Here is a 55,405-nt window from a genome sequence, read left to right as displayed (position 1 = left end):
GCCGGTGGGGACGGCACCATCCGCTCCGTCGCCGAAATGGTGCTGTCCTCCAAGACCGACTGCCCGCTCCTTCCCCTGCCGTTCGGGACCGCGAATATCCTGGTCAAACGGCTCTATGGAAACCGGGACGCCGTTGACCTTCTGGACCAGGCTGCAACCGCCCGGCCCCAGCCTTTCCGGCCCGGCCTGATGAATGGCTCGGTTTTTCTGGTCGCGGCCGCCCTGGGCTTTCCGTCGACCATGGCCCGGGCACGAGAAAGATTGCGGGAGTTCGACGGAGCGCCTCCGCTCCTGTCCTTCTCCAAGCGCCTGGCCGCCTCTGCCCGACAGGCCTTCTCACCCAGCATCCATTATCAGACCGACACATCCGGTCGCGGCCGCAAACGGGCCAGCGGCATCTATCTCGATCTGGCTGATCCGGATGCCGAGACGCTGCGCTTCATCGCCGTGAAATGGCGGGAAATGGGAGATGTCGCCCGGATGGGGTGGGCCTTCCTGTCCAATCCCGATCGTCTGCCGACTGGCAATATCCGGCATATCCGGGCCTCCGCCCGCAAGCCCATGGCCGCCATGCTCGACGGTGAACCCATTTACACGGACGCCAAGGTCGACATCCGGCGCGCTGATCATTCACTCCAATTCCTGTCGCCCGACTCATGACCCGTATCCTTCACATTGCCGATCTGCATTTCGGCACCGAACACCCCGGCCTGGTCGACGCCTTCGTACAGACCGCCCGGGACCTCTCGCCCGACCTGGTGGTCGCGGCTGGCGATTTCACGCAAGCAGGCCGCAAGCGGGAGTTCGACGCGGCGTCCCGCTTCTTTGCGCAGCTCGAGACACCGGTCGTCGGCATGCCCGGCAATCACGACACGCCCGTCCGCGCCCTGCATGAACGCTTCACCCGCCCCTGGCGCCGTTTTGAGTCCAGCCTGCGCCCCCACCTCAAGAGCCGGTTCTCGACCGACGGGCTGCGCGTGGAATGCCTGCTGACGGCCCGACGGGCCCAATGGCGGCCTGACTGGTCACTGGGCCGGGTGTCCCTGCCCGCCCTCGACCAGGCCCTCGCCCAACTCAACGACACCGAGGAAACAGGCGGACTGCGCGTTCTCGCCTGCCACCACCCGCTGCTGGCCCCGGGTGGAGCGCGCGGACGGGCCCGCACAGCCCGGGCCGAGGAAGCCGTCGAACGGACAGCCCGGGCCTGCGACCTGGTCCTGACCGGGCATTTGCACGAAACCTTTGCCGAATCCGTGACACACGATGACCGGACCTGCTGGTTTGTCGGGGCTGGGACGACTTTTTCCTTGCGCACGCGCGGCGAGCCGGCCGCTTTCAACTGCCTGGACTTCGACGGCGACCGCATCCGGATGACCGTCTTTGAAGCCCGGTCCATAGCCACAGGCTTTCAGGATGGCGCCATCCATGAACTTGCCCTTAGGGCCTGATCTGACCGGAACAAGAGGTCGAGCCATGCATTCCTGCAAGGCCGGGTCTTGGGTTTCGCCCTACCGCCCGGCCGGTCGAGTTCCGATCTGGTGTTTCCGAACAGGAGAAACACCATGCGCTGGACCGGATTGCTTTTATCGGTCGCCATTCTGGGGATCACGACCGCCCTTTTTGTATCCTTCGCCCCGGATAACGGGCATTCTTTGACCATTCGCAGTGCCGAAACCGGCCTGGAGTATTGGGAGGCGGTCTAGCCGGAACGGCAGGCCGGACGGGTCATGGATATCCAGATTTCGCTCGAAGAGACAGACAATAAGGGCCGCTATGTCGCGCGCATTGCCGGCATTGAGGCCGAGGGCGAGATGACCTTCAGCCGGATCAGTCCGACCCGGATCATCGTGGACCATACCGGCGTGCCCGACGCCCTGCGCGGCAAAGGCATTGCCCAGGCTCTCGCCCTTCACGTCGTCGCCGAGGCCCGCACCAAAGGGTTCACCATCGTGCCACTCTGCCCCTTCCTGAAGGCACAAGCCGACAAGAATCCCGACTGGTCCGATGTCATCGAGGGGGCGAAAGCCTAGTCTTCCGCCCACTGGCGGAGCAGGTTCGACTTGGTCTTCAGCAGGACGTCCAATTCCTCGGTTTTCCCGGATTTCTCGAACAAGCTGCGACAAACCCGGTCCAGGTCGAACAGGACCTCCCGCTGGTCCGGACGCCGGACCAGGCTGCGCACCCACCCCACCACGGCCAGACGCTCTCCGGACGTCACCTCTGAGACCCGATGCAGGGAGGCTGTTGGGTAGATCACGGCTTCACCGGGCGCGAGCTTGATCTCGGTTTCGCCCTCAACCCCTTCCATGACCAATTCGCCACCTTGATAGGTGTCGGGATCCGACAGGAAGAGCGTGAAGGAGAGATCCGCCCGGCGTCCGCCCATCAAGGCATCATCGACATGCCGGCCATACTCCATGCCCGTCGTGTAACGCGAGACCAGCATGCGGGTGACAGATTTGGGCTGGGCAAAACTGTTGAAAAGTGCATTCCGCTCCAGCGCCTTGCGAACCAGGCTCCGGATTGTGTCGATGCGGGGGCCGGCCTCGACCTGTTCATTGCGCTTCACTTCGCGGGCTGCCCAGCCCGCCGTCTTGCGGCCATCTGCATACTCGCTTTCCGCCGCCAGCTGCCGGAGCTGGGTGACCTCTTCCGGCGAACAAAGATTTTGCAGACACAACAGCATGAATTCACCTGCGACTAATTGTCATTTACCGAAAATGGGTTTAGGCGGTTTCCTACGTCCAACACAAGTCATGCCATCGGCAAGGGGAAGTTTCATGGGCATCAAACGTCGCACCCGTATCTGGACCACAGTCGGAACGGCCGCGCTGATCGGCGGTCTGGCAGCCTGTAGTGAACCGGCCGGTGAAGCCGGCGAGTCCGGCGGGGGCAGCACGGCGACGTCCGAACACGCCTCCGATACCGGCCATCAGGCCCCCTCCACACCCGCCTTCTCTGAAGGCGAGGGTGAAGGCGAAGGCGGTGGTGGCGGCGGTGAATTCGGGATCGACCCGGTCGCCGCAGAAACCGACCCGGTCGTGTACGGCATCGCGGTCGAAGTGATGCGCGCCCATTATCTGGCCGGGATCGATGCCTTCGAGGCCGGAGACCGGACCGCCGGCGCAGAAATGTTCGCCCACCCGATTTCCGAGATCTACATCGATTTCGAACCGGTGCTCGAACATCTCGGCGCCCCCCTCTTCGGCGAGACCATGAATGCGGCCGCCGTCGCGCCCTATTCCGGCGAAACCGATGCCGAAATCAGGGTCAAGGTCGAAACGGTGATCGACGCTCTGGACGAAGCGGAGTCTTACGCGCCGGACAGTGAGGCCAGTGCCGGCGCCGTGCATGCCCGAATTCTGTCGGACCTCGTGGAACGCGGTGCCTTGCAATACCGCGTGGCCGCCACCAATCCCCATGCCGGTGAGGCCTATCTGGATGGTTATGGGTTTGCCAAGGCGGCGGAACGCTATGCCGGACGTCACATGGCGGACATCACGGCGGCCGATACGGATCTGGCCGCCGACTTCATCGCCGTGATTGCCGACCTGCTGGCGGCTTTCCCCACGGCGCTGCGTCCCGACACGCTGACGGCAGATGCTGACGCTATCCTGGCCGCGTCCGATACGGTCAAGACCGGCGCCAACGCCCTCGACTGATCCCGGGGTGGGTGTGACGAGGCTCACACCCGAGCCCCGAGCACACGGACTAGCCTGCCCCCGGTGTCAAAGCTGGGGGTGGGCAAGTCCGGGCAGGCCTGATTCATATAATATGAATGCGCAATGCCCTGATCAGGAAATGTCCTAGTCTCCCCGATCAAGATGCCTGTTCCGGGCTCGACCCGGTGCTGGGGAAGGGTTGGGACGGAATGGACTATTTCAACATCAATAACTTCATGCCACATGGCATGTGTTACCTCTGGCGTCCGGAGCTCGTCGGCATGCATGTCATCGCCGACCTGGCGATCGCGCTGGCCTACTTCTCCATTCCCATCACCATTATTGTCTTCCTGCGACGGCTGGACCGACCGATCCCCTTCCGCTGGGCCTTCATCATGTTCGGGATTTTCATCCTGTTCTGCGGCATCAATCACATCATGAGCATCGTGGTGCTCTGGGTGCCTATCTATTACCTGGAAGGCATCCTGAAACTCATGACCGCCGCGGCCTCGGTTGCAACAGCCGTCCTGATGCTGCCCCTCCTGCCGGTCCTGATTGATCGGTTCACCCGTATCGAGCCCGAGCCGGACTGATCCCGCCATGACCGGTCCGCGCACTGATACCGCCAAGCTAACGCCCGACGAGCGATATGAAACGCTCACAGGACTTCTGGACGCTTACCGGACCCCGGTGACCATCATCCTGTTTGGCCTGATCGTGTCCCTGTCGCTGTTCTTTGCCACACTGGTCAATCAAAGCCGGGCGCAGGAACGCGAGTTTCGAAGAGCCGCGAATGTGGTGAGCCGTGAATTCGCGGGGGCTCTGGAACGCATGGCGGTGCAACTGGATGAGTATACGCGCGCCCTCGACGCCGGCCTGAGCCTTCCCGATGTCGAATCGGTATTTGCGGGTCCGGGTCTGCAGACCAGACCGCAACCCGGATATGTCGCCTACGACATCCCGTCCGCCGTTCTCGATTCCACCAACCCCGATCATGTGGCCGATGACGTAGCCCAGGCGCTCTATTCGAGCATGACCGGTGACCGGCTCAACACCGACAACCGGCTTGTCGCGCTCCCGGATGACACTCAGTCCGGCCTTCGGTTTGCGCTGGTCCGCGATCGCTCGCCGTCAACGCCTGCACGCGTGTTCATCGCCGCGCATGTGGAAAGCCTGCTTCCGCCCGATCGGGTCAATTCGCCGATCCTGTGGGTGATTGCCTCGATTCCGGGTCATGAGCCCGCGATCGCCCTGACCCGTCCAGCGGGCGAGGAGGCGCGTGAGCTGCCAGACATTTCAAGCCTGCTCAACGCCTCGCCCTTCCGCCTGCAATGGTCCGCGCCGGGGGCCTTCGAGGGGCTGGAACTGATCCTGGTGCCGCGCCGGTCCTTCCTCCTCCGCGTCGGCCCCCTTCCCTGGCTGGTCCTGGCCTTTTCCCTGTTCGCCACCATGACACTGGGTGCGCTTTCCCTGAAAGATGCGCGCCGTGCGGTCGACATCCGCATGGAGGTCAGGCGCAAGACGGTCGAACTCGAACGCAGCAAGGCGATTATCGAAGCGAAGAATCTCGACCTGGCCCGCTTCGCGGCCCACGCCTCCCATGACCTGCAAGCCCCCTTGCGGACCATGCAGGGCATGTCTTCCATCCTGATGAACCGGCATGCCGAGATGGACGATCACAGCCAGGACATGCTCAACCGGATCAATCGCGGGGCCGAGCGCGCCCAACGCTTGGTGCAGGACCTATTGACCTATACCCAGGCCGACACCGCGCAAATCAATCCGGAACCCGTCACCGCCGAAGAGTTGGCGCTCGAGATCGAGGAATTGCTCGAAGCCCCGTTACAGGAGAGCGGCGGCCAATTGGTCTGGGATTTCGACGCGCCTGTGATCGCAGACCGGTTCCTGCTCACCCGCGCCCTGCAGAATCTCGTGTCCAATGGGCTGAAATACCGCAGTGAGGCGCCCCCTCTGGTCCGCATCACGGCCAACCGCTCTGCGCGCGGCTCGACCCTCTGTGTGGAAGACAATGGCATCGGGATCGACCCCACCCATTTCACCCGCATTTTTGAAGTCTTCGAACGCCTGCATGGCCAGGCCGAGATTGAAGGGTCTGGTATCGGGCTGGCCCTGTGCCGCCGCGTCGCGGACCTTCATCAGGGCCGGATATGGCTCGAGTCGGAACCGGGTCAGGGCAGCCGCTTCTATCTTTTCATCCCTGAACCGCCTGCGGACACGCTGGAACAGCCGCAACGCCGAGCCTCCAACGATCGTTGAACAGACACAGCGATGACGGGCCGCTTCGGGATCGTTATACAGGCGCTCCGAAACGGGTACCTGACATGTCCGACTATCTCATTGCCGCCCTCTACAAGTTCACGCCCCTGACCGCCGATGCCGGCTTGCAGGCGCGCATCCACGAGGTCTGCGCGTCTCATGATGTCGCGGGCACGCTCCTTCTGGCCCCGGAAGGCATCAATGGCACGATCGCCGGCCCTGAAGCCGGACTGCGCGCGGTCCTGGCCTTCCTGCGAACCCTGCCGGGGTGCGCGGATCTGGAACACAAGGAAAGCCGCGCGACGGATCAGCCCTTCCTGCGCCTGAAAGTGCGGCTGAAGCGCGAGATCGTCACCATGGGCGTGCCCGGTATCGATCCCAATCAGACGGTCGGTACCTATGTGGAACCGGAAGACTGGAATGACCTGATCTCGGCGCCCGACGTCGTCACGATCGACACGCGCAATGATTATGAAGTGCGGATCGGACAGTTCGCCGGCGCTGTAGACCCCCAGACCACCACCTTCCGCGAATTCCCCGACTGGTTCCGCCGTTTTCGCGAAACCCGTCCCAATGCCCGGATCGCCATGTATTGCACCGGCGGCATCCGTTGCGAGAAGGCGACCGCCTTCGTGAAGGAAGAAGGCATCGAGGATGTCTTCCACCTCAAGGGCGGCATTCTGAAATATCTGGAAACCGTGCCCGCCGAGGACAGTCTGTGGGAAGGCGAGTGTTTTGTCTTCGACCGCCGCGTTTCGGTCGGCCATGGCCTGGTGGAGGGCGATCACACGCTCTGCCATGCCTGCCGCGAACCGCTGAGCGTTCAGGACCGGGCCTCACCGCTTTATGTCGAGGGCGAAACCTGCCCCTATTGCCATGACGATCGCGACGCCGCGCAACGACAGGGCTATGCAGAACGGCACCGCCAGGAGACCCTGGCGCGATCCCGCGGTGAACGCCATGTCGGCCGAAAGGTCACGCCGGAATGAGGCCGGACCGGCCCATTCTCTATTCCTTCCGCCGCTGCCCCTACGCCATGCGGGCCCGGCTGGCCCTGCATGCCAGCGGGTTGGATTTCGAGCATCGGGACATCCTGCTGCGCGACAAGCCGGCCTCCATGCTCGCCGCCTCGCCGAAAGGGACCGTGCCGGTCCTGATCCGCACGGATGGAAGCGTGCTGGAGGAGAGCCTGGATATCATGCACTGGGCGCTCGGCGAGCATGATCCGGAGCACTGGCTGGATGGGGATCCGGAAGAGGCCAACGCTCTGCTCCACCTGTGTGATGGACCGTTCAAGCATCATCTGGACCGATACAAGTATTCGACCCGCTATGAGGATGCCGATCCGGAGCATCACTTCAGTGCGGCTGTGGCCCTTCTGGGCGAGTTGGAGGCCCGTCTGGAGCGGCATGCGCAACTGACCGGTCCGGCGCCCCGCCTGCCCGACATCGCCCTCTTCCCTTTCATCCGGCAGTTTGCCAATGCGGACCGGTCGCGCTTCGACGCCCTGCCCCTGCCGGCCTTGCAGGCCTGGCTCGACGACCATCTCGGCTCGGACCGTTTCCGCACGATCATGAAAAAGCAGGCCCTGTGGCAGGATCCCCCCGTTCAGACCTGATAGCGTGCGGTTGCTGCGCTGCAACACTGCGACCGATTTCGCACCCGGTGCCCATTCTCGTGCTGTCATGAAACGGCAATATCCGGTAACGGAGCAAAATCTCTCACCGTGTCGCCGCGATCCAGCTCTTCCCGAACTGAAACGGCGCACCTTTGACTGATCCCCGAAAGGGACCTCCATGACCCGCTCCCCCCTCTCCCGCACGGCCCTGATCCGCTCCGGCGTCAGCGCCCTGGCCCTGTCGCTTGCTGCGACGCCCGTGGCTCTCGCCCAGGATGAAACCGCGCCTTCGACGGTCGAAACCATCATCGTCACGACGACCCGCCGTGAAGAAAACATCCAGGACATTGCCAATTCCGTGACCGCGTCTTCTGGCGCCGAGCTCGCCCCCTTCACCGAAGGTGGTGCGGACATCCTCTCCCTGGCCGCCCGCGTGCCGAGCCTCTACGCGGAAAGCTCCAATGGCCGCGTCGCGCCGCGCTTTTACATCCGGGGTCTGGGCAATACCGATTTCGACCTGGCCGCCTCGCAGCCGGTCTCGGTGATCATGGATGGTGTGGTGATGGAAAACGTCATCCTGAAATCCTTCCCGTTGTTCGACATCGCCCAGGCTGAAGTCGCTCGCGGCCCGCAAGGCACGCTGTTCGGCCGCAACACGACCGCCGGCACGATCTCCTTCACGTCCAACCGCCCGACCGAAGAGCTGGACGGCTACGCCCAGATCGCCGTCGGCACGCTGGGCACGATCAATGCCGAGGCCGCCTTCGGCGGTGCCATCCTGGACGACGTGCTGTCCGGCCGTCTCTCCCTGATGACGCAGAACCGGGAAGACTGGATCGACAATGGCTTCACAGGTGAAGACAATGTCATGGGCAGCCACCGCGAATGGGCGACCCGCGCCCAGCTCCTGTTCACGCCGACCGAAAACCTGGACGCCTTGTTCAACATTCACGGCCGTTCGCTGCGCGGCACGTCCGCCGTCTTCCGCGCCAATATCGTCGGCCCGGGCAATAATGATCTGAACGGCAATTTCGACCGCGACACGGTCTGGTTCGACAGCGCCTTCAACAACCCGCAGGCCTATGACAGCTGGGGTTCGAGCGCGACGGTCAATTACTACATGGATGGTCTGACCCTGACCTCGATCACTGCCGTGGAAACCGCCGAGGGCTACTCCCTGGGCGATATCGATGGCGGCAATCTGGTCACCGGTCCCGGCTTCATCCCCTTCCCGTCGGAAACCCAGGACGGGATCGATGAGCTGGACCAGTTCACGCAGGAAATCCGCCTCGCTTCGGCGGACGACCAGCCGACGACCTGGCAGGTCGGGGCCTATTATTTCGACAGCCAGTTCAACATCACCACGGTCGGCCCGAATGGCGGCTTTCCGCCGTCCACCACGGTGCGTCACAAGAACCAGCTCTGGTCCGTCTTCGCCCAGGCCAGCCACCAGCTGACCGACCGCCTGGAAGTGTCCGGCGGCGTCCGCTTCACCAATGACGAGAAGTTCATGACGGGCATCGTCACCAACTTCCCGGTCCAGCCGGTGTCGGTGGAAGACGAGCAGGTCAGCTGGGACCTCTCGGCCTATTACGATCTGGATGACCGCCAGGCCGTCTTCGCCCGGATTGCCCGCGGTTTCCGCGGCCCGTCGATCCAGGCGCGTGACGTGGCCTTCTTCAATCCGCCGTCCGTGGCCGACAGCGAAACCTCGATCTCCTACGAGATCGGCTACAAGTCTGAGCCCTTCGATGGCCGGGCCCGTTTCAACGCGACTGCCTTCTACTACCAGGTCGACGATCTGCAGCTGTCCGCCGTCGGCGGCGGCGGAAATCTGGTCCAGCTGGTCAATGCGGATCGCGGTGTCGGCTATGGTATCGAGATCGACAGTGAATTCGTCGTCACCGACAATCTCTTCGTGACAGCCGGCTTCTCCTGGAACGAGACCGAACTCCAGGACAACCTGCTCGAAGTCGGTGTCTGCGCCCAGTGCACCGTGTTGGACCCGGATGCGGACAATGACGGCTTCCACGAAGTCGACGGCAATCCCTTCCCGCAGGCACCGGACATGATCCTGTCCTTCACCGCCCGCTATTCCATCCCGGCCGGAGAAAATGGCGAATGGTTCGCCTATACCGACTGGTTCTACCAGGGCCACACCAACCTCTTCCTCTATGAGTCCGAGGAATTCTATTCCGACGGCAATTTCGAAGGCGGTCTGCGTCTGGGCTATGCGGGCACCAGCGAGGCCGGTCGCGATTACGAGGCGGCCCTGTTCGTGCGCAATATCACGGATGAGGAAAACCTCGTCGGCGGGATCGACTTCAACAACAATACCGGCTTCGTCAACGAGCCGCGCATTATCGGCCTGTCCTTCCGCTCCACGCTGAACTGACGGTCGGAAAAAAGGTTAATGAAAGAAAAGCCCCGGGTGGAAAACCCGGGGCTTTTTTTATTCAGTGCAATTTCGGGGTGAGGATGACACACAGGGATTATGAAGACACCGGAGCTTTGATCCCCCTCGCGCTCCGGAGACCCCATGAAATCCGGCCGTCTTCAGCCGGCATTCGATCCCCCCGAATGAGTGAAGGGCGCCCCTCCCCCGGGCGCCCTTCTTTCATTTGGGCTATTGCGCCGGAGTCAGCTCGGCGGACTTCGAAGCCGGGCTTGGCGACCCGCCATCCCCACACGGACAGATCAGCGGGTACGCGGCTGTATCAGCAATTGTGGTCAGTCCCAGATAGTCGACCAGAACGGATTCCGCCGTACAGAAAGCCCCCTCAACCCAGGCCTGGTCATTGGAGAAGGCCGAACCGACCAGGTAGACCGGGCCAGAGCTCGCCCCGGCCAGCAATGCCGGCGCGCGGACAGAATTCATCACCGCGCAGATGTCATATTCGGCTGCCCAAGCATGATACCCCGCGCCAAACGGGTTCAAGCCCCAATCCATGAAGACGGTTTCCAGCGGCTGCGGGATTTGCCAGGCGGCGTCCGGATCATTGAAATGCACCTTGGCCAGCTGCAGCAGGAGCATGCGTTCCATCGCCTCCGGTGCCTTGCGACCGCCCTGCAGCGCCTGCAGGTCCTCACTGACCGGCAGGGTGCGGCGCTGGTCGAGTGGCAATTCCATACCACGCCAGAACCCATCAAACCGCATGTCGTCATAGGAGGCCAGCAGGCCATAGACAGGCGTGCCGTCACCCGATGGCGCATTATTCCCGAAGTAGTAGATCTGGCGTAGCGGGATATCGGTGATGGTCGGTCCGAACACATTGCTGTCGCCTTGCGAGCTCACCAGTTTGGGCGGGTATTTGGCCGTCTCCCACCAGGGCGTGTCGAAGAACATGGCCACCTTGTAGGAAGGCTGTTCGATCACGGCCTGGAGATTGTTCTGCACGGCCTGCGCGTTCAGGAAGTCGAGCTTGCCGGTCATGTCGGCATAGCGTGTGGCGCGCGCCACCAGCTCCACGCTTTTAGGCGGCATGGCGAGAAAGGCATGGTCGGTCGACTGGGCCGGTCCATCCGCATGGTCCGGATCACTGGCGGGTGCCGTGCAATAGGTCGGCACATCATTCTCCAGCCAGATGGAATGCAGGCGTCGTCCTTGCGTCAGGGTGAAGCCGATCCCTGCTGCGGACGCCGCGGACTGGGCCGCGCTGAACAATGCCGAGAACAGGCTGGAATAGCCGGTCTTGAGGGTCTTGAAGGCGCCGCCGGGCGCGAACTCCCCGTTGTAAATGGCCGCATCGGCGGCATTCCAGTTGATCACATTGGAGGAATAGCCACCGGCATCGGCGGCGTAAGCATACCCCTCATTCCCGGCCTGATCGTAGAAGAAGTTCCAATAGCCGATATTCGAGACCGTATCCCCCGCCCCGAACACGAAGGAATTGGTGGTATCCGGCAGTACGCCGGATGAATAGAACTGGCATTGCTCCGCCCGGGTTTGCGGATTGGCGCCAGAGGTCATCAGCGCCGAGATATTCCCGAACAGTACATCGGCCGGCTGCGCATTATTGCCCGGCGTATTGTAGGGCGCGACGAAACCGTCCACGCCCAGATCCTCTTGATAGAAGTTGACGCCACGAAGATAAAAAGCGGGGTTGTCTGTGGTCAGGAAGGGCACCACATCCGCGTCCAGTCCCAGGGCCGCAATCGTCTTGGTGACCAGCTGATGCCCTTCGCCCGGATTGCTCTCGGACCATTCCAGATAGCGCATCCCGCCGATCTCGATATAGGAATTGCCCGCATCTCCCTGATAGTGGTGCGTGCAAATCCGGCCCGCAGGAAGCCGCGTTCCGCCATCGCCCGCCGCAAAACTATATTGTCCCCACTCCACCAGTTCGATCGCATCACCGGCTGCCAGCTTGCCACTGCTCGCCAGCCGCCAAGCGGTATAGAGGCCGCCAGGCCCCGCTCCAAAAATCGTGTAACGCGCCATGACTTCCTCCCGTTCGGGCGCTCCGGATCAAACGCCCGGGCCCCATTTTCAAGCAATCCATCTTAAGTTGTTCAGTGACAATACCCAAGCTTAAAGCGTTTCACACAGCCAAGAAAAAGCCCCGGGACCTTCAGGCCCCGGGGCGTTTCCATCAGACAAGGTCAAAAGACGCTATTCCCAGAAATAGGGAGCGCGGCCGCCCTCACCCGTGACGACTTCCTGCATGCCGTCCGCCTCGTAGAGACGGCCATTGAGCATGACGTACTCGATCTCGTCAGTGTTTCCGATGTCATCGAGCGGGTTCTCCCGCATGATCACCAGGTCAGCCAGCTTGCCAGCTTCCAGCGAGCCGAGATCCTGGTCGAAACCGAGATGACGGGCCGGCATGACCGTGGCGGTCATCAGGGCTTCCAGCGGCGAGAACCCGCCCCGCACGAAGGACCACATCTCCCAGTGAGCAGCGAGGCCTTCCTGCTGGCCATGGGCCCCGATGGACACATCAACACCACGTTCGAACAGCATGTGAGCCGTGCGGGCATTGTCGTCATCGACAAAGTCCTCTTCCGGTGCCGTGGTGCGGCGGACCGAGCCGGCCTGCAGGATGCGCGGAGGCACATTCTGCGACAGGATCGGGTGCTCCCAGACATTCATGGCCTGGCGCCAATACGGGTCACCGGCAAGCCCGCCATACGTCACCGTCAGGGTCGGCGTGTAGGCAACGTCGGTCTGCGAATACATCTGCAGCACATCTTCATAGATCATCGCTGTCGGCAGGTTGTGTTCGATGGACGTATTGCCATCGGCCACCATGGCCATGTCCATATGATAGTTGGATCCGCCTTCAGCGACTACTTCCAGACCCGCTTCGATCGAGGCGGCGACAACCTGCTGGCGCTGGTTCCGGCGCGGCTGGTTGTAGTTCTTGATCGAGTGCGCCCCCTGGGAAGCCAGACGGAAGACGTGTTCCTGGGCATCCTCATAGGAGTTGATCTCGGCATAGACCGACGCGGCCCGCGCGCCATAAACGATCTCGCCTGTGGAATAGATGCGCGGAGCCAGAAGCAGACCGGCCCGCTGGTATTCCCCGGCCGTGAAGATATGGCTCGCCCGGCTGGACGGGTCATGGATTGTGGTCACACCCAGCGCCAGGTGCGCCAGGACCGACCAGTTCTGCTCGGGCACCAGATCGCCGGTTCCCTGCGGGCCATGGGCATGGGCATCGATGAAGCCCGGCGTGATCGTCATGCCGCTGGCATCCACGGTGCGGGTGCCTTCGGGGATCTCGATATCCGTGCCGACGGCCTCGATCCGGTTGCCATTGATCAGGATGGTCCCGTTCTCGATCACACCGCCTTCATCATCCGCCATTGTGATGATGCGGGCGCCCGTGATCGCCGTCAGACCGGTCGGACGGTCCGCCGTCGCCGAGATGGAAATGCTGACCCCGTGCTCTGGCGGCGAGTAGTCATTCTCACCGGTCGGATCGGGTCGGAAATCGGCCACCGTGGCGGTGAAGAATTCCGGGCCCATCGACCAGTGCAGCGTGTCACCGGACTGGTTCCAATGGAAATAGGTCGCGCCATTGCCCGACACTTCCACCGTCGGCAGGGCCGAACCGCCGGCACCGCCCGCCACAGATTGCGGTCCCGGCAGGACCGGCATGACAAAGACGTCGTAATTCTGGCGGAAGGCGACATGCGCGCCATCGGGAGCCATCTGGTATTCCGTCACCAAGTCGCCGGTGACATGGGTCCGCTCTTCATGACCGTTCAGATCGACGGAGACCAGGCTGGCACCATTGCCGCCCCGGGTGAAATAGATCCGGTCGTTGGATGCGGCAAAGTGCGGCAGGGAACCGCCATCGGTGACCTGGACCATCTCGCCTCCATCCGCATCGACGCGGAAAATGCCGGTCGTCTCGGACCATTCCGGCGCCGTCAGATAGCCACCGGACCCCTTCTCGAAGACGATCATGTCGCCATCCGGCGAGAAGCGCGGATTGGCGTAATGGCCCGGCTCAGACGTGATGGTGCGTTCGCGGCCACCCCGTGCGGAAATCGTGCGGATCGAACCCAATTCCTCGTCGTCCCAGGCCACGAAGGCGATCGTGCGGCCATCCGGCGACCAGGTCGGCGTGATCTCGCGCCGCTCCCCGGCTTCGGCCCGGGTCAGACGGCGCGCATCACTGCCCTCCGCGTCAGCGACCCAGAGAACACCCAGGCTTTCAAACACGATGCGGGACCCGTCGGGCGAGGCCGTGGCAAAGCGCGGCATGCGGGTGGAGAACTCATCCGGCGCCACTTCAACCTGCGGGCGGGGCGGATCGATCACATCGCGTGTATCATTGACCTCGAAGGGAATATTGGTGACGTCACCGCTGGCCAGGTCCACCGACTGGATACCGCCATCGGCCCAGTACACAATGGCGGAACTGTCCGGCAGCCAGTCCATGTTCGGATAGACACCCGTCACACCCCAGGTTTCCTGCATGTCCTGATCAACTTCCTCGACCAGGCGACGCTCTTCGCCGGATTGCAGGTCCTTGATCCACAGGCCGGACTGGATCCGGTCACGGCGAATGAAAGCCATGTAGCGGCCGTCCGGCGACGGAGCCGGGCGCACGGCGCCACCCGCCCCCTCGACAACCGTGTCGATCTCACCCGTCTCCATGTCATAGCGACGGATGTTGAACAGCTCGGTGTTGGAGTCCTGGGCGTAGATGAAGGTGTTACCCGGCGTCACATTCTGGGTGTAGTAGACGTAGCGGCCGTCCGGCGAGAAGATCGGCTCGCCCAACTCCTTCTGGAAGTTCTCATTGGGACGTTCGACCAGCTGTACCCCATTGCCGCCCAGCACGTGATAGAGCCAGATTTCGCCGGTCCCGGCCGAACGGGTCGTGGTGAAGTGCTTGCGTGCGGCGATATAGCGGCCCGACGGATGCCAGGTCGGATTATTGAGCAGTCGGAAGCTTTCCTGGGTGACCTGGCGGGCGTTGGACCCATCCGTGTTCATGATCCAGATATTGTCCCCGCCCCCGCGATCCGAGGTAAAGGCGATCTGTGACCCATCCGGAGAGAAGCGGGGCTGGATTTCCCAGGGCAAGCCGGACGATATATTGGTCGCGGTGCCCCCCGTGATGGGCATGGTGTAGATGTCACCGAGCATGTCGAAGGCGATCGTCTGACCGTCCGGGCTGACGTCCAGCGACATCCAGGTGCCTTCGGTCACATTGATGGGAATCGCGCGCGTCGGAAGCGGCGGATTCGCGACATCCCATTCCGTGGTGCTGGAATCGCTCTCAGCAGCGGCATCCGCCTCGTCCTGCAAGGCCCAGCCGGGCGCTGAGGCCAGGATGGTAGAAGCGGCGAGCGTGGCAAAAAATCGGGTCATGTTTCTCCCCCAAAGGATTGGTGGGAGGAGCATAAAGTCCCGCCAAGCTGGCGACAAACTTACCTTTCCGTGAGATCGCGGTTTTACCGCGCGACCCTGTCCGGGCGGATCAGTGCGATCCGCCCATGCGTCCGGTGCGGATCTGGTAGTCCACCGCCAGCCCGTAGGCCGGATCATCATCACTGTCGATCATCAGCTGACCGGCCTTCGACAGGAGTTTGTGACAGTCGCGGCTGAGATGACGCAATTCCAGGCGCTTGCCCGCGGCTTCATACTTGGCGGCCAGATCTTCGATCGCTTGCAGGGCCGACTGGTCGACCACACGGCTTTCGGCGAAATCGACGACGACACGGTCCGGATCCTCTTCCGGCTGGAACAATTCCATGAAGCTGGCCGTCGAGCCGAAGAAAAGCGGGCCCTCCATCTTGTACACCATCTCGCCGTCCTTGCCGGCCTCCTGGCGGGCATGGATGCGCGACGCCGCATTCCAAGCATAGACCAAGGCCGAGACGATCACGCCCACGATGACCGCGATGGCGAGGTCGGCATAGACGGTGACGCCGGTCACCAGAATGATCACGAAAGCATCCGACCGCGGGATCCGGGTCAGGATGCTCAGACTCTGCCAGGCGAAGGTCCCGATCACGACCATGAACATCACGCCGATCAGGGCGGCCAGCGGAATGAGTTCGATCACGCTGGACCCGACCAGGATGAAGGCCAGCAGGAAGAGTGCGGCGGAGACGCCAGCAAGTCGCAGGCGCCCGCCGGATTTCACATTGATCATCGACTGGCCGATCATGGCGCAGCCACCCATGCCACCAAAGAAGCCGGTGACCAGATTGGCCACGCCCTGGGCCACGCACTCCTGCGAGGCGCCGCCCCGGCGGCCGGTGATCTCGCCCACCAGGTTCAGGGTCAGCAGGCTCTCGATCAGGCCAATCGCCGACAGGATGAAGGCGTAGGGCAGGATGATTTCCAGGGTTTCCAGGTTCAGCGGCACCATGGGCAGGTGGAATTCGGGCAGTCCGCCCTGGATCGAAGCCAGATCCCCCACGCGCGGGACCGGCAGATCGAACCCGATCACCAGGGCGGCGACGACGCCGATCGCGACCAGCGGCGCCGGCACGACTTTGGTGATCTTGGGCACAACCCAGATCAGCCCCATGGTCAGCGCGACCAGGCCCAGCGTCAGCATCAGCGGCCAGCCGGTCATCCAGACATGTTCCCCGGCATCATTGACGACGCGGAACTGTTCCAGCTGGGCCAGGCCGATCACGATCGCCAGACCGTTCACAAAGCCCAGCATGACCGGGTGCGGGACCATGCGGATGAACTTGCCGAGGCGGAACACGCCGGCGCCGATCTGGATCACCCCCATCAGGATGACCGTGGCAAACAGGTATTCGATCCCGTGTTCCGCGACCAGATGCACCATGACAACCGCCAGGGCGCCGGTAGCGCCCGAGATCATCCCGCGACGCCCGCCCACCAGGGCCGTGATCAATCCGACGATGAAAGCGGCATAGAGACCGGCCAGCGGCGGCACGCCCGCAACAAAGGCAAAGGCCACAGCCTCCGGCACCAGGGCCAGGGCCACGGTCAGTCCGGCCAGAATTTCGATCCGGATCCGTCCCGGCGTCAGCGGCGGCAATTCGCCCCGGTCGCCGATACTCGTGGCAAGGCGTTCCGTGAAGGCGGCAAGGGATGTCCGGATCATGTCGTCTACCTGTCTGCTGGGCGGCCACCGCCTCATATGCTGCATCGCAACAGATGGCCAGTCTTGCACCGCATTTGGTCCTGAAAAGCCTTTGTTTGGCGTTCGTTAACCACGCTTTTCAACGAAATCTTTGACCTGGTGTGCGCATCCTACCCTATCTTCGATGGGGATGTGACGTGGACTTTTCCAACTCGACACAGTCAAAAGCGACCGGCCCGGCCAATGATACCAGTGAGGTTCAGCGCCCGGTGATCGGCAACAAGGCGGCCAAGACGCGCGCGGACATGCGGGCACAAGCCCGCGCGCCGCAGAACCGGGTCAACCGCAAGGCACTCGGTCATATCCTTCAATCCGTCGACATCTTCGTGACGCTGATTTTGGCCGCCGCTGGCTCCTATGCCTTGTCGGGCGGACAGGTGGCAGATGTCGCAGCCGGCGAATTGCTGCCCGTCCTGATCTTCGCCGTTCTGGCACCGGTCACCATGATGATGCTCCGCCTGTACAAGGTGGAGCCGCGCGAAATGGCGGCCTTCCGCATGATGCGGGCCTTCATCGCCACCGGACTGGCTGGATCCGCTGCGATCGGCCTCGCCATGCTGACGGCGCCCCGCGCGACCGACCTGGTGGCCATGTTCGCCGTGACCGCGGTCGGCGCGCTGACCCTGCTTCATGTCATCTATGCCGGCTTCATTGCCCACTGGGCCAAGGCGGGACGTCTGGCTCGGAATGTCGTGCTGGTCGGCGCCACGCCGAATGCGCGCAAGCTGATCAAGGCCAATGCCGGATCGGGCACGGTGAATGTTGTGGGCATTTTCGACGACCGCAAATCCCGATCGCCTTCGGCCCTGGGCGGCGCCCCTTATCTGGGCGACACGAATGACCTTTTGAGCTGGCCGCTACTGCACGAAGTCGACCGCATCATCCTGACGGTCACGCCAAAGGCGGAACAGCGGGTTCAGATGCTGCTCGCCAAGCTGCGCACCCTGCCCCATTCGGTCTGCCTCCTGCTGGACCTCGACCAGTTCGACCCGGCAGCCACCTCGCTGGACGATATCGTCGGTGTCCAGGCGGCCCGCATGAGCGGCGAGGAAGAAAAATTCGGCCATCTGCTGGCCAAGCGCCTGCAGGATATGGTCATCGGATCGGTCATGTTTGTGGCCGCCCTGCCCGTCATGGCCCTGATCGCCCTGGCGGTGAAACTGACCAGTCCGGGCCCGGTCCTGTTCCGCCAGGTCCGCGAAGGCTTCAATGGCCGTCCGATCGAAGTGCTGAAATTCCGGACCATGCGGCACGACCCGAAGTCGACTGTTGGCCCGGTCCGCCAGGTTGAGCGGGATGATCCGCGCGTTACTGCCGTCGGCAAATTCCTGCGCCTGAGCTCGCTGGATGAGCTGCCGCAATTGTGGAATGTGCTGACGGGCGAAATGTCCCTGGTGGGTCCGCGTCCGCATGCGCCCTCCATGCGCACGGGCGGTGCCGAAACGGCGAGCCTGGTGTCCGAATACGCCCACCGTCACCGCGTCAAACCGGGGCTGACGGGCTGGGCCCAGGTCAATGGGTCCCGCGGGCCTCTGCATACGCCGGAAGCCGCACGCGAACGCATCCGCTGGGATCTGGCCTACATCGCCAAGTCGAATTTCTGGTTCGATCTGTGGATCATGATCCGCACCCTGCCCGCCCTGATGGGGGACAAGATCAATATCCGCTGAGCGTGGGGACGCTTGAAGAAAAAGCCGGTCGGGGATCGCCCCGGCCGGCTTTTTTGTGCTGGCTGTCTCGACCCCGGATCAGGCGGCGTAGAAGCCCGCCAGCCGGTCGATCTTGCGCATCGCCTTGCCGGTCAAGCGCGACAGGGCGCTTTGCGGCTCGCCATCCAGACGGCGAACCAGCGCCGCCGAACCATCCCGCAACAAACCCATCACGGACGGGTTCGAGAAATGCCCGGCAGCAATGCCGATCTGATAGCTCGACAAATCCTTCTTGAAGCGAAAATCACCCGGCCCCAGCTCGATGGCGGACAGGCCCAGGCTGGCGCAGGTTCGCGCCGTCTCGACCAGCATGAGCAGACCCGGGCTGACCTGGTTGTAGTCCCGGTCAAAGGCCGGGAACCAGAACTGGCACTGCCGGTGTGAACTCATCCCGACATGCACCGCAGCAATCTTGCCGTCGATCTGCAGGGTCGAGCACATGCCGGAGAAATGATCGCTCTCCCGCTTCAGGACCGCTTGCAGCAAGCGGCGCGTCCACGCCACGGAGAACACGTCGAACACACCGGTTTCAGCGTATTGGGCACGCTTCCAGGCGATCATTGCCTCCAGCGCTTCGGGCCGGTTGTCGGCCATGACGAAAGCATGATCATCGGAAATCTTCTCAAGCCGGTTATAGCGCGTACGGACATTGCGCATCGCCTTGGCTTCAACGGATTTCCGGTTCTCATACCAGGCATCGAACCCGTCGCTGAGATCGATCATCCAGGATCCTTCTGTGGAGTCAGTATGCTCACGGAAGGCGGGCTGGCTGGCCAGGGCGGCATGGAAGTCGAACACAGGAATGTGGGCGGCTTTCAGGGCCGCAGCCAGATCCACCGGCCAGTCCGGCTCGGCGATCACGCCCTGGACATCGCCCAGGGGACCGGCCAGCGGACGGGCATAACCGAAATGACCGGTCTGTATCGGCAGAAAGGCCTTGATCGCGCCCGCGTCGCGCATGACCAGCACGCGCGTATCACTGCGGGCCTCTTCACAGCACTCGGCAAATTCGTAGGTAAAATAAGGACTTCCCAGAGCCGGGTCCGCATCCGTGAACGCGCGCCAAGCCTCCCGCTCGGCCGTGGTGAGCGCACTGGGTTTCTTCAACTCGACTTGCATGACCGGTGTCCCGCAATTTCCCCTCAGCCTGCAGGATAGCGCCAACGCCTTAGCATCACGTTTACGGACCTGCGGCGGCACAGCCCATCCCCTGCCGGGCGGCATCCAACTTGCAAGCTTCGCCTGTGAGGCGAGCGGAGCGTATCATGCTTGGACGACATCTCTTGGGCTATCTGCCGGTGCAACTCTCCCAGGCCCTGGTCGGGTTTGGCAGTGTGGCGGTGTTTACCCGCATCCTGCCGGCGGAAGAGTATGGCCGCTATGCCCTTGTCCTGGCAGCGCTTTCCCTGACCCACATTCTGGCATTCACCTGGCTGGAAGCGGCGGTTGCCCGGTTTCATGCGCGCGCGGAACGTCGGGGTCATGTGCGCGCCCATCTGAGCACGGTCTATACGGTCTATGGAGCCGCCGCCGTGATCGGCGGGGCGCTGATGTTCGGCCTGATCCATTTTCTGCCACTGGACATGCCGCTCAAAACAGCCCTGAACTTCGCCACCCTCTCCCTGCTTCTGCGCGCCCTGATGCAGATCGGCATGGAGACCCATCGGGCCCGGGGGGAAGTCGGCCGGTTTTCCGCCCTGGAAGCCTCCTATCTCATGTTCGGATTCATGCTGGGCGTCGGCCTTATCCTCACAACGGATATCGGCGCAGCCGGCGTGTTCGCCGGCACGGCCGTCGCAGCACTGGTGATGCTGGTCTTCGACCTGCCGGTCATGTGGTCGCGCTCACGCGGCGGCAAGCGTCAGCCGGTGCGTGCCCGCATCTATGCGGCCTATGGTATCCCGATCAGCCTGTCCCTGATCTTCGAACACCTCCTGTCGATCGGGGACCGTTTCCTGATCGCCGGCTATCTGGGCGAGAGCGCCGTGGGCATGTACGCCGCCGGCTACGGCTTGGCCGATCGCCTGCTCGACATCATCTTCATCTGGTTCGGTGCCGCTGTCTGGCCGCTGACGATCAAGGCGTTTGAACAAGACGGTCCGGACGCAGCCCGTGCCGTCGCCGGACGCGCGGCGGGCCTGATGGGCCTGATCGCCTTCCCCGCTGCCGCCGGTCTCGCCCTCGTCGCCGAACCGTTGACGACGGTTCTCGTCGGCGAAGCCGTGCGCGACCAGGCTGCCAGCATCCTGCCCTGGATCGCCCTGTCCGGCCTGATGAACGGCATGATGACCTACTACTTCCACGAGGCCTTCACACTGAAGCGCCGCACCGGCGTCATGGCCATCCTGATGACGGGATCCGCCCTGCTCAACCTGGCGCTCAACCTCGTCTTCATTCCGCTGATGGGTTTGCAGGGTGCTGCGATCGCCACGGTTCTGGCCTATGCCGTCGCGCTGGTGATCTGCGTCATCATGGGACGGCGCTACTTCATCCTTCCCCTGCCCTGGGCCGAATGGATCAAGGCCGGAAGCGCCACCGCCATCATGGCCGCCGCTGTCTTCTCGGTCCCCGACCTGCCCTTCTCCTGGCTTGATCTGGGCGTCCAAGCACTTGTTGGCGCAACAGTTTACGGGATTTCAGCCTATCTGTTGAACATTGCCGATTGTCGGCAATGGCTGCGCGATGCCCGCGCCAGCCTGACCCCGGCGGAGGTTTAGTCATGACGGTCATGATCGATAATCCGGTGCGTGAATACGCCAATGCCGCGGCGCGCGAAGCCCGCGCCATCGAGATCTCCGTTCTCATCCCCTTCTACAAGGATGATCCGGCGGACCTCGTGCGGGCCCTGGCCGAACAGGCAGGGAGCAAGGACGATATCGAAATCCTGCTGCATGATGATGGCGAACCGGACCCGGAACTCAATCAGCGGCTGATGCGGATCATAGCGGCCATGAACCAGCCGGTCCGCCTGCTGACCTCGACCCGCAATCGCGGCCGCTCCGGTGGACGCAATCTGCTGGCCCAACAGGCCCGCGGCGAATGGCTCCTTTATCTCGATGCCGACATGCAGCCCGGTCATGCCGCCTTCCTGCAGACCTATCGCGACGTCATCGCCAGCACGCAGGCCGACGCCGTCTTCGGCGGCTATGAGACGCACTGGCCTGACGACAAGGCGCTGCAACTGCACGCCGCCCTGTCCCAGACCAGTGACCAGCATGACGCCGAGGCCCGCAATGCAATCGGCGCCAGTGCCTTCTGTGCCTCCAACATCCTGGTGAAAGCCGAGGTGATGGATGCCGTGCCCTACGACACGGATTTCACCGGCTGGGGCTGGGAGGATGTGGACTGGGCCGTGCGCGCTGCGGCCCGCTTCAATTTGCGCCATGTCGACAATCCGGCGGCCCATGGCGGTCTGCAGGACGCGTCGGTCCTGCTGGCGAAATTCAAGGAAGGCGCGATCAACTACAAGCGCCTGCTCGACCGCAATCCGGAACTGGCCAGCCTGCCGGGGGCCCGGACGGCCCGGCTGATCGGCAAAGTGCCCGGCCAGGGCCTGCTGCGCGGTGTGTGGTCGCGATTGAGCCTGATGAATGCCCTGCCCCTGCGCCTGCGGACCCTGGCGCTGAAACTCTGGCGGGCGAGCTGGACGGCGGAGGTGATCTGATGAACGCACCCTATATTCCCGGAGCCGGCCTGTGGGCCGGACTGAGCCGCCGCTGGGCCCGTTATGCCAGCCGCTCCCCCATGCGCGTCTGCCCGGACCATGCCATCGTCAGCTTCACCTTTGACGACTTCCCGAAATCTGCGGCAACCACCGGCGCCCAATTGCTCGAGGAGCGCGGCTGGCGCGGCACCTATTATGCGTCCGCGGGTTACGCCGGCGGGGTGACGCATCATGGTCCCATGTTCGATGCCGGGGATCTGCAACGCCTCAGCAGGCAGGGCCATGAAATCGGATGTCACACCTATGGTCATCTCGATGCGGCCGCCGTGCCGACCTCGGATCTTCTGGCCGATATCGCCCGCAATGCCCGCGCCCTTGAAGCCATGGGGCTGGAGACCGAGCTGGAAAGCTTTGCCTTTGCCTATGGCGAGGCCACGCCGGCGGCGAAACAGGCCCTGCTGGAGCACTTCTCCAATCTGCGCGGCGTCCAGGCTCGCATCAATCGAGGCGCAACCGATCGCGGCTTGCTGCAATCGGTCCCCATTGACGGTGGCGAAGCCGGTATCGACCGGGCCGTCGAAGCGGCCCAGTCCCTGATCGGGCATCCGGGCTGGCTGATCTATTATGCCCATGATGTGCAGGATGCCCCGACACAATGGGGCTGCACGCCTGCCCAGCTGGAGCGGGTCTGCGAGGCCGTTTCCGCCTCGGGTGCCCGGGTCATGACCGTGAGCGAGGCGATGCAGGCCCTGGAGGCCGAAGCATGAGCGTCTCCGTCATCATCCCGACCTTCCAACGCCCTGACGGTATCAGACGCGCCCTGGACAGCGTACTGGCGCAGACGCGTTTGCCCGACGAAGTGGTGATTGTCGACAATGACCCGGAAGCTTCCGCCCGCGCTGTGATCGACACCTATCAAGCCGCCCCGCCCTGCCCGGTCCGCTACATCCATGAGCCGCGGCCCGGCGTGTCCAATGCCCGCAATGCTGGCTTCGCAGCGGCCAAGGGCCGTTTCATCGCTTTCCTGGATGATGACGAAACCGCGGATCCGGTGTGGCTCAATGCCCTGCTGGCCACCGCCTCCGACCTCGACGCGACGGTGATTTTTGGCCCCTTGCGCGGTGCGGCCCTCGATGCCGATGGGGTCCGCGGCGATCTCGCCCTTCGTCTCTATTCCCGCACCGGGCCGGATCAGGATGAAAAGCTGGAAAAGCCCTATGGCTGCGGCAATTCCCTGATCGACCGGTCCGCCTTCACGCTGCCAGAGGCGCCGTTCGACCCGCGCATGAATGTGTCCGGCGGGGAGGATGATGTCTTCTTCCTGATGCTGGCCGGCCAGGGCGCACGCTTTGCCTGGTCTGTGCAAGCTTCCGGTGTGGAATGGGTCGACCCGAAACGCACGACCTGGGGCTACCTGGCGGCCCGCTCCTTTGCCTTTGGGCAGGGCGCCACCCAAACGGCCCGTCATGCCGGTCAGCCGGTCAGGATTGCGTTCTGGATGGCCGTCGGCCTGGGTCAGGCCGTGGTCTACACACCGCTGGCCGCCCTGGCCGCACTGGTCGCACCGTCAAAAGCGGCCACCTTGCTGGACAAGGGCATACAGGGCGTCGGAAAACTGTTCTGGATCAAGGCGTTCGAGCCGCGCTTCTACGGACAGACTGTCGCCGCGCCGAGCTAGGCAGCACGGGCGCGCTTGTCGGCCAGCTTGGCCGCTGTCGCCACGAAGAGCACCCAGCCCAGGGAGTTCTGTGACATGAGATTACTCTCGGACACGGACACGACGGCGATCAGGGCGATATAGGGCAAGGCCCAATAGGCTTCAGTGCCCCGGAACAGGCGGCCGAAAGCGCGCACTACCGATTGCAGGAAAACGATCGCCATCAGGATCGCCCCGGGAATACCGATCGAAAGGGCCACTTCAATCCAGCCATTGTGGGCTGTCGGGACCGGCCAGGACGTTCCCGCCCGCACCCAGTAAACCGGTCCGTCATCCACGGCCCAGAAGGCCCGATAACCGAAACCGGTCCAGGGATGGCTCGCGACTTCGCGGGACAGCAGAACCCAGATATCGGTCCGGCCTGTCAGCGTCGCATCCCGGCCAAGCAGTTCCAGAAACTCCACCGGTGCCACGGCCAGGATGAGTGCGAACAGGCCAGCGCCCGTCACGCCCAGGACGAGAATCGTCGTGGCAAAGCCAAAACCGCGCCGACACAGGGCAATGCCGATGGCTCCGCTCGTACCGAGGAACCAGGCCAGCAGCGCCGTTTTCGAGGTCGACAGGAGCACCAGGGCCGTACACAGCACCGCCACGCCCATCCAGATCCACCGCCTCCGGGGATCAAACCGCAAAGCGGCATACGCCGACACGGCCCCCCAGCCCATCACGGCACCCAACGCATTCTTCTCCCACCACAGCCCTTTCCACGCTCCGGCGTGAACGTCCTGGTCCACCCCCAGGGAGGGCACGGCCAGAGCCATGAATGTGCTGAGCACCCCCAGAATGCCAAACGTCAGCGCAATCAGCAGGATAAGCTCCCGCCATTGCCAGCGCGAAGCCAGCCAGATGCCGAAGAGTGTGGTCATGATCAGCGCGAAGGAGCGCCGCATTGTCGTGTCCGGCGCAATCGACCACAGCACGGAAAGCATGGTCATGCCCGTCACCAGAAGGATCAGCTTGTTGCGCCCCATCGCGGCCAGAAACGATCCGGGACGGGCCAGGATCAGGGCCAGGGTGACGCCATAGACCGGCAGCCAGATCAGGCGCAGGACGACCGAACTTTCCGGATTCTCCGGGTCGGCGAACAGGGGACCGATCAGGCCCTGAGAAAACAGGAAGAGGCAGAGAACCGTCAGCGCGCCTTCCAAAAATCCGGCGAATTTCAGCGGCGGCGCGGCGCGCATGGCGGCCAGGAAGGGCGGATCATGGGCGGCCGCGAGGCTCATGCCACGCTCCGTTCAAACCCTGTCCGATTCAGAATGATACCGGCCACAACGCCGCCGCGGGCTTCGATGGATTGGCGGCGGGCCAGGACCCCGTCCGTCCGCGACAGACGCGCATCGGCGACCAGGATAACCCCGTCCACATCCCCGACCATGGCGAGGGGGGCCCGGCTGGAGGCCGGCGCGTCGATGACGGCGAGATCGATGGATTGGCGGACGGCCTGCCAGTATTCCGGCGCGGCGCGCAAGCCGACCTGTTCGACCGTGCCGCGGCGGGCCTGGAGCTGGGTGACAAAGAGATTGGGCACAACGCTCTGGCGCGCGACGATGCGGGCCGGATTCTGACCCGAATTGATCGACCAGAAGGGCTCACGGCCAAAACGGGCGTCGAAGACATCCCCGCGAACATGCGCGGCCTCACTCTGGGAATTGCCGGTGAAATCCAGATCATAAAGCCAGACACCGCGCGTGGACCGCTGCGCCGCCAGCCGCGACAATTCCCGGGCGACCGTGGAAGCCCCCGCGCCGCGCGAGCCACCCATAACCATCAGCACACGCCCCTCACCGCCCGGCCGGGCAATGGGTTCAAGCTGATCGACCAGTTCGGAAAGGTCGTGGGTGAGATTCATGATGCGCTGGGTCCGGAACGATTCGCACTCTTCCCCGACACACTGCCAAATGCGTGGTTAACGGCGCGCTTACGCCGTGCGATCCGTGATGCGCGCCAGCACCGGCAATCCCTCAAACGGATCATTGGCCGGCACCGGCACATCCTCCGCCCGCGGCGCGAACGCGGGGGCGCCGGAGGGGGAAATCGGGGCCGGTCCGCCGCGGGAGCGGGATTGGAGGCCCGGGGCGAGATAGGTGCGCCAGTATCCGCGCAGCAATCCCAGGAAAAGAGCCACCCCGAAGGACAGGACGGCCGAGGCCACCAGGCCGAGCTTTTTCATCGAGGCGCCGTCGAGCGGGGGTACGGCCCGGTCGATCACGCGGACGAAATCGGCCGCGCCGGGTGCCTGCGAGCGGCTGGCCAGAGCGTCCGCCTCCAGCGCAGCAATGTTGGACGCAGCCGCCTCGGCAGCGGCGACATCCTGGGCCAGGCGCGTATAGGCCGGGTTCAGCGTGCGCAGACGCTGGATATCCTGGCGGGTCGCGGCCAATTGCTGTTGCAGGGCGGTGACCAGCGAGGCTTCGGCGCGGGCATTGGCTTCACGGGTCGCCAGTTCGGATTCCAGCTCCTGGCGGACCGGATTCGGGCCCGTGCGGGACTGCCCCTGCCCGTCCGTCGCTCCGGTCTCGATAAAGCTCTGCAGCGCGGCGATCTCACGGTCGACAGCGGCTACGGCGGGCGCGCCTTCCTGATAGCGCGACAACAGGCTGGCGCGCTCGGCGCGCAGATCCAGGAGACGGCCCGACACGCCGTTTTCGACATAGAGTTCAATCTGTTCCGGGATCTGGTTGAGACGTTCACGCAGGGCTGCGGCACCGGCCAGATAGGATTCATGGCTCGATTCCGCGGTATTGATCCGGTCGGTCAGATTGCCCAACAGGTTCTGCGCGGTCTGTTGCTCGGTCTCGAAATTCGACAAGCCATTGGCACGCAGGAAAGCCTCCAGTGCCGCCTCGCTCTCCGCCAGGGCGACATCGGCCTGGCGGCGGCGATCACTCAGGCCGGACACGCCGGTCTCGACCAGGATCTGCTCGCGATAGGCAAGATAGGACGTCACCATCGCATTGAGGATCAACGCAGCGCGGTCCGGATCACCGGTCTCGAAACGGGCATTCAGGGCCGAGGAATTCGGCGCCCGTGAGACGGAAAATCCACTCCGCAGGGTTTTCAGGGCCGGAACACGGCCATCGCCGGCAACCGGCTCACCCAGAATCGCTTCGGCACCCAGCGTCTCGAAGGTCAGTTCCCGCACCGCATTGGAGCTGAGCAGCTCGCTTTCCGACTGCATGACCTGGTTGAGCATGAAGCCGTCACCCCAGCCCGCCGCAGCCGGCGTGGGATCATCATTGAGCAGGACGAGAAGCCGGGATTCGGCCGTATAGCTGGGCTTGAGCAGGGTCAGCGACGCCGCGACACCGATCGCCATCAGCACGGCGGCGACCAGAACGATGAAGCCCCGTTCCGACCAGGCCAGGGCCAGCACGTCGAACAGGTCCAGCTCCTGCCGCGGGCTATCCGCAGACAGGTTGGACGCTCCGGCCGGGTGACCGGAATTATTCCACGCGCGAGTCATGGCGGCATAAGAGCGTGCTCGCGCTTAAAAATTTGTTATCCAAGCCAGCGGAGTATCGGCGCGAACACCCTGACGGGAAGGATATTTCATGCGCGCGATCAAGACCGGCCTTTCCCTGGCGGTTCTCGCCCTGGCGGTGAGCGTCAGCGGCTGCGCCAGTTCCGGGCGTGACAGCACGCCGCCGGAGGCCTGGGGCCAACCGCAATTTGCGGCCTGGCAGGAGACGGATGCGCAATATCGCTTCTACCCGGGAGACCAGATCGAGGTGACCGTGCATTCGGCACCGGAATTGTCGCGCACGGTGTTGATCGGGCCGGACGGCCGGGTCGCCCTGCCCCTGGTGGCCAATGTGATGGTGGCCGGGCAGACCGATTACGAGATCGCCAATACCGTTGCCGACGCCTATGCCCGCAATGTCCTGGTCGATCCGATCGTGGAAGTGCGGCGCGGCGAGCTGGGCCCGCAGAACATCATTGTCGGCGGGGAAGTGAATTCGCCCGGCCTGGTGGAAGTCTCCGGCCCGGTCGGCACGCTGGAAGCGGTGATGATGGCCGGCGGGTTCCGCGATACGGCCGCGCGCGGCGACGTTGTTGTTCTCAGACGCATTCCCGGCGGGGATCTGATGATGCGGACGGTCAATCTGCGGGATGCGCTTCGGGGCCTCGATGGCGCCGATGCCGTCCAGATCCGGCGTCATGACATCATCTTCGTGCCGCGCTCGACCATTGCCGAGGTGAATGTCTTCGTCGAGCAATACGTCACAGGCATCATCCCGCTCGACCAGGCGATGTCCTACGCCATCGCCAACGCGATCAATAATTAGAAATCCACGCCCCTGTCCTCCGGATAAAAGGGTTCCGCAAGCGGGCACAAGCACCGCTCCGCCGGCCTGCATCCTGTGCGCAAACGGTCTGCAATCATCGCGCAATTTAATGAAAAGGGGCCCAGAACGGGGTCAGACCGGTATCGGACCCGTATCCGGGCGGACCCAATACGGGTTCAGGCGTGCATCACGGGCGCCCCCAAACCGGTTCGCCAGAGACGCCATTGGTCCCGGAACCGCAGCACCGCGATCCCGGCCCCGCGCGAAACGCATCGCTCGACCTCGAAATTGGCAATCTTTGCCAAAACTGCCATGATGGAAGACAGAGGTGACGCCATGGCGACGATGAATGTGTCTCTGCCGGATGCAATGAAAGACTGGGTCGAAGCGCAAAGCGCGACCGGCCGCTACAGCAATGCGAGTGATTATGTGCGGGACCTGATCCGACGAGACCAGGACCGGCAGGCGAAGATCGCCCACATGCAGGGCCTCGTGACCGAAGCGGTGAAGTCCGGCGCCGGGACCCGCTCGATGAGCGATTTGCGCCAAGCGGCACGATCCCAGCTGAAAGTCGCGGAAGATTAGCGCGTCACGCTCTTTCTGCCTCAGCCGGGCGGCTGAGCAGGATCTGATCGATATCTATGTGTTCGGAGCCACGGCTTTCGGGCTCTCTCAAGCCGATGCGTATTTCGCGAGTCTGGAGACGGCTTGCCAATTCCTGGCGGACAATCCGGAAGCGGCGAGACTGCGAACAGAGATCACACCGCCCGTGCGGTGCCATCCGCACGGCGCCCACATGATCATCTACAGCGACCACCTGGAAGACGTCGTTGTCATCCTGCGCGCCAGGCACGCCCGCGAAGACTGGGAGGACACGCCCGTCTGATGACGGTACAGCCTCCGCAAACACACCGCAGAGCGGCAACCGGCGAATGCCCCCATTCGCCGGTCACATCCAGTGCGTCATTGAGCGTGAGCCTTAGTGACGGGTCGAGAGCCACTCGCGCGCGGCGCGCTGGGCTGCGGCGACTTCAAAGGTCGACATCTGGTCGGAAATTTCCTGGCGATAGTATTTCGCCGGTTCCGAACCCATCAGGGCTGCCAGATTGAACCATTTGTGCGCTTCGACATAATCAATCTCGCCGCCCTGTCCCGTGGAATACAGGATACCGAGCTTGCAAAGATCTTCGCCGGTCGGATCGGCGAACACTGCTTGATGGGCCTGGGCCGTTTCTACGTCCGTAAAAGCCATGGGTCTTTCCCTTACTCTACACTGGCGAGCGTGCCTTTCTGGCTTGTCGCTCGCTTACCACCACCACGTCCGAATGCCTTCGAACACGCAGATGATTGCGCAAAGAGGATTGCTTTTAGGTTAAGCGATTTCAGGAAAATCCTGCCTTAAATACTTACACGCGTTAGGTTTTCCTACCAAGCGCTAAACGCGATATCCACGCATCAGCAAGGTTTGACCAGCTTGCCCGGCGAATATGGCGGGGGGAGATCAGGCGGATCAGCGTTAACAGGAGGACGCAAGCTGCACTGATCAGGGCAAGCATGGCATTACGCTGGGCGATGGGATCGCCCGGCCGGACAACCGGGTCTGTGGCCTCCAGGAGTGTCAGGGCCTGCGGGCCCAGGAGCTGGCGCGCAGCCAGCGTCCCTTCCCCCATAACGCCGGCCAGAGCGCGGATGGCGGTGACGTCCTCATAGGCCTCCAGCCCGCTCATCAGGCGAATGGCCAGAACCGGGGATGTCGCCTCGCGGAGCGCATCCAGTTCCCGCAGGAGTTCCGACAGGGCCACCGCCCCTTCGGCCGTGCGCAGGTCCAGCCGGTGATACAGGGTCCGGGCGGTCCGGTCCGGCGCGGCGAAGGCCAGATCGGCCCGCACACTGTCACGGGCCAGGGTTTCGCGAACCAGACCAGCCGGCAGAAGGCCGGACAGGTGCGCCGACAATTGCGCCTCCAGGGCGGGCGAGAGCCGGCCTGCCTCACGCGCGGCCTGCAGCGTCTCCGCCCCGTTGCGCACGGCACTGGAGGGAATGTGAAGCTGGACCAGTCCGGATTCCAGCGCCGCCAGGGCGAGGCGGAGATCATCCGGCGCCTCGCCGGGAATGATGCGGGCTCCGCAGCCTTCCAGTCGGGGGCCGGTCCCGGCGCAGGCCTGGATCATGAGATGGCGGACGCCCCCATAAAGACGGGCCGGACCGTCAATATCAGGCGCAACCAGTCCCGGCAGGGAGCGCATGGCGAACTCGCCCTGCTGCTGCCGCCGGAAAAACGCCTGGGCACTCGCCTGGGCCACCGACCAGCGGAATTGCGAGGCCTGGTAGCGGGCAACCAGGCCGGGATCGGCAAAGATGAGTTCCGGCGGCACCAGCCCGCGGGCCTGCCCCTCCCGCAGCGCCTGCGCGATCGCGCCGGAGAGTTGCCGTTCACGCTCGCCCGGCGCACCGGCCCGCAAGCGGGCATCCAGCCATTCCGGACCAGCCGCACCGGCCAGCATGTCCAGGGCCAGCTGGTCGCGCGTGATCAGATCGGGGCCGATCCGCGCCCAGGCCCGGAAAAGGTCGATATCGGCCTCTCGCCGCCGACCGGACATCAGGGCCCCTTCCATCTGCGCCGACCAGAAACGCCGCGCCGGCACATCCTCGGGCACGGCGCCGGACAGGGCGGCCTCGATCCTCGCCTGACGGTCCGGCTGCGGAGCGGCCAGCCGGTCGACACCGCCGGCACTGTCGAGCCAGGTCAGGAGGTAGAAGCCGGCGATCAGGAGCGAGCCGACCAGCCAGGCCGGCTGCACACCCTTATAGAGGGTCCGCCAGAGGCCCCAGACCAGCAGTCCGCCGATCCCGGCTTCCCAGGGAGATTGCGTCTCGGCCCGCCAGATATCCACCCGGTCGCGGCGTTCCGCTTCACTCAGCCAGCGGGTCTCACCGGCCGGTTCCGTGTCCGCACCGTCGGGCCCGTCTGTCCCGCCTGCCTCTGACTGGGTCTGGATCGTGTCCGTCACCCGCTCCCCCCTTGCCGCGCCAATTTCAGGTGGTTCCGGTTTCAGGGCAAGACTTTGCACCGCTCAGGCGAGTGCTTTGCCGGCACGTGTGGACAGCGGGTCACTGCGACCATTGGGCGCTTGGCAGAGCGCCGGTGAACCCCTATTCCATGCGCCGGACTTCAAACAGGCTCTTCATGACTGACACGCTCTCCCGCTTTCCGCCCGTTTCCATGTCGCTGCAGGCCAGTGACAAGGCCCGTTTCGCCAAGGAGCTGGGCCGCAGCTTCCGCGAATACGGCTTTGCTGCCATCGCCGATCACGGGCTGGACGAGGCGCTGATTGCCGATGCCTACAAGAAGGCGGCCGCCTTCTTTGCCCTGCCCGAAGCGACCAAGATGAAATACTTCATCGAGGGCGGCGGCGGGGCGCGCGGCTATACGCCGTTTGGCAAGGAGATCGCCAAGGACGCCAAGCATGTCGACCTGAAGGAATTCTGGCATGTCGGCCGCGACCTGCCGGACGGTCACCGCTATGCCGAGGACATGGCACCGAATGTGGTGCCGGAAGAAATCGATGGCTGGCTGGAGACCGTGCACGGCCTATATCAGGCCTTTGACGAACTGGGCGTGAAAATCCTGCGCGCCATCGCGCTGGATCTGGGCCTGGAAGAGACCTTCTTCGACGACAAGGTGAAGGACGGCAATTCCGTCATGCGCCTTCTGCACTATCCGCCGGTCCAGGGCGATCCGGGCGGCTCGATCCGCGCCGAGGCCCATGGCGACATCAACACGATCACGCTGCTGCTGGGCGCCGAGGAACCGGGCCTGCAGGTCAAGACGCGCGACGGTGAATGGATCGACATGAACCCGCCGCCGGGCTGTCTGGTGGTCAATATGGGCGACATGCTGGCCCGCTCGACCAATGATGTCCTGCCCTCCACCCAGCACCGGGTGATCAATCCCAAGGGCGCCCGCACGGATCATTCGCGCTATTCCATGCCCTTCTTCCTGCACTACCGGCCGGACTACATGATCGAGACCCTGCCGGGCTGTGCCGGGCCGGACAATCCGGACAAATATCCCGAGCCGATGCGGGCCAATGACTATCTGAACCAGCGCCTGCGCGAGATCGGCCTGCTGAAATAGGCCGGGCCAGCGCGGCTTAGGCAAAAAGAAAGGGATGTCCGCAAACCGTGTCGGTGCGCTTCCTGATTTCGCAGAAGGGCCTATATCACTCGGCTTTTTCGCAGAGGATACGCATGCTGCACCACGATTTTCGCCAGTTTCTCGATGCCCTCGACCGCCTGCACCCGGCCCAGATCGAGGATGCCCAGTCGAAGATCAGGGTTCTCCGACAGAAGACCGAGGCAATCTCGGAGATCGAAGTACGGGCTATCCAAGATTAAAAAAAAGGTTCATCAAGCGCTTCTGCGGACCAGCCACAAAGAACCTCAGCGGCTACATCCGCTGGCTGGAGGTGCGGCTGGCGGTTTTGCGCCCGGCGGAGATTGTCCGTACATTGTAGACGAGGTGTCGAACAGTGGTCTGCCCGAGCCCATAGCCGACCAAGTCTCGGGTGCCTGTTCATTTCACAGATGACAGGTAGGCGCGGCACATCGCCTTGAGGTCGGACTTCAGCGCCGAGATATTCTCCTGTTCCAGCCCTCGCTCGAAGGCATTGCGGACGGTGCCGTAGATCACAGCCGTCAGAGACAAGTTGATCTGGTCAATGTCTCCGGTGGACAGATCCGGGCAGGCGCGAAACATTCCCTCGGTTGCCCTGTCCACACGCGCGGCGAAGTCCTGCACGAGCGCGTCGTTGTCCAGCTCTGCCACGGATCGATAGAGCGCGTGGGTCAATTCCATCCGTTCAGTCTTCACGGACCAATACGTGTCGATCAGGGCCTCGGCGCCCTCGCAAGCCCGGCGACCCGCCATACCTGCGCAGGTATCTTCCACTTTCTCCGCCAGCCTGGTGAGGAACCGCTCGTTCAACGCATAGACAAGGGCCTGCTTGTTCGGAAAATACTGATACATGGTGCCCACCGAGACGCCGGCACGCTCCGCAACCGACGTGGTTGTCAGGCCAGCCATGCCCTGCTTCAGCAAAACCTGAATCGTCGCCTCGAATATCGCGTCCACAGTCACACGTGACCGCGATTGTGACGGTGTTTTCCTGGGCTTGAGTGCGCTTGGTGAATGCTTCGACATATGCGAATCCCAAAACTGAATATTCCTTCATATATCTGGCTTACCAGAACAAAAGGAAAGACTTATGACCCAGAAACGCATCGCGCTGGTGACCGGCGCCAACAAGGGAATTGGCTTCGAAACGGCTCGGAAGCTGGGTGAGGCGGGCGTTCATGTCCTGCTGGGAAGCCGCGACAAGGCGCGGGGGGACTCCGCTGCCGCGACATTGATGAACGAGGGGTTCAGTGCCGAATGCCTCCATCTCGACCTTGACGACGCCGAGACAATCGCTGCCGCTGCTGCGGCGATCAAAGCGCGTTTTGGTCGATTGGATATCCTCGTCAACAATGCCGGCATCTTTGATTTTGGCGACGCAGCCCCCGGCAGGGCCTCTCTTGAGGCGGTGCGCCGGGTGATGGAGGTCAACTTCGTCGGCGCACTGGCAGTGACCCAGGCCATGTTGCCCCTGCTGCGCGCCACACCGGACGCTCGGATCGTGAACCTGTCGAGCTCCATGGGCTCCCTGACCGAGAACGCTAATCCGGATGCGCCTTACTACTCGCAGCGCTTCATCGGATATAATGCCTCCAAGGCGGCATTGAACATGCTGACGATTCAGCTGCATGAAGAGCTGAAGGGGGGAGGCATTAAGGTGAACTCTGTCAGCCCCGGTTTCGTCAAGACCGACCTAACCGGGTTTGGTGAGATGACAGCTGAGGAAGGTGCCCGGCTGCCCGCCGAGTATGCTCTCACGGCTGATGTCAGCGGTCGCTTCGTGGAGCCGAATGGCGCAACGCCCTGGTGAATGGCAGCAAAGTCCGCAAAGCGCACCAACACGGTTTGCAGACACCCCCAAAAAGAAAAAGGCGGTGTGCGGGCCTCAGCCTGCACGCCGCCAGTCTTTTTTGTTCAATGCTGTGCCAGGGTCGGCTGTGCCTCCGCCCGGACTTCAGACCGGGACAGCATCCACGAGTTGCTTTACGCAATCACTAACGCCAAGCGACAAATGCGGCGTTTCTCGCAGACGCCCTATTGGCCGCCTCGATACCGGCTATAGCTGCAATTGATTTTTCTTCGCGAAAAACCGCGTCTAGGGTTTCCCCGATCAAGCATGTTCGTGCCTGCGGCAAGCCTGTCGGACCTGAGAGGCCTGCTGTCTGCCAGGCACGAACGCTAGGACGCGGAGCCCTCTCCATCTCCGCGTCCTTTTTTTGTTCGGATTTGGGAAGCGGTTCAGTCCTGCGGTTCGACCAGGCGCTTGATGGCCCCGGCCGGCATGTCCTTGAGGTGGACGTCGACCTGCGGATACGGGAATTCCACACCGTTTTCGTGGAAGGCCTCCCAGATCGCCATCAGCACTTCGGAGCGCACATTGGACAATCCGTTCTGGGGATCGGAGATCCAAAAGCGCAGGTCGAAATTCACCGAGCTGTCGCCGTATTCCATGAGATTGCAGACCGGTTCCTTGTCCGGCACCACCCGCTCGACGGATTGCGCCGCCTCGATGGCCAATTGCTGGACGCGTTTGAGATCGCGGGTCTCGTAGGCCACGCCGAAGGGCGCGTGCATGCGCACGATCCGGTCCGACTTGGACCAGTTGATCACGCCATTGGCGATGAAATGCTCGTTCGGGATCAGGTGTTCCGTGCCGTCGCGCGTGCGCATGGAGACATAGCGCGACTGCATGCCCGTCACCCAGCCGAATGTGCCGTCCACTTCCAGCGCATCGCCCGGCTTGATCGACTTGTCGGCCAGCAGGGTGAAACCGGCGGCGAAATTGGCCACCGTCTTCTGCAGGCCCAGACCGACCCCGATACCCACGGCCCCGGAGAAGATCGCCAGCGTGGCCAGGTTGAAGCCGGTCAGCTGAAGCGCGATCAGCAGCGCAACGATGGGCAGGACGAAGCCGAGCACTTTGGCGATCAGGGCGCGCAGGGCCGGCGAGATCTCGTCGGCGCGCTCCAGCTGGGTATTGATCGCCCGGCCGGCGAAACTGGCAGCCCAGAACAGGGCGCCGAAATAGATCATGGTGCGCAGGATGTCGAACAGGGAGAGATCGACCGGCTCGCCATCCTCCGTCTCGCCCAGCGGAATGGCCAGGGCCTGCATCTGGGCCACGACATCATCCAGCAGGCCGAACACGTCCAGCGCGGCGACCGGCCAGGCGATGTAGAAGGCCAGTTTCGACCAGAAGCGCGAGCGGATGACCAGGGTGACCGCGCGGATCACCAGCCAGGCCGTCATCAGGCTCATCGCCGCGTCCACCAGATGGATGGGCCGGTCCACGGCCCCCAGGATGACCCGCTCGACCGCCAGAACGGCCAACAGGGCCAGTGGCGTGGCCAGGGCAATGCCCGCCGTCAGAAGGCGGCGGGACAGACCGCTCTTGATCCGTCCCCGCGTCAGGCTTTCCACCACATGACGCAGGCGCGGACCGAAGATCAGGGCGGGAATGAAGGCCACCAGGACCAGGCCCAGCTGCAGCGCGACATTGATATCCGTCGCCGTCGCCAGCGCCCAATCGATCAGTGCCTGCACCTGCTCCTGCAACGCCTCGGTCGGCAGGAGTTCATCAAGGGCACTGTCATCCTGGGGTGTGCGCATAACCGCTCCGGCAATCTCAGGGTTTTGAGAGGGTTAGCATGGTGGAGGTGACGGGGCTAGGCGGGAGTGGTCGGGGTGGTCCTTGGTGAGCCGCTTCCGCGGCAGCCCCTCACCCGGCGCATGCGCGCCACCCTCTCCCCGAGGGAGAGGGTGTGGGATGGAGCTTTGGCGTGACCTGAAAACCTTGACCGAACTGGCATTCGAGCCAGCACCATCCTAACTGTCAGGCATGAAATCGCTTTTGATATCCGCGCTGATCGTCATCGCAAGCCTACTCCAGGCCTGCGCGCCGGATTCGCCGGGCTATGCGGGAGAAGAAACCGCATCCTGTGCCGTCTACGATGCCGTGCTGGAACATGTCTCAGCCGAACTCGCAGGCGCGACCGGTCCTCTGCCGCCTTTCATCGTCCTCTCCCACGCAAGCGATCCAGCGCCAGCGTTTCCCGCCTGGTCAGCCTGGCGCCCGACCGATCAACCAACGCGGCGTGCGAGCAGCGCACTGTCCGACGAAGCTTTCATCGCCGAACCGGAGCAGGATCTTCTGGCCTGCACTTGGTCTCGTGCCACCGACTGGCAGCCAATCGAGGCGCGATCCGCCGCCGACGGACGAGCCTGGATATGGCAGGGCGGCGAAACGGCCACCCTCTCAGGCGAGCATCTCGTCGCTTTCATCAATCCCAGCCGTGTCTATATGGCCCCCAATCGGGGCCTGTCCGTCGTGCAGCTCGTCATCAACCCGGAAGCGGTCGATGGCGCGTGTGGACATGTCTGCATGCCGCGGGGGCAGAGCTATCGCGTCGAGCGCGATGAAGCGGGCGCCTGGATTGTCACCGGCACGTACCGCCACTGAAGCTGACTGGTCTTGTCATCCCGGTCGGTCACCCCGCGGAAGCGGGGCATGGAACCTGGTCCGGCAGGATATGCAGGCGTAGGCGCGAATAGATCAGGATGCAGGCGGTCGGCCCGGCGGCTCCACGCCAACAACGACCGCAAACATTTTGCTGGCCGCAAATCCGAAAAGCGCACCGAGCATCACACCTGCGATCATCCCGAAAGCGATCGCCTCGCCCCTGGCCTCTCCGGAAAGCCATAACGCCGTCATAGACAGACATCCGAAAAAGCCAAAAGCCAAGGCACCGATGACGGCCCGCCGCTTGTAGAAATGGGCGTCGCGCGGACGCCGTCGAAATCGAATATTGAATATTGAAATTCCGAGATCGGCAAAAAAGACCGAGCCTGCAATTTGTCCAAATGCCAGCGCCGCGGCTGCGGCGACAACGTTGGGTCCAGATGACCAATCCGGGTCTACCGCATAAAGGACTCCACCACCTCCAGCCAACACGGCGGAGACCAGCAATACACACCCCCATTGATAGGGCAGGAGCGTATCGCGCTTTGACACCCCTACCCCAACAGCTTCTTCTGCAGGATCTCGTTCACGGCTTGCGGGTTGGCCTTGCCTTGCATGGCTTTCATGACCTGGCCGACGAACCAGCCCATGGCCTTGGGCTTTTCCTTCACGGAGGCAGCCTGGTCGGGATTGTCGGCGATGAGTTGGTCGATGACGGCTTCGATGGCGCCGGTATCGGTGACCTGTTTGAGGCCGCGATCCTCGACGATCTTGGCCGGATCACCGCCCTCGGCCCAGAGGATTTCGAACACATCCTTGGCGATCTTGCCGGAAATGGTCTTGTCCTCAATCAGGCCGACCAGACCACTCATCTGCGCGGCGGAGACCGGGCAGTCGGTGATGGTCAGGCCTTCCTTGTTGAGGCGGCCATAGAGCTCGTTATTGACCCAGTTGGAGGCCAGTTTCGCGTCGCGGCCCTCGGCGACTTCCTCGAAATAGGCGGCCCGGTCCTTGTCGGCGGCCAGCACGGAGGCGTCATACTCGGACAGGCCCATTTCGGAGACGAAACGTTCGCGCTTGGCATCCGGCAGTTCCGGCAGATTGACGCGGATCTGGTCGATCCAGTCCTGCTGGAGTTCCAGCGGCAGGAGATCGGGGTCTGGGAAGTAGCGGTAATCGTGGGCTTCTTCCTTGGAGCGCATGGAGCGGGTCACACCGGTATTGGCGTCGAACAGGCGGGTCTCCTGATCGATCTTGCCGCCTTCCTCGATGATGTCGATCTGGCGCTGGGCCTCGTATTCAATGGCCTGGCGGATGAAGCGGAGCGAGTTCACATTCTTGATCTCGCAGCGCGTGCCCAGATGGGAGAAATCGCCCGTCTCGCGGAATTTTTCGTAAGCGCCCGGCTTGCACACGGACACGTTCACATCGGCCCGCAGCTGGCCCTTTTCCATGTCGCCGCCGCACGTGCCCAGATAGCGCAGGATTGTGCGCAGCTTGGAGACATAGGCCGAGGCCTCGTCGGGCGAGCGGATATCGGGTTTGGAGACAATCTCCATCAGCGCCACGCCGGACCGGTTGAGGTCGACATAGGTGGAGTTCGGATCCAGATCGTGGATCGACTTGCCGGCATCCTGTTCCAGGTGGAGGCGCTCGATGCGCACGGTGAAACGGGAACCGTCATCGCGCTCGCACTCGATCTCGCCCTCGCCCACGATCGGGAATTGGAACTGGGAGATCTGATAGCCCTGCGGCAGGTCCGGGTAGAAATAATTCTTCCGGTCAAAGCGCGACCAGGTATTGATCTGCGCATTGAGGCCGAGACCGGTCTTCACCGCCTGCTCGACGACATGCTCATTGATCACGGGCAGCATGCCCGGCATGGCCGCATCGACCAGGGAGACCTGGGTGTTCGGAGCAGCACCGAAGGCGGTCGCCGCGCCGGAGAAGAGTTTCGCCTGGGAGACGACCTGGGCATGGATTTCCAGACCCATCACGACTTCCCAGTCACCGGTCGCGCCCGGCAGGGTATAGGTGTCAGCGCTCATCTTCGTCATCCTCGTCGTCCCAGCCGGGACGGTCTTCTTCCGGCGTGTTCATCGCCGCAACCAGGACCCGGCCCGCCATGGTGACGGTCAGGCCAAAAAACAGAAAGCCGATCCCCGGTGTCACCAGGAAAATGGCCCAGAGATTTCGCGGCTCCAGCTCGATGATGCCGCGGAACACGACCGCCGCCGCCAGTATCAGGAGCGACCCCACCAGAAAGGAAGGCCGCGCCAGTTTCATCGCCGGATGGACGGGTTCACTCATGATTTCGCCTTCGGGTTCGGCACGAAGGCCCGCCAGGCGATCACGAAGCCGAAGGCCGTTACGGCCAGCCCGATCACGATGGCCGGGATCGCCCAGGGCGTCGGCCATTCACCGGCGATCACCAGGGTCACCAGGGAGATCGCGCTGACCAGGGTCAGCGGCACACCGAAGATCATGGCCATGGCCGCGATCACCAGAACGATGATGCGGTTGAGCCAGTCTTCCGGCGAACGCTTGGGCGTGCCTGGCTGTTCGGTCATCCCGCTACCACCACTTCGCCGCCTTGTGCGTGAAACCGGCGCTGTCTTCCAGCGCGGCCCCGACCTTGAACATGGTCTCTTCATCCAGCGCCCGCGTGATGACCTGGAGCCCCAGCGGCAGGCCGGAACTGTCCAGCCCGGCCGGCACGGACATGGCCGGCACGCCGGCCAGGTTCGCGGTCACGGTGAAGACGTCATTGAGATACATCGCGATCGGATCATCCGACTTCGACCCCAGCGCAAAGGCGGCCGACGGGGCGGACGGCGTCAGGATGGCGTCGACCTTGTCGAAGGCGTCGTGGAAGTCCTGCAAGATGCGCGTGCGCACTTTCTGGGCGCGCAGGTAATAGGCGTCGTAATAACCGGCCGAGAGCACATAGGTGCCGATCATGATCCGGCGCTGGACTTCATGGCCGAACCCGGCGCCGCGCGTATTCTCATAAGTGCCGTTCAGGTCCGGACCGTCGACGCGATTGCCGTAGCGCATGCCGTCATAGCGGGCCAGGTTGGACGAGGCTTCCGCCGGGGCGACGATGTAATAGGCCGGCAGGGCGTATTTCGTGTGCGGCAGGGAAATGTCGACGATCTCGCAGCCGGCCGCCTTGAGCCAGTCGATCCCCTTCTGCCAGGCGTCATCGATCTCGGCTGGCATGCCGTCAACGCGATACTCTTTCGGCACACCGATCTTGAGCCCCTTCACGGACTGGCCGCAGGCAGCGACAAAGTCCGGAACCTCATTCGGCAGCGAAGTCGAATCCTTGGGATCATGACCGGACATGGCCTGAAGCATCATGGCGCTGTCCTTCACCGTCTTGGCGAAGGGGCCCGGATGGTCCAGCGAAGAGGCAAAGGCGACAACGCCCCAGCGCGAGGTGCGGCCATAAGTGCCCTTCACGCCAACTGTGCCGGTAAACGACGCCGGCTGGCGGATCGAGCCGCCGGTATCCGTACCCGTGGCACCAAAGCAGAGATCCGCCGCGACAGCGGCCGCCGAACCACCGGACGAACCGCCCGGCGTCAGGCTTTCATTGCCACCCGCTGCTTTCCACGGGTTCACCACGGGACCGGTATTGGCGGTCTCGTTGGAGGAGCCCATGGCGAACTCGTCCATCGAGGTCTTGGCCACGAAGACGGCGCCCTTACCCCACAGCTTGGAGGTGACGGTGGATTCATAGGTCGGCTTGAAGCCCTTGAGGATGTTCGAGGAGGCGGACGTGTCGACGCCTTCCACAGCGAACAAATCCTTGATCGCCAGCGGCACGCCTTCCAGCAGACCGCCCTCACCCTTGGCCAGGCGCGCATCAGCAGCCTTGGCCATGGCTTGCGTCTTGTCCTCGTCGAAGGCCGTGAAGGCATTCAGCGCCGGCTGGGCCGCCTTGCAGGCCTTGACAGCCTCGGTCGCCAGTTCGGAGGCGGAGACCTCCTTGGCCTTCAGCTTGGCGGAAACGTCCGTGAGGGAGAGTTTGAGAAGATCGCTCATGGTTCTCATTTCTTGGCTATCACGTAGCGAGCCCCGTGAAGAGGTTTCGGATCAGACCAGCGACGTGGTGTAAGCAAGGCCGCGTCCAATGCAGCCAAAGTGCGGACCGGGAAAGGGTTGAGCCCCCATTTGTCTTCAAATTGCTCCGCGCCCATCTCTTCCAAAGGCTCATATGCGGTCCGAACCGCTTTTGCGAAACTGTCGCTTGAGCAAAAGGCTGAAAACACGAGCCTCCCGGGATTGGGTTTCGATCGCGGCCAGTACCGGCCTTCATTATCGACCCACATATGATTGTCATCCGGAAATTCCTCGACGAGGACGTGGGAATAGTACCCGTATCCCTGCCGAAACAAGCTGTTCACCGTCCAGCGCCACTCCATGGGCTCGCCATTCAAGGCAAAACGGTAAAAGCCCTGCCCTCCGGACGACGCAGCACTGAGTGCGGCAAAGGCCACTTCGTGAAACGAATTTTCGAGGTCAGAAAACCAGTCAATACGAATTGATTGGTCGCCAATTCGAAATTCCAGATTCGCCCAGCCCACTCCGGTTAGCTCGAACCGAAGCTCTACATCATCATGGACAATGGTGTCGGCGGGCGGCCACATGGCGAGGCTCTACTCCACGCTCTTGGGCACGACGAAGAAGCCTTCATCGGACTTGGGCGCATTGGCCAGCACCTTGTCGCGAATGCCACCATCAGTGACTTCGTCCTTGCGCATGGGCAGCGGGAACGCCACCGGCGTGGTCATCGCCTGGACGCCTTCGACATCAACCTCATTGAGCTGCTCGATCCAGTTCAGGATTCCATTGAGCTCACCCACGAGGGCATCGACCCGGTCTTCCGGTTCGGCAAGACGGGCCAGACGCGCAATACGGCGCACATCATCGGCGGTCACGGACATGGCAAATCACTCCGGGAAAAATCAGTCCCAGCTGACTAGCAATGGTCATGTGGCAGCGCAAGAAAGCTTGACGGCATCTCGTGCAGGGCGCATCCCGCTGCCATGCCGATTTGCTCGCTGGAAGACCTGCCCGCCGGGGCGCTGATTGCCCTCGATCCGGGCACGAAAACCATTGGCGTGGCGTCCTGCGGCGCCTCGAGGGGTCTGGCCACGCCGGTGGAGACGATCAAGCGGACCAAGTTCACCCAGGATGCCGAACGCGTCTTCCAGCTGATGGATGAGCGCCAGGCCGTCGGCCTGATCATGGGCCTGCCGGTCAATATGGACGGAACCGAAGGCGCCCGCGTGCAATCGGTCAAGGCCATGGCCCGCAATCTCCTGCGCCTGCGCGATTTTCCCCTGGTCTTCCAGGATGAGCGCCTGTCGACCTTCGAGGCGGAAGAGAAGCTGATCGAGGCCGGTGTACGCCGCGACAAGCGCAAGGCCGTGATCGATGCCCATGCCGCCGCGAACATCCTCCAGAGCGCGCTGGACCGGTTGGGGCATTTGGGCGCCTCGTCCGAATAGCCGCTGCAGGCGGAGTCTTTCCCCTCTCCCCAGGGAGAGGGAGGTGCGTTCGGCGCAGACGGCACTCCTTCTCCCTGGGGAGAAGGTGGTCCGAAGGACCGGATGAGGGGGGAAGCGAGGTCTTCGCCCCTACGGGTGGTTCACCGGATTGTCCGGATGAATGCCCCAATGAACAGCTTCACCAATCACCTCCATGACCGCGTCTGTCTCTTTGAGGATGTAGTGGTTCCAGAAGCGCAGCACGGTGTAGCCGCGGGATTCGAGAAACGCGGTGCGGCGCAAATCCTCTTCTTCCATATCCGCATGATGCCCACCGTCCGCTTCGACGACCACGCGCGCTGATCGAGAGGCGAAATCGACGATATAAGGACCAATGGGAACCTGTCGCCGGAATTTCACACCCATCAGATTGCCATTGCGCAGGCGCGACCAAAGCCGCGCCTCAGCGGGAGTCTGGCGACGACGGAAGGCTCGCGCCCGATTGATGTTTCTGTGCTGCGTTTCACTTGGCACGGGCGGTGACTTCCCCCTCTCCCGCCCCTGCGGGGCACCCTCTCCCCAGGGAGAGGGAGGTCGCGGCTGATACTGCACCACTTGAGCACCACTCACTGTGACGCTGCGCACGCCTTCCCCATTCCAACGCGCTCGAAACACGCGTAAACAGGCGCCATGAATCCCATCCTTACAGCGCTCGTACCGGTTTTTGGTGTCATCTTCGTGGGATGGCTGTTGCGACGATCGCACTTGCTGCCGGAAGCCAGCTGGGGGCCGATATCGCGGCTGGCCTATCTGGGTCTGTCGCCGGCGCTGCTCTTCTCCTCGATCTCGCATGCGGACCTGTCCGACATCCAGCTGGGCACATTCATGGCGGCGGCGATGCTGGGCTTTCTGGGGATGGCGGCGCTGACGCTGGCGATCAAACCCTTCCTGAAAATCCCCGATCCGACCTTTACCAGCCTGTTCCAGGCAACCTCGCGCTGGAACGGGCTCCTCATCCTGGCGCTGGGCATTTCCCTGTTCGGGGATGAGGGCGAGATCCTGGTGGCGCTGATCATGGTCGCCTCCATTCCGCTGGTGAACATGGAGTGCGTGGCGGTGCTGGCCGTGTGGGGCGATGGGGCGGCGCCGAAATGGAATTCCATCCTCTACCGCATCCTGACCAATCCGCTGATCCTGGGCTCGGCGGCGGGCGGGATCGTCAATCTGGGCAATATCCCGCTGCCGGACATGCTGGGCCTGACCATCGATCTTCTGGGCCAGGCCGCCCTGCCCCTGATCCTGCTCTCGGTCGGCGCCGGCCTGAACTTCACCGCGATGAAGGCGCGTCCGCGCCTGCTGGGCCTGTCCGTCTTCATCAAACTGATGATCGGGCCGCTGGTCTTCTACGGGATCGGCCGGGCGCTGGGCATTGAGGGCGTGCCGCTGACCATTCTCCTTTTGACCGGCGCCTCACCGGGCGCGGCCTCGGCCTATGTGCTGGCGCAGCAGATGGGCGGAGATGCCCCCTATTCCGCCGGCGACATCACGGCGAGCGCCCTCTTCTGCTTCATCACCATCCCGTTCTGGCTGGCGGTGTTGGGTTAGCGGCGTCAGGACCGGCCCCTCCCTCGCCCCTTGCCGGGCGTGCCGACTGCCCCTATACCGCCGCAGACCTTTTTTCGGGGCCAGGTGATGAAGGAGGCGGGATGACCCGCGCGGAATTTTCCTACGACTTCCCCCACCGCCACCTGATTTCGGTGGCTGATCTCAATCCCGTTGATATCCAGATCATCTTCGAACGCGCCGCGCACTGGAAGGCGCTGAACCGGACCACGAACCGGTCTTCGGACCATCTGGCCGGGCTGACCGTGCTGAACCTCTTCTTCGAGGCCTCGACGCGGACCCAGGGCTCCTTCGAGATTGCCGCCAAGCGTCTGGGCGCGGATGTGGTGAATTTCGCCATCGAGCACTCCTCCGCCAAGAAGGGCGAGAGCCTGTCGGATACGGCGCGGACCCTGGCGGCCATGCGGCCGGACATCATGGTAGTGCGCCATTCCGCGACCGGCGCGCCGCAATTCCTGGCCGAGCGCACGGGCCTGTCCGTGGTCAATGCCGGTGACGGCATGCATGAGCACCCGACCCAGGCCCTGCTGGACAGTTTCACCCTCGCCCAGCACTGGGGCGAGGTCGGCGGCCACCGCATCCTGATTGTCGGTGACATCTTGCACTCGCGCGTGGCGCGCTCGAATATCGGCCTGCTCAACATTCTCGGTGCCGAGATCCGCCTGTGCGCCCCGCCGACGCTGTTGCCGCCGGATGTGGACCAGTGGGGCTGCGAAGTCTTCAATGATCTGGACGAGGCCCTGAAGGGCTGTGACGCCGTCATGGCGCTGCGCCAGCAGAAGGAGCGCATGTCCGGCGGGTTCGTCCCCTCGGCACGCGAATTCTTCCACCTGTTCGGCCTGACCCATGAACGCCTGGAAGCCTGTTCGCCCGACGTGCTGGTGATGCATCCCGGACCGATGAACCGCGGCACGGAAATCCATACCAAGCTGGCCGATGATCCAGAGAAGAGCGTGATCCTGGAACAGGTGGAAAGCGGCGTCGCCGTGCGCATGGCGGTTCTGGAACTGATCGGCGATGTGATCCGCCGGGAGGATGCGTCATGAGCCAGACCTCGCTGGCCATCATCAATGCCCGCCTGATCGACCCGGCTTCCGGCTTTGACGGTCCCGGCGGGGTCCTGGTCGAGGATGGCGTGATCGCGCAATTCGGCACCGAGATCGATCTCAATGCTGCCGATGAGGTGATCGATGCCAAGGGCCGTATCCTGGCCCCGGCCCTGATCGATCTGCGCGCCGCCAAGGAGCCGGCGCTGACCCCGGACGGGGAAACCCTCTCCACCCTCACCGCCGGCGCCGCCAAGGGCGGCTATGGCACGGTGGTACTGGCGCCCAATCTGCGCGCCCCGCTGGACAAGGCGGACGGGTTTGACGGCATGACGCGCGGCTTTGGCCGCTATGGCGTGCGCGTCCTGTCGGCCTGCGGCGCGACCCGCGGGCTGGACGGGCAGACCATGTCCGAGATCGGCCTCATGGTGCGTGGCGGCGCGGTCTATGCGGGCCAGGGCGATCATCCCATTGCGGACGCCCTCACCATGCGCCGCCTGCTCGCCTATACCAGCCAGTTCGATGTCTGGCTTTCGGTCCGCCCGGCCGACACTTCGCTGAGTGCGGGCACGGTGGCGCTGGAGAGCGACTGGTCGGCCCGGATGGGCCTGCCGGCCGAACCCGCCATCTCCGAACGCATTGCCATCGAGCGCGACGCCGCGCTTGCCGAACTGACCGGCGGCAAGCTGATGATTGACCGGCTCTCCACCGAGGCGGGTCTGAAAGCCCTGCGCCACGCCCGCCGCAGCGATCTGGAGATTGCCGCCACGACGGCGGTCGCCCACCTGACGCTCAATGAGGTCGATGGCGGGGCGCTGGACTCGGCCTTCCGCATGGATCCGCCGCTGCGGGCGGAAAGCGACCGCCTCGCGCTGGTGGCCGCCCTGGCCGATGGCGAGCTGGATGCGATTGTCACCGATCACCGCCCCACTCCGTTCGACGACAAGGGCGAACCCTTCGCCCTGGCCATTCCGGGCACGATGGGTCTGGAAACCGCACTGGGCGCCCTGCTCGCCCTAGTCCATGATGGCGAGATCGAGCTGATCGACCTCCTGCGTGCCCTGACCTGCGGCCCCGCCGATCTGCTCGGCCTGCCGCAGGGCCGGATCAAGGTCGGCGCTCCGGGCGACCTGGTCCTGATCGATGGCGATCAGCCCTGGGTGTGCAAGCCGGACGCCTTCGAGTCCGCACGCGGCAATTCGGCCTGGGCCGGACGGCGTTTCCAGGGACGGGTCTTGCAAACCTTCGTGGGCGGCGTCACAGTATACAACTCCAAGGTGTAATCATGCAGCCCGTCTTTCTCGTCCTGGCCGCCATCGGTGGCTATCTCTTCGGATCCATTCCCTTCGGTCTCGTGCTGACGCGCCTGGCCGGGCTGGGGGATATCCGGGCGATCGGGTCGGGCAATATCGGCGCCACCAATGTGCTGCGCACGGGCCGCAAGGACCTCGCCGCCGCCACCCTGCTGCTCGATGCCGGCAAGGCGGGTATCGCCGCGGCCGTCTTCGCGGCCCTTCTGGGGACTACGGCCGGCCTGGTCGCCGGCGCAGCAGCCCTGATCGGGCATTGCTTTCCGGTCTGGCTGAAATTCAAGGGCGGCAAGGGTGTGGCCACCTATGTCGGCACGATGCTGGTCGTGTTCTGGCCCGTCGGCCTTGTAGTGATCGGGACCTGGCTGCTCATGGCCGCCCTCTTCCGCATCTCCTCCCTCTCCGCCCTGATCGCCGCGCTGGCCGCGCCGATCGCGGCCTGGGCCTTTGGCCGTCCGGATGTGGCGATCATGGCGGGCGTGCTGACCGTGCTGATCTACTGGCTGCACCGCGCCAATATCCAGCGCCTCCTCAAGGGCGAGGAACCGCGCATTGGCGGCAAGAAGGACAAGGCCGAGCCGGCCGATCCGCCCACGTCCGGCGAGGACGGGTGAGCGGCGGGGCTGATACGCCCCTGATTGACTGGCTCCGCCTGGCGCGGACGCCCGGCCTCGGCCCTGTCGGCATTGCCCGGCTGATGGCCCGTTACGACACCCCCGCCGAGGCCATCGACGCCCTGCCCGGACGCGCCCGCCGCGCCGGACGCGCCATCCCGGCCATTCCCGATGCCGACCGTGTTTCGCGCGAGATCGAAGCCGCCGACCGGGCCGGTGTCCGCCTGCTCTGTCTGAGTGATTCCGACTATCCTGCGGCCCTCGCCGCCATTCCCGACGCCCCGCCCGTGATCGCGGTGAAGGGACGAACGGAACTGCTCGATGCTTTCGCCTGCGGCATGGTTGGCGCGCGCAATGCCTCTGCGGCCGGACTGCGCCTGGCCCGCGAACTGGCCCATGGGCTGGGCTCGGCAGAGGTGTGCGTGGTGTCCGGTCTGGCGCGCGGTATTGATGGCGCCTGCCATGCCGGGGCATTGGAGACCGGGACCGTCGCCGTGCTGGCCGGCGGTCTGGATCATGTCTACCCGCCGGAACATGACCGCCTGCATGCCGCCATCGCCGAACAGGGCGCCCTGGTCAGTGAAATGCCGCTGGGCCACTCCCCGCGCGCCCGCGACTTCCCGCGCCGCAACCGGCTGATCTCCGGCCTGTCGCGCGGCGTGCTGGTGGTGGAGGCGGCGCTACGCTCCGGTTCCCTGATCACCGCCCGCCTGGCGGCGGAACAGGGCCGGGAGGTGATGGCCGTTCCCGGCTCACCGATCGATCCGCGCGCCCGCGGCACCAATCGCATTCTGCGCGAGGGCGCCCATCTGGTGGAGAGCGTGGAGGACATCCTGGCCATCCTGCGTGACAGCCCGCCCCTGCCGTTCGGCCTGCGGGAGGCTGCGACGGATGATGCGGACTTGCTGAAAACGGACTGGCTGGATGACGTTGAAACGGTCAGTCCCGACTTGGAGGCACCGGTCGACCCGGTGGCGCGGCTGCGCGCCCTCCTGTCTCCGGCCCCGGTGTCGGCGGATGAGCTGGCCCGGCAGAGCGGATTGCCGCCCGGCCAGGTCCAGGCCGCCCTCATGGAACTGGAACAGGAGGGCCATCTCGCCCGCCTGCCCGGCGGACTGGTCCAGACGCCCTGATCAGAGCAGGCCCATGTCCGAGGGGTCGCCATAGAGCGCTTCCATGGAGGCCAGGCGGGCGCGTGTCTCCACCACACGGGCGGCGACCTCGATCAGGGCCGCGGCCTGGTCCAGCCCGTTCCGGTCGCAAATCTCGCTGAGCCTGTGAAGGTCCCGCACCAGCGTTTCGGTCTCGGCCGTCGTCAGCCGCGCAATCCGGGATTTGCCTCTGGTCTGGCGGGCCGGTCGGTCTTCGGGCCGGCTTTCGGAGCCGGGACGGCCGAACAGGTCACCCTCTTCCTCCGGTTCGCGCACATGCAGGGGCAGTATCCGCGCGGTCTGCCCCAGCGGCGCGCCGGTCCTGTGATCGATCCTGTCCTTGATGTCCTGTGTCATCCCGGTATCCCCCCGGGATTTATCGCTAACGCAAAGCCGGGCCGGCCCGCGTGATCACCATCACGGCTGGCGCTTGAAATGTTCCAGCAGCACGTCGCGCGCCTCATGGACCTGGCGCGCCAGGGCAGCCGAGCCATCCTGCGTGTCGGGATGGAGTTTCTTCATCAGCTGGCGATGGGCGCGCTGCACCGCTTCCAGATCGGCATCCTCCGGCACGCCGAGGATTTCACGGGCCTGGGCCACACTCATCCTGCCTTGCGGCGGCGGAGCGGACTGACCGCCCGACTGTTGCCGGCTGCGGCCTCCGCCCATGCCGAAACCGCCCAGATTCACGCCCAGCAGCCCCAATCCGAACAGGCCGATCGGTCCGCCCAGCACGATGGCGCCGCGCAGGCACAACACGGCACCGGCCAGCAGCGCCCCGCCGCCGAGCAGATAGCGCACCATGCGCGTCGCATCGGCGCTTTTCTGCCGGGAAAACCACCAGGCCGCGCCCAGAAAGGCCGCCAGGAGAAGAACGCCGGTGAGAAATGGGGTCATGGATCAGAACGGAATGGTTTGGCCTTCAAGGCCTGGCAGTTTGAGCACGATCAGCAGATCCCGCAACTCCTGCCGCGCCGCAACGTGCGACATGGTGAAGGTCACGGTCGATCCGCTCTCGGTCAGGTCCAGCAGGGTCAGACCCAGCGGGAAGAGCTCGCGATAGATGACCCGTTCGGCAAAGCCGGGGGCCAGGCGGAAACCGATGCGCTGGGAGAGCATTTTCAGCCCCTCGCCGACCCGCCGCTTGTTGCGGGCATCCAGCATGGAAACGCGATTGCGCATCACGACCCAGTCGATGGAGCGTTTCTGGGTCGCCGCTTTCTGCTTGCGGCACTCCCAGACCATTTCCGAATACAGGCTCGGCTTGCCGACCTGATAGGTCTCCGGATCGATCTCGGCCAGAAGGTCGAAATCGATGAAACTGTCATTCACCGGCGTGATCACCGTATCGGCACTGGCATGGGCCAGGCGGGAATACAGCGTGTCGGCACCCGGCGCATCGATCAGGATGAAGTCGCAGCGCGTCTTCAGATCGCTCAGCGCGTCGGAGAAGCGGTCGGTCTCCTCCGCCTCGGCGAGATCGAGATCGCGCAGGGTGGAGGGGGTGAGAATGATCTCGTGCGGCCGCGGCAAGTCGAGCCCGCGCTTCTCGCACCATTGGGTCCGGTTGGCGAGATAGCGGCCGAAGGTCCGCTGGCGCAGATCGAGGTCGATCGCGCCGACCGTCTTGCCCATGCGCATCAGCGCAACAGCCAGGTGCATGGCGACGGTGGATTTGCCGGCGCCGCCTTTCTCATTGCCCACGACAATGACGTGCGCGGCTTTCACGCCGTCACGGACCCGGCCCAGCGGCCTGGAAGGAAGTCGGAACCCGGAACTCTGCACCATAACGCCCCATCCCCTGATGATCCGGCCGGATCATCGTACCAGTTTACTCTTGGGCGCTCGCGTCCGGAACCAGGGCGGCACCGGTATAATCGGTGGCCCGGCAATACTGGCCGCCCGCTTCCAGCTGGCGGCACACGGACTGGGCCTCGGCAGCGGTGTCGAAAGGCCCCGCCTTGAGACGCAGGAAATCACCCTGGTCCGGGATATGGGCGAGTTCGAGACGCGCGTCCAGACCAGCCAGCACGGGATAACGGGCCTGCAACTCCCGCCAGCCCCGCTGTGCCATGTCTTCCCGGCGATAGGAGGCCAGGTGGACGGCATGGAGGAGACTGAAGCCCGGAATGGCCGGCGGCGCGGCGGCCGGTCTGGCGGGAGCGGCGGTTTCCGTGACCGGCAGGGTCATGGCGTCACCGCCCGCCGCAGAGGCACTGGCCCCGACCAGGGCGGCGGCCAGCGCGCGCAGCTCCGGATAGACCGTATCCAGCGTATCCGGATCAAAGCGGGCCAGATGTGCCAATTCCCGCGATGTGGCATCGGCGAGACGGGCCGAATCCGTCGGCGCGACCCGGGCTTGCGCCTGGGCCGGGGACATGTCCGGTGCGGGACCGCTGGTCACACATCCGGCCAGCCCCAGGGCCAGCAGAAAAACAGGAAGTGATTTCATGGCTCTGTGTATAGACCGAGTCGGAGCGCTTGCCTCAATCATCGCTTATGATTATCCCCCATCCGGCCTGATCTGCGGGACCTGACATGCAAAACCTCCAAATTCCCCACGCCACGACAATCTCCGCCCTGCGCACGCGCATCCGGACCTGGCGCGAGGACAAGCTGCGCATCGGTTTCGTGCCGACCATGGGGGCCCTGCATGAGGGCCATATCTCCCTGGTCCGCCTCGCCAAGGCCCATTGCGATCGTGTGGTGGCCAGCATTTTTGTCAATCCGAAACAGTTTGCCGCCGGCGAGGATCTGGACACCTATCCGCGCACGCTGATCGCGGATGCCGAGAAACTGACGGACGCCCAGTGCGACCTGATCTACCTGCCCACCAATGAGATCATGTACCCGCAGGACTATAGCGCCAGTATCAGCCTGAAAGGCCCCGCCCTGGGCCTGGAGAGCGAGGCCCGTCCGCATTTCTTTGACGGTGTCGCGACGGTGGTCGCCAAACTGTTCAACCAGGTCCGGCCCGACATGGCCTTCTTCGGGGAGAAGGACTACCAGCAACTGCTCGTCATCAGGCAGATGGTGAAGGATCTGGATTTCCCGATCGACGTTCTGGGCGGCGAGACCCTGCGCGAGAAGGACGGGCTCGCCATGTCCTCGCGCAATGCCTATCTGTCCGCCGATGAGCGCAGCCGGGCCGCCCGGCTCAATGCCATCCTGACGGATTTCGCCGCCGCGCTGGAAGCCGGACGTCCGCTGGCCGAGGCGCGCGCCGAGGCCGAGACCGCCGCCCGGGCCGGTTTCGATGCCGTGGACTATGTCGAGGCCCGCTGTGCAACCACCCTGGCCAAACTGCCCGACGGACCGCTGGAAACGCCTACCCGGGTTCTGGCCGCTGTCCGTCTGGGCTCGACCCGCCTGATCGACAACCGTCCGGTCAAAACGCCTTCCTGACGCCCCAATTCGCGCTAAGCTGGGGCCGAGTTCACAGGGGATCACCCATGTCCGTGCGTTTCATCCTGACCGGCCTGGCCCTGGCCTCGGCCGCCCTGCTGCCCGCTCCCGCCCAGGCCCAGATGCCGGCGCGGCAGACCGCCCAAATCGTCGCCGAACATCCCCATGACGCCAATGCCTTCACCCAGGGCCTGTTCATCGAGGACGGCCGCCTGTTCGAGAGCACGGGCCGGGTCGGCTCCTCCGGTCTGCGCCGTATCGATCTGGACAGTGGTGAGGTCGAACAATCGGTCGCGATCGATCCGCCCTATTTCGGCGAAGGTTCAACGCAGATCGGCGACCGGATCTACATGCTCACCTGGCGGCGCGAGACCGGTTTCATCTTCGACGCCGGGACCCTCGAGCCGACCGGCCGGTTCAATTATGACGGCGAAGGCTGGGGCCTGACCCAGGACGGCAGCTCGCTCATCCTCTCCGACGGTACGGCCGAGCTGCGCTGGCTGGACCCGGCCACGTTCGAGGAAACCCGTCGGGTCACCGTCCGCCTGGGCGGCCGCCCGGTGCGGCGGCTCAATGAGCTGGAATGGGTGGATGGCGAGATCTGGGCCAATATCTGGCAATCCGACCTCATCGTGCGGATCGACCCGGAGACCGGCACGGTGACCGGGCTGATCGACCTGGGTGAGGTTATTCCGGACGCTGTGGCCGGCAGTCTGGATGCCGTGCCCAACGGCATCGCCTGGAATGCCGAAACCGGCCAGATCTATGTGACCGGAAAGCTGTGGCCGGCCCTGTACGAGATCCGTCTGCCCGACGCGGATTGAGCCCGGCGCACCTGCATCCGGTTGCTCCACGCAAGGAATTGAATTGTCGCCATCATCCCGACGTGGCATCGTCGGCCAAAGCCGCCTTGCCAAAGACCCTCCGTGCCACAGAAAACCGCTTCCCACCCCGCGCCTGTCGCCTATGCGATTGCCCTGACCCTGGTCGGATTGCAGACGCTCTGGCTGATCGGCTGGAGTCTGGCCTTCCAGGCCTACCGTCTGGGCCTGTGGGAGGGGGAATTCATCCAGACCGCCGCGACCGCAACCACGCTCTACGATTCCATCCTGGTCACCGGATTTGGCTATCTCTATGTCGGCGGCGTCTGGGCGAGCCTGGCGGGGCTTGTCCTCAAGCGTCGATGGGCCTTCTGGACCTATCTGGCCAGCCTCCTCGGACACGCCATGGTCTGGATCCAGCTGACCGGCATCCCCACGGCACAATCCGCCATTACCCTGGCCTTCATCGTCATGGAAAGCGGCACGCTGATGCTGATCCAGTACCTGGTGAATGCCCGGCGGCTGAACCGATAGTCTGTCAGGCAGTCAGGGCCCCCGAAGCCCCGCCTACCAGGCGCCGATTTCCATCAGCTTGGCCCGCAGATCGTCCGGCAGGCCGTCCCCGCCCTCACCGGGTCCGGACAAGTCGCGCGGGGCGTCCTCCGGCTTGAGATAGCGCCAGCCCTGGAAGGGACGTTTCGGCGAAGGCGACGTGCGGATCACCTCGGGCGACATGATGATGGCGCAACGCTTGATCCCGTCCGCGCCTTCAACCGGTTCCAGCGCAATGATCTCGGAACGGCACTGGATGGAGCCATTGATCACCCAGTAGAGCGATCCGCCGGCTTCCACCTCGTCCTTTTTCGACGGGGTCATGCGGGTGACATGCATCATGACAGCCGGCTCACCGGCCGCCTGGCGGGCGGCGACTTCACGGGCGCGATGCGCTTCCAGCTGTTCCACCGAAGAAACGCCGACGCAGAGTTTGACGAGATGCATGACCATGCTTCCGATTTAGGGCGACTCCGGACGGGGGTCAAAGCCGTCCCTGCGGTACAATTGTTTCCCATCAAGGGCCGGTGTAGGACCTGATGTTTCAGATTGCCGCAACTTTCATCGGGTCAAAATCTTGGCCGGAGTGAGACAATCAGGAGTGCGTTTTGAGATGCTGAGCCATGAGCGCCGAACCCGGGCAACGACCATCGCGCTCGCGATCCAATTGGGCTGGGTGTCGATCTGGACCCTGATGGGGACGCGCGCCTTGCTCGGCGAAGCCGACGTCCGGTTTCTCGGCCAGGACCTCAACGCCATCGCGGCCACGACACCGCTCTGGTACATTGCCAGTCAATACGGGCTCGCGGCCTGCATTCTGGCGACTCTTGTCCTGCACAGGCGCGCCCTGAACATCGCCCTGAGCCTCAACATCCTGACGGTCACGATTTTTTTGGTCCGCCTCGTTTTCATTCCCGGAACAGCGACCGATGATATCCCGCTCTGGTTCCATATCATTCCGATCGCGCTGGGATGCGGGATCATCATGGTCATGGTGCAAAGGCTGACGGAACGCGAACCGTTGAACTGATGCGTCAGGCCGCCTGACGGTCCACATAGCCAGTGGGCGCATCCGGATCGATATCGAAGGTCCGCTCGCTCTTGGGCATGGGACGCTCCGGCTCGCCGAAGAGCTTGATCTTCACTTTCACCATCGCCGTCAGTGCGCATTTCAGCATCGCGCCGAAACCCTCGGTCGCGACCGATTTCGGCGTAAAGCCGAACTGGCGGCGCAGCACGCCATTGGCGTAGAGAACGGCATTCTTGCGGCGCGATTGGGGCGTGGAAATCTCGAACGGCACGGAAACATTCAGCCCGGACTGGTTCTCGATCCGGTGCGGCCCGTGCAGCGGCCAGTTGGCCGCCATGCCGGGATGCAGATCGACGGTGAAGGCATCGTCATCCCAGGCCGGGTCATAGGGGATGTCCTCGGTTTTGTCCTTGTGCAGGACGGCCTCGACATCATCCAGATTGAGATAGGGCGCCTGCGCCGGATAGGTCCGGAAACGCTTGATGCCGCGCATGTGCCAGAGCATCGTCTCGGACACGTCCGAATGCAGGAAAACCTGCGCCGTCGGCGAGGAAATCAGGATGCCCGCCTCGGCGGAGAGCGGTTTGAAGGAGGGGTCGGCCTTTTTCATGTCGCGCAGCATGGCCTCGTAGATCGGCCGGTATTGCGGGTCACTGTCCATGGCATGGCGCAGATTGATCCACAGCTTGCCCTTCCGGACCGCTTCGATCAGTTCCAGACCGCCCAGCTCGCCCGGATCCCCGGCGCGCCAGCTGTCATGATCGGTGGCGTCATCGCCCATTGTGCAGAAATCGATCAGGTCCCGCGGATGGCGATCGATCAGAGCCGCCAGGGCGACATCGGAAAAGGCGTGGTGCTCATTGTAGTTATGGCGCACCAGCGTGGGCTTTTTGCGGAATGTCCGGCGGCTGTCTTCAGACCAGCGGCTGGCAAATTGCTGCATATAGGTGTCACGCATTGAAACCTCTCCCTCGGCTCTAGCCGGACAAGAGCAAGTCGCGTGCCGGTTTCGCGTGAGGGGAGAGTGCAGATATCGAATCGTGGCGGTCAGACCTCCTTCTCCCCGGGGAGAAGCAACTATGTCGTTTGCATTTCTGATTGCCATGGTGTTTGGCGTTTCAGGACGAGGTTTGCAGCCTCGATGAGCTTTCGCATGACGGCGACGTTGACGAGTTTGGGTGGTTTGCCGGCGT

The 55,405-nt window shown here is 63.8% G+C and carries 58 protein-coding genes (1 of these 58 cut by a window edge); 32 read left to right on the top strand and 26 right to left on the bottom strand.

All coding sequences use genetic code 11. From position 1 onward, the window contains the following. From FCS99_RS00385 to FCS99_RS00375, 4 genes are all read left to right on the top strand, one after another. A protein-coding gene (locus tag FCS99_RS00385) for a diacylglycerol/lipid kinase family protein (RefSeq protein ID WP_138509413.1) crosses the window boundary here: on the top strand, positions 1-660 show its 3' portion. It extends 198 nt beyond the left edge of the window; the window shows 660 of its 858 coding nt (coding positions 199-858); its start codon lies beyond the left edge, outside the window; it ends in the stop codon at positions 658-660. Further along, positions 657-1,448 (top strand): metallophosphoesterase family protein, encoded by a 792-nt coding sequence (locus FCS99_RS00380; RefSeq protein ID WP_138509411.1) that lies wholly within the window; start codon positions 657-659, stop codon positions 1,446-1,448. The genes FCS99_RS00385 and FCS99_RS00380 overlap by 4 nt, the downstream gene beginning before the upstream one ends. Positions 1,449-1,562: 114 nt before the next feature. Further along, positions 1,563-1,703, top strand: a complete 141-nt coding sequence (locus FCS99_RS16065; protein ID WP_171036187.1) for a hypothetical protein — start codon at positions 1,563-1,565, stop codon at positions 1,701-1,703. Between the two features lie 30 nt (positions 1,704-1,733). Next, on the top strand, positions 1,734-2,030 hold the full coding sequence (locus FCS99_RS00375; RefSeq protein WP_138510520.1) for a GNAT family N-acetyltransferase: 297 nt from the start codon (positions 1,734-1,736) through the stop codon (positions 2,028-2,030). Here the strand turns inward: FCS99_RS00375 and FCS99_RS00370 are convergent. After that, complete coding sequence (locus FCS99_RS00370) at positions 2,027-2,686, bottom strand: Fe2+-dependent dioxygenase (protein ID WP_138509409.1); 660 nt, start codon at positions 2,684-2,686, stop codon at positions 2,027-2,029. The genes FCS99_RS00375 and FCS99_RS00370 overlap by 4 nt on opposite strands. Positions 2,687-2,780: 94 nt before the next feature. Here FCS99_RS00370 and FCS99_RS00365 point away from each other — a divergent pair, with 94 nt between their 5' ends. The 6 genes from FCS99_RS00365 (at position 2,781) to FCS99_RS00340 (ending at position 9,952) form a co-directional block, all read left to right on the top strand. After that, positions 2,781-3,662, top strand: a complete 882-nt coding sequence (locus FCS99_RS00365; protein WP_138509407.1) for a hypothetical protein — start codon at positions 2,781-2,783, stop codon at positions 3,660-3,662. 209 nt (positions 3,663-3,871) lie between these two features. Further along, entirely contained in the window at positions 3,872-4,255 is a 384-nt protein-coding gene (locus FCS99_RS00360; RefSeq protein WP_138509405.1) for a hypothetical protein, read from the top strand. A 7-nt stretch (positions 4,256-4,262) separates the two neighbouring features. Beyond that, positions 4,263-5,939 carry a sensor histidine kinase gene (locus FCS99_RS00355; protein WP_138509403.1) on the top strand — a complete coding sequence of 559 codons (1,677 nt, stop codon included), beginning with the start codon at positions 4,263-4,265 and terminating at the stop codon, positions 5,937-5,939. A 65-nt stretch (positions 5,940-6,004) separates the two neighbouring features. Further along, a complete protein-coding gene (trhO, locus tag FCS99_RS00350; protein WP_138509401.1) occupies positions 6,005-6,928 on the top strand; it encodes an oxygen-dependent tRNA uridine(34) hydroxylase TrhO in 924 nt (307 codons plus the stop codon). After that, positions 6,925-7,557 carry a glutathione S-transferase gene (locus FCS99_RS00345; protein WP_138509399.1) on the top strand — a complete coding sequence of 211 codons (633 nt, stop codon included), beginning with the start codon at positions 6,925-6,927 and terminating at the stop codon, positions 7,555-7,557. Before trhO ends, FCS99_RS00345 begins: the two co-directional genes overlap by 4 nt. 178 nt (positions 7,558-7,735) lie before the next feature. After that, positions 7,736-9,952, top strand: a complete 2,217-nt coding sequence (locus FCS99_RS00340) for a TonB-dependent receptor (protein ID WP_138509397.1) — start codon at positions 7,736-7,738, stop codon at positions 9,950-9,952. Between the two features lie 231 nt (positions 9,953-10,183). Here FCS99_RS00340 and FCS99_RS00335 read toward each other — a convergent pair whose 3' ends face one another. From FCS99_RS00335 to FCS99_RS00325, 3 genes are all read right to left on the bottom strand, one after another. Next, positions 10,184-11,998, bottom strand: a complete 1,815-nt coding sequence (locus FCS99_RS00335) for a flavin monoamine oxidase family protein (protein WP_138509395.1) — start codon at positions 11,996-11,998, stop codon at positions 10,184-10,186. 171 nt (positions 11,999-12,169) lie between these two features. Next, a complete protein-coding gene (locus FCS99_RS00330) occupies positions 12,170-15,388 on the bottom strand; it encodes an amidohydrolase family protein (RefSeq protein WP_138509393.1) in 3,219 nt (1,072 codons plus the stop codon). A gap of 109 nt (positions 15,389-15,497) precedes the next feature. Then, positions 15,498-17,108, bottom strand: a complete 1,611-nt coding sequence (locus FCS99_RS00325) for a SulP family inorganic anion transporter (protein ID WP_138509391.1) — start codon at positions 17,106-17,108, stop codon at positions 15,498-15,500. A gap of 176 nt (positions 17,109-17,284) precedes the next feature. On the opposite strand from FCS99_RS00325, the gene FCS99_RS00320 reads away from it, so the two are divergent. Then, positions 17,285-18,817 carry an exopolysaccharide biosynthesis polyprenyl glycosylphosphotransferase gene (locus FCS99_RS00320; RefSeq protein ID WP_138509389.1) on the top strand — a complete coding sequence of 511 codons (1,533 nt, stop codon included), beginning with the start codon at positions 17,285-17,287 and terminating at the stop codon, positions 18,815-18,817. 78 nt (positions 18,818-18,895) lie between these two features. On the opposite strand, the gene FCS99_RS00315 is transcribed toward FCS99_RS00320, so the two are convergent. After that, on the bottom strand, positions 18,896-19,975 hold the full coding sequence (locus tag FCS99_RS00315; RefSeq protein ID WP_171036186.1) for a GNAT family N-acetyltransferase: 1,080 nt from the start codon (positions 19,973-19,975) through the stop codon (positions 18,896-18,898). Between the two features lie 146 nt (positions 19,976-20,121). Here FCS99_RS00315 and FCS99_RS00310 point away from each other — a divergent pair, with 146 nt between their 5' ends. From FCS99_RS00310 to FCS99_RS00295, 4 genes are read left to right on the top strand one after another with little or no spacing between them, the layout of a single operon-like run. Continuing rightward, positions 20,122-21,573, top strand: a complete 1,452-nt coding sequence (locus FCS99_RS00310) for an oligosaccharide flippase family protein (protein WP_138509385.1) — start codon at positions 20,122-20,124, stop codon at positions 21,571-21,573. 2 nt (positions 21,574-21,575) lie between these two features. Further along, positions 21,576-22,520, top strand: coding sequence for a glycosyltransferase family 2 protein (locus FCS99_RS00305; RefSeq protein ID WP_171036185.1), 945 nt, complete (start codon positions 21,576-21,578; stop codon positions 22,518-22,520). After that, a complete protein-coding gene (locus FCS99_RS00300; RefSeq protein WP_138509380.1) occupies positions 22,520-23,287 on the top strand; it encodes a polysaccharide deacetylase family protein in 768 nt (255 codons plus the stop codon). Before FCS99_RS00305 ends, FCS99_RS00300 begins: the two co-directional genes overlap by 1 nt. Beyond that, complete coding sequence (locus FCS99_RS00295) at positions 23,284-24,198, top strand: glycosyltransferase family 2 protein (protein ID WP_138509379.1); 915 nt, start codon at positions 23,284-23,286, stop codon at positions 24,196-24,198. Before FCS99_RS00300 ends, FCS99_RS00295 begins: the two co-directional genes overlap by 4 nt. On the opposite strand, the gene FCS99_RS00290 is transcribed toward FCS99_RS00295, so the two are convergent. From FCS99_RS00290 to FCS99_RS00280, 3 genes are all read right to left on the bottom strand, one after another. Next, positions 24,195-25,463, bottom strand: a complete 1,269-nt coding sequence (locus tag FCS99_RS00290) for an O-antigen ligase family protein (protein WP_138509376.1) — start codon at positions 25,461-25,463, stop codon at positions 24,195-24,197. The genes FCS99_RS00295 and FCS99_RS00290 overlap by 4 nt on opposite strands. After that, positions 25,460-26,089, bottom strand: a complete 630-nt coding sequence (locus FCS99_RS00285) for a P-loop NTPase family protein (RefSeq protein WP_138509374.1) — start codon at positions 26,087-26,089, stop codon at positions 25,460-25,462. The genes FCS99_RS00290 and FCS99_RS00285 overlap by 4 nt, the downstream gene beginning before the upstream one ends. 69 nt (positions 26,090-26,158) lie before the next feature. After that, entirely contained in the window at positions 26,159-27,703 is a 1,545-nt protein-coding gene (locus tag FCS99_RS00280) for a GumC family protein (protein ID WP_138509372.1), read from the bottom strand. Positions 27,704-27,791: 88 nt separating this feature from the next. On the opposite strand from FCS99_RS00280, the gene FCS99_RS00275 reads away from it, so the two are divergent. From FCS99_RS00275 to FCS99_RS00265, 3 genes are all read left to right on the top strand, one after another. Then, on the top strand, positions 27,792-28,526 hold the full coding sequence (locus tag FCS99_RS00275; protein ID WP_138509370.1) for a polysaccharide biosynthesis/export family protein: 735 nt from the start codon (positions 27,792-27,794) through the stop codon (positions 28,524-28,526). Positions 28,527-28,862: 336 nt separating this feature from the next. Beyond that, positions 28,863-29,111 carry a type II toxin-antitoxin system ParD family antitoxin gene (locus FCS99_RS00270; protein ID WP_138509368.1) on the top strand — a complete coding sequence of 83 codons (249 nt, stop codon included), beginning with the start codon at positions 28,863-28,865 and terminating at the stop codon, positions 29,109-29,111. After that, a complete protein-coding gene (locus tag FCS99_RS00265; RefSeq protein ID WP_138509365.1) occupies positions 29,107-29,412 on the top strand; it encodes a type II toxin-antitoxin system RelE/ParE family toxin in 306 nt (101 codons plus the stop codon). The genes FCS99_RS00270 and FCS99_RS00265 overlap by 5 nt, the downstream gene beginning before the upstream one ends. A 93-nt stretch (positions 29,413-29,505) precedes the next feature. Here FCS99_RS00265 and FCS99_RS00260 read toward each other — a convergent pair whose 3' ends face one another. Both FCS99_RS00260 and FCS99_RS00255 read right to left on the bottom strand, forming a co-directional pair. Then, a complete protein-coding gene (locus FCS99_RS00260; RefSeq protein WP_138509363.1) occupies positions 29,506-29,778 on the bottom strand; it encodes an SEL1-like repeat protein in 273 nt (90 codons plus the stop codon). A gap of 163 nt (positions 29,779-29,941) precedes the next feature. Further along, a complete protein-coding gene (locus FCS99_RS00255; protein WP_138509361.1) occupies positions 29,942-31,537 on the bottom strand; it encodes a hypothetical protein in 1,596 nt (531 codons plus the stop codon). Between the two features lie 176 nt (positions 31,538-31,713). Between FCS99_RS00255 and FCS99_RS00250 the strand changes: the two genes are divergently transcribed. Together FCS99_RS00250 and FCS99_RS16060 are read left to right on the top strand one after the other, a co-directional pair. Next, positions 31,714-32,664, top strand: coding sequence for an isopenicillin N synthase family dioxygenase (locus FCS99_RS00250; protein WP_138509359.1), 951 nt, complete (start codon positions 31,714-31,716; stop codon positions 32,662-32,664). 113 nt (positions 32,665-32,777) lie between these two features. Next, positions 32,778-32,924, top strand: a complete 147-nt coding sequence (locus tag FCS99_RS16060) for a hypothetical protein (RefSeq protein WP_171036184.1) — start codon at positions 32,778-32,780, stop codon at positions 32,922-32,924. Positions 32,925-33,102: 178 nt separating this feature from the next. On the opposite strand, the gene FCS99_RS00245 is transcribed toward FCS99_RS16060, so the two are convergent. Continuing rightward, positions 33,103-33,729 carry a TetR/AcrR family transcriptional regulator gene (locus tag FCS99_RS00245; RefSeq protein ID WP_138509357.1) on the bottom strand — a complete coding sequence of 209 codons (627 nt, stop codon included), beginning with the start codon at positions 33,727-33,729 and terminating at the stop codon, positions 33,103-33,105. A gap of 64 nt (positions 33,730-33,793) precedes the next feature. On the opposite strand from FCS99_RS00245, the gene FCS99_RS00240 reads away from it, so the two are divergent. Beyond that, positions 33,794-34,513 carry an SDR family NAD(P)-dependent oxidoreductase gene (locus tag FCS99_RS00240; RefSeq protein WP_138509355.1) on the top strand — a complete coding sequence of 240 codons (720 nt, stop codon included), beginning with the start codon at positions 33,794-33,796 and terminating at the stop codon, positions 34,511-34,513. A gap of 428 nt (positions 34,514-34,941) precedes the next feature. Here the strand turns inward: FCS99_RS00240 and FCS99_RS00235 are convergent, their stop codons facing one another. Continuing rightward, positions 34,942-36,312: a mechanosensitive ion channel family protein gene (locus FCS99_RS00235; protein WP_138509353.1), complete on the bottom strand. Its 1,371-nt coding sequence runs from the start codon at positions 36,310-36,312 to the stop codon at positions 34,942-34,944. A 229-nt stretch (positions 36,313-36,541) separates the two neighbouring features. Between FCS99_RS00235 and FCS99_RS00230 the strand changes: the two genes are divergently transcribed. Continuing rightward, positions 36,542-37,162: a hypothetical protein gene (locus FCS99_RS00230; RefSeq protein ID WP_138509351.1), complete on the top strand. Its 621-nt coding sequence runs from the start codon at positions 36,542-36,544 to the stop codon at positions 37,160-37,162. 93 nt (positions 37,163-37,255) lie between these two features. Here FCS99_RS00230 and FCS99_RS00225 read toward each other — a convergent pair whose 3' ends face one another. Genes FCS99_RS00225 through gatC form a run of 7 tightly spaced genes read right to left on the bottom strand, consistent with a single transcriptional unit; the run spans position 37,256 to position 42,114 of the window. After that, on the bottom strand, positions 37,256-37,714 hold the full coding sequence (locus tag FCS99_RS00225; RefSeq protein WP_138509349.1) for a hypothetical protein: 459 nt from the start codon (positions 37,712-37,714) through the stop codon (positions 37,256-37,258). 2 nt (positions 37,715-37,716) lie between these two features. Then, positions 37,717-39,210, bottom strand: a complete 1,494-nt coding sequence (gatB, locus tag FCS99_RS00220; protein WP_138509347.1) for an Asp-tRNA(Asn)/Glu-tRNA(Gln) amidotransferase subunit GatB — start codon at positions 39,208-39,210, stop codon at positions 37,717-37,719. Then, entirely contained in the window at positions 39,200-39,472 is a 273-nt protein-coding gene (locus FCS99_RS00215) for a hypothetical protein (RefSeq protein WP_138509345.1), read from the bottom strand. The genes gatB and FCS99_RS00215 overlap by 11 nt, the downstream gene beginning before the upstream one ends. Continuing rightward, positions 39,469-39,732 carry a hypothetical protein gene (locus FCS99_RS00210; RefSeq protein ID WP_138509342.1) on the bottom strand — a complete coding sequence of 88 codons (264 nt, stop codon included), beginning with the start codon at positions 39,730-39,732 and terminating at the stop codon, positions 39,469-39,471. Before FCS99_RS00210 ends, FCS99_RS00215 begins: the two co-directional genes overlap by 4 nt. Before the next feature lie 4 nt (positions 39,733-39,736). Further along, positions 39,737-41,212: an Asp-tRNA(Asn)/Glu-tRNA(Gln) amidotransferase subunit GatA gene (gene gatA, locus FCS99_RS00205; RefSeq protein ID WP_138509340.1), complete on the bottom strand. Its 1,476-nt coding sequence runs from the start codon at positions 41,210-41,212 to the stop codon at positions 39,737-39,739. A gap of 5 nt (positions 41,213-41,217) precedes the next feature. Then, entirely contained in the window at positions 41,218-41,817 is a 600-nt protein-coding gene (locus tag FCS99_RS00200) for a hypothetical protein (protein WP_138509338.1), read from the bottom strand. A 9-nt stretch (positions 41,818-41,826) separates the two neighbouring features. Then, positions 41,827-42,114: an Asp-tRNA(Asn)/Glu-tRNA(Gln) amidotransferase subunit GatC gene (gatC, locus tag FCS99_RS00195; RefSeq protein WP_138509336.1), complete on the bottom strand. Its 288-nt coding sequence runs from the start codon at positions 42,112-42,114 to the stop codon at positions 41,827-41,829. Between the two features lie 102 nt (positions 42,115-42,216). On the opposite strand from gatC, the gene ruvX reads away from it, so the two are divergent. Beyond that, positions 42,217-42,681, top strand: coding sequence for a Holliday junction resolvase RuvX (gene ruvX, locus FCS99_RS00190; RefSeq protein ID WP_138509334.1), 465 nt, complete (start codon positions 42,217-42,219; stop codon positions 42,679-42,681). 129 nt (positions 42,682-42,810) lie between these two features. Here the strand turns inward: ruvX and FCS99_RS00185 are convergent, their stop codons facing one another. Continuing rightward, the gene (locus tag FCS99_RS00185; RefSeq protein WP_233352637.1) at positions 42,811-43,194 is read right to left on the bottom strand and encodes an endonuclease domain-containing protein; all 384 of its coding nucleotides are present in this window, start codon (positions 43,192-43,194) and stop codon (positions 42,811-42,813) included. A 156-nt stretch (positions 43,195-43,350) separates the two neighbouring features. Here FCS99_RS00185 and FCS99_RS00180 point away from each other — a divergent pair, with 156 nt between their 5' ends. The 5 genes from FCS99_RS00180 to dprA all read left to right on the top strand — a co-directional run bounded on the left by FCS99_RS00180 (position 43,351) and on the right by dprA (position 48,386). Beyond that, positions 43,351-44,265, top strand: coding sequence for an AEC family transporter (locus FCS99_RS00180; protein WP_138509332.1), 915 nt, complete (start codon positions 43,351-43,353; stop codon positions 44,263-44,265). A gap of 101 nt (positions 44,266-44,366) precedes the next feature. Then, positions 44,367-45,329: an aspartate carbamoyltransferase catalytic subunit gene (locus tag FCS99_RS00175; RefSeq protein ID WP_138509330.1), complete on the top strand. Its 963-nt coding sequence runs from the start codon at positions 44,367-44,369 to the stop codon at positions 45,327-45,329. Next, positions 45,326-46,612, top strand: coding sequence for a dihydroorotase (locus tag FCS99_RS00170; protein ID WP_138509328.1), 1,287 nt, complete (start codon positions 45,326-45,328; stop codon positions 46,610-46,612). The genes FCS99_RS00175 and FCS99_RS00170 overlap by 4 nt, the downstream gene beginning before the upstream one ends. 2 nt (positions 46,613-46,614) lie before the next feature. Beyond that, on the top strand, positions 46,615-47,253 hold the full coding sequence (gene plsY / locus FCS99_RS00165) for a glycerol-3-phosphate 1-O-acyltransferase PlsY (RefSeq protein ID WP_138509326.1): 639 nt from the start codon (positions 46,615-46,617) through the stop codon (positions 47,251-47,253). Then, complete coding sequence (dprA, locus tag FCS99_RS00160) at positions 47,250-48,386, top strand: DNA-processing protein DprA (RefSeq protein ID WP_233352600.1); 1,137 nt, start codon at positions 47,250-47,252, stop codon at positions 48,384-48,386. The genes plsY and dprA overlap by 4 nt, the downstream gene beginning before the upstream one ends. Here dprA and FCS99_RS00155 read toward each other — a convergent pair whose 3' ends face one another. From FCS99_RS00155 to FCS99_RS00140, 4 genes are read right to left on the bottom strand one after another with little or no spacing between them, the layout of a single operon-like run. Continuing rightward, a complete protein-coding gene (locus FCS99_RS00155) occupies positions 48,387-48,761 on the bottom strand; it encodes a hypothetical protein (protein WP_138509324.1) in 375 nt (124 codons plus the stop codon). Between the two features lie 60 nt (positions 48,762-48,821). Then, entirely contained in the window at positions 48,822-49,301 is a 480-nt protein-coding gene (locus FCS99_RS00150; RefSeq protein ID WP_138509322.1) for a J domain-containing protein, read from the bottom strand. Positions 49,302-49,304: 3 nt separating this feature from the next. Further along, on the bottom strand, positions 49,305-50,192 hold the full coding sequence (locus tag FCS99_RS00145) for a division plane positioning ATPase MipZ (RefSeq protein WP_138509320.1): 888 nt from the start codon (positions 50,190-50,192) through the stop codon (positions 49,305-49,307). 43 nt (positions 50,193-50,235) lie between these two features. Next, complete coding sequence (locus FCS99_RS00140; protein ID WP_138509318.1) at positions 50,236-50,856, bottom strand: SPOR domain-containing protein; 621 nt, start codon at positions 50,854-50,856, stop codon at positions 50,236-50,238. 86 nt (positions 50,857-50,942) lie between these two features. Here FCS99_RS00140 and panC point away from each other — a divergent pair, with 86 nt between their 5' ends. From panC to FCS99_RS00125, 3 genes are all read left to right on the top strand, one after another. After that, positions 50,943-51,809 (top strand): pantoate--beta-alanine ligase, encoded by an 867-nt coding sequence (gene panC / locus FCS99_RS00135; RefSeq protein WP_138509316.1) that lies wholly within the window; start codon positions 50,943-50,945, stop codon positions 51,807-51,809. A 47-nt stretch (positions 51,810-51,856) separates the two neighbouring features. Then, on the top strand, positions 51,857-52,633 hold the full coding sequence (locus FCS99_RS00130; protein ID WP_171036183.1) for a glutaminyl-peptide cyclotransferase: 777 nt from the start codon (positions 51,857-51,859) through the stop codon (positions 52,631-52,633). Between the two features lie 102 nt (positions 52,634-52,735). Next, the gene (locus FCS99_RS00125; protein WP_138509314.1) at positions 52,736-53,164 is read left to right on the top strand and encodes a hypothetical protein; all 429 of its coding nucleotides are present in this window, start codon (positions 52,736-52,738) and stop codon (positions 53,162-53,164) included. Between the two features lie 33 nt (positions 53,165-53,197). On the opposite strand, the gene FCS99_RS00120 is transcribed toward FCS99_RS00125, so the two are convergent. After that, positions 53,198-53,629, bottom strand: a complete 432-nt coding sequence (locus FCS99_RS00120; RefSeq protein WP_233352599.1) for a DUF1489 family protein — start codon at positions 53,627-53,629, stop codon at positions 53,198-53,200. A 154-nt stretch (positions 53,630-53,783) separates the two neighbouring features. Here FCS99_RS00120 and FCS99_RS00115 point away from each other — a divergent pair, with 154 nt between their 5' ends. Continuing rightward, complete coding sequence (locus tag FCS99_RS00115) at positions 53,784-54,212, top strand: hypothetical protein (protein ID WP_138509309.1); 429 nt, start codon at positions 53,784-53,786, stop codon at positions 54,210-54,212. Positions 54,213-54,216: 4 nt separating this feature from the next. Here the strand turns inward: FCS99_RS00115 and FCS99_RS00110 are convergent, their stop codons facing one another. Beyond that, a complete protein-coding gene (locus tag FCS99_RS00110) occupies positions 54,217-55,170 on the bottom strand; it encodes a hypothetical protein (RefSeq protein ID WP_138509307.1) in 954 nt (317 codons plus the stop codon). Positions 55,171-55,405: the final 235 nt, after the last annotated feature.

This window comes from Maricaulis alexandrii, from assembly GCF_005871165.1.
In the GTDB taxonomy this organism is placed as follows: Bacteria; Pseudomonadota; Alphaproteobacteria; order Caulobacterales; family Maricaulaceae; genus Maricaulis; species Maricaulis alexandrii.
This window is presented reverse-complemented; position numbering and strand designations above follow the sequence as displayed.

Excerpts from the sequence above, each read along its gene's own strand:
- FCS99_RS00140 (WP_138509318.1), bottom strand. The coding sequence starts at position 50,856 with ATGAAATCACTTCCTGTTTTTCTGCTGGCCCTGGGGCTGGCCGGATGT.
- FCS99_RS00315 (WP_171036186.1), bottom strand. The coding sequence starts at position 19,975 with ATGCAAGTCGAGTTGAAGAAACCCAGTGCGCTCACCACGGCCGAGCGG.
- FCS99_RS00275 (WP_138509370.1), top strand. The coding sequence starts at position 27,792 with ATGCGCGCGATCAAGACCGGCCTTTCCCTGGCGGTTCTCGCCCTGGCG.
- FCS99_RS00240 (WP_138509355.1), top strand. The coding sequence starts at position 33,794 with ATGACCCAGAAACGCATCGCGCTGGTGACCGGCGCCAACAAGGGAATT.
- FCS99_RS00335 (WP_138509395.1), bottom strand. The coding sequence starts at position 11,998 with ATGGCGCGTTACACGATTTTTGGAGCGGGGCCTGGCGGCCTCTATACC.
- FCS99_RS00130 (WP_171036183.1), top strand. The coding sequence starts at position 51,857 with ATGTCCGTGCGTTTCATCCTGACCGGCCTGGCCCTGGCCTCGGCCGCC.
- FCS99_RS00290 (WP_138509376.1), bottom strand. The coding sequence starts at position 25,463 with ATGAGCCTCGCGGCCGCCCATGATCCGCCCTTCCTGGCCGCCATGCGC.
- FCS99_RS00110 (WP_138509307.1), bottom strand. The coding sequence starts at position 55,170 with ATGCGTGACACCTATATGCAGCAATTTGCCAGCCGCTGGTCTGAAGAC.
- FCS99_RS00370 (WP_138509409.1), bottom strand. The coding sequence starts at position 2,686 with ATGCTGTTGTGTCTGCAAAATCTTTGTTCGCCGGAAGAGGTCACCCAG.
- FCS99_RS00235 (WP_138509353.1), bottom strand. The coding sequence starts at position 36,312 with ATGCGCACACCCCAGGATGACAGTGCCCTTGATGAACTCCTGCCGACC.
- FCS99_RS00330 (WP_138509393.1), bottom strand. The coding sequence starts at position 15,388 with ATGACCCGATTTTTTGCCACGCTCGCCGCTTCTACCATCCTGGCCTCA.
- FCS99_RS00325 (WP_138509391.1), bottom strand. The coding sequence starts at position 17,108 with ATGATCCGGACATCCCTTGCCGCCTTCACGGAACGCCTTGCCACGAGT.
- FCS99_RS00170 (WP_138509328.1), top strand. The coding sequence starts at position 45,326 with ATGAGCCAGACCTCGCTGGCCATCATCAATGCCCGCCTGATCGACCCG.
- FCS99_RS16065 (WP_171036187.1), top strand. The coding sequence starts at position 1,563 with ATGCGCTGGACCGGATTGCTTTTATCGGTCGCCATTCTGGGGATCACG.
- FCS99_RS00120 (WP_233352599.1), bottom strand. The coding sequence starts at position 53,629 with ATGCATCTCGTCAAACTCTGCGTCGGCGTTTCTTCGGTGGAACAGCTG.
- FCS99_RS00245 (WP_138509357.1), bottom strand. The coding sequence starts at position 33,729 with ATGTCGAAGCATTCACCAAGCGCACTCAAGCCCAGGAAAACACCGTCA.
- FCS99_RS00145 (WP_138509320.1), bottom strand. The coding sequence starts at position 50,192 with ATGGTGCAGAGTTCCGGGTTCCGACTTCCTTCCAGGCCGCTGGGCCGG.
- FCS99_RS00355 (WP_138509403.1), top strand. The coding sequence starts at position 4,263 with ATGACCGGTCCGCGCACTGATACCGCCAAGCTAACGCCCGACGAGCGA.
- FCS99_RS00380 (WP_138509411.1), top strand. The coding sequence starts at position 657 with ATGACCCGTATCCTTCACATTGCCGATCTGCATTTCGGCACCGAACAC.
- FCS99_RS00300 (WP_138509380.1), top strand. The coding sequence starts at position 22,520 with ATGAACGCACCCTATATTCCCGGAGCCGGCCTGTGGGCCGGACTGAGC.
- ruvX (WP_138509334.1), top strand. The coding sequence starts at position 42,217 with ATGCCGATTTGCTCGCTGGAAGACCTGCCCGCCGGGGCGCTGATTGCC.
- plsY (WP_138509326.1), top strand. The coding sequence starts at position 46,615 with ATGCAGCCCGTCTTTCTCGTCCTGGCCGCCATCGGTGGCTATCTCTTC.
- FCS99_RS00340 (WP_138509397.1), top strand. The coding sequence starts at position 7,736 with ATGACCCGCTCCCCCCTCTCCCGCACGGCCCTGATCCGCTCCGGCGTC.
- FCS99_RS00180 (WP_138509332.1), top strand. The coding sequence starts at position 43,351 with ATGAATCCCATCCTTACAGCGCTCGTACCGGTTTTTGGTGTCATCTTC.
- FCS99_RS00250 (WP_138509359.1), top strand. The coding sequence starts at position 31,714 with ATGACTGACACGCTCTCCCGCTTTCCGCCCGTTTCCATGTCGCTGCAG.
- FCS99_RS00365 (WP_138509407.1), top strand. The coding sequence starts at position 2,781 with ATGGGCATCAAACGTCGCACCCGTATCTGGACCACAGTCGGAACGGCC.
- FCS99_RS00270 (WP_138509368.1), top strand. The coding sequence starts at position 28,863 with ATGGCGACGATGAATGTGTCTCTGCCGGATGCAATGAAAGACTGGGTC.
- FCS99_RS00260 (WP_138509363.1), bottom strand. The coding sequence starts at position 29,778 with ATGGCTTTTACGGACGTAGAAACGGCCCAGGCCCATCAAGCAGTGTTC.
- trhO (WP_138509401.1), top strand. The coding sequence starts at position 6,005 with ATGTCCGACTATCTCATTGCCGCCCTCTACAAGTTCACGCCCCTGACC.
- FCS99_RS00175 (WP_138509330.1), top strand. The coding sequence starts at position 44,367 with ATGACCCGCGCGGAATTTTCCTACGACTTCCCCCACCGCCACCTGATT.
- FCS99_RS00150 (WP_138509322.1), bottom strand. The coding sequence starts at position 49,301 with ATGACCCCATTTCTCACCGGCGTTCTTCTCCTGGCGGCCTTTCTGGGC.
- FCS99_RS00305 (WP_171036185.1), top strand. The coding sequence starts at position 21,576 with ATGACGGTCATGATCGATAATCCGGTGCGTGAATACGCCAATGCCGCG.
- FCS99_RS00155 (WP_138509324.1), bottom strand. The coding sequence starts at position 48,761 with ATGACACAGGACATCAAGGACAGGATCGATCACAGGACCGGCGCGCCG.
- panC (WP_138509316.1), top strand. The coding sequence starts at position 50,943 with ATGCAAAACCTCCAAATTCCCCACGCCACGACAATCTCCGCCCTGCGC.
- FCS99_RS00285 (WP_138509374.1), bottom strand. The coding sequence starts at position 26,089 with ATGAATCTCACCCACGACCTTTCCGAACTGGTCGATCAGCTTGAACCC.
- FCS99_RS00310 (WP_138509385.1), top strand. The coding sequence starts at position 20,122 with ATGCTTGGACGACATCTCTTGGGCTATCTGCCGGTGCAACTCTCCCAG.
- FCS99_RS00230 (WP_138509351.1), top strand. The coding sequence starts at position 36,542 with ATGAAATCGCTTTTGATATCCGCGCTGATCGTCATCGCAAGCCTACTC.
- FCS99_RS16060 (WP_171036184.1), top strand. The coding sequence starts at position 32,778 with ATGCTGCACCACGATTTTCGCCAGTTTCTCGATGCCCTCGACCGCCTG.
- FCS99_RS00215 (WP_138509345.1), bottom strand. The coding sequence starts at position 39,472 with ATGAGTGAACCCGTCCATCCGGCGATGAAACTGGCGCGGCCTTCCTTT.
- FCS99_RS00200 (WP_138509338.1), bottom strand. The coding sequence starts at position 41,817 with ATGTGGCCGCCCGCCGACACCATTGTCCATGATGATGTAGAGCTTCGG.
- gatA (WP_138509340.1), bottom strand. The coding sequence starts at position 41,212 with ATGAGCGATCTTCTCAAACTCTCCCTCACGGACGTTTCCGCCAAGCTG.
- gatC (WP_138509336.1), bottom strand. The coding sequence starts at position 42,114 with ATGTCCGTGACCGCCGATGATGTGCGCCGTATTGCGCGTCTGGCCCGT.
- FCS99_RS00295 (WP_138509379.1), top strand. The coding sequence starts at position 23,284 with ATGAGCGTCTCCGTCATCATCCCGACCTTCCAACGCCCTGACGGTATC.
- FCS99_RS00210 (WP_138509342.1), bottom strand. The coding sequence starts at position 39,732 with ATGACCGAACAGCCAGGCACGCCCAAGCGTTCGCCGGAAGACTGGCTC.
- FCS99_RS00345 (WP_138509399.1), top strand. The coding sequence starts at position 6,925 with ATGAGGCCGGACCGGCCCATTCTCTATTCCTTCCGCCGCTGCCCCTAC.
- gatB (WP_138509347.1), bottom strand. The coding sequence starts at position 39,210 with ATGAGCGCTGACACCTATACCCTGCCGGGCGCGACCGGTGACTGGGAA.
- FCS99_RS00280 (WP_138509372.1), bottom strand. The coding sequence starts at position 27,703 with ATGACTCGCGCGTGGAATAATTCCGGTCACCCGGCCGGAGCGTCCAAC.
- FCS99_RS00360 (WP_138509405.1), top strand. The coding sequence starts at position 3,872 with ATGGACTATTTCAACATCAATAACTTCATGCCACATGGCATGTGTTAC.